The following is a 54450-nucleotide window of genomic DNA, read 5'->3' as shown; positions in this document are numbered from 1 at the left end:
CCCACACCTCAAACTGGTCGCCGGTGAAGTAGCGGCAACCGAGCACTACCAGCAGCGAGAGCAACAGACCGAGGGTCGCGGTGGATTGAATCCAGCTGGTGTGGAAGCCGCGTTTGCCAATGGGGGCGTGTTCGGCCACGTAGGTCGCCGCACCGCCATATTCGCCGCCGAGGGCCAGACCCTGGAGCATGCGCAGCACCACCAGAATAATCGGCGCGGCGATGCCAATGCTGGCATAGGTCGGCAGCAGGCCGACGCAAAACGTCGCCACGCCCATCAGAATGATCGTTGCGAGAAAGGTGTATTTGCGCCCGATCATGTCGCCCAAACGGCCGAACACCAGTGCGCCGAACGGCCGCACGATGAAGCCGGCGGCGAACGCCATCAGCGCGAAGATGAACGCGGTGGTGTCGTTGACTCCGGCGAAAAACTGCTTGCTGATCACCGCCGCGAGGGCGCCGTAGAGGAAAAAGTCATACCACTCGAACACCGTCCCGAGTGATGAGGCGAAGATGACTTTCTGCGTTGCATTGCTGGTCTCTGCGCTGCCCGCAGCGTCCAGCGGCTGAGCGTGATCTGACATATCGGTATCCCTCACAGTGATTGTTTTTGTTGTTCCACTGGTGTTGCGTATCCGGTGAAGCGCGATGCCTTGAATCTGCTGCAAAAAAACCTGTGGGAGGGGGCTTGCTCCCGAAGGGGCCGGGTCAGTCACATCAAGGGTGAATGACACTCCGCTTTCGCGAGCAAGCCCGCTCCCACATTAGAATTGTGTACAGGTTTAGCCAAAATCAGTTGTGCCGCCTTTTCGGCAATCATCAGCGTAGGCGAACAGGTGTTGCCCGAGGTGATTTTCGGCATGATCGACGCATCGGCAACGCGCAGACCCGGTACGCCATGCACGCGCAGTTGCGCATCGACCACCGCGTCGCCGTCATTGCCCATGCGGCAAGTGCCGACCGGATGGAAAATCGTCGTGCCGATTTTCGCCGCCGCTTCATGCAATTGTTCTTCGCTTTGCAGGCTGTCGCCGGGCAGGTATTCGACCGGTTTGAACGCTTGCAGGGCAGGGGCGCTGACGATGCGCCGGGTCAGGCGAATCGCATCGGCCGCCACACGCAGGTCTTGCGGGTGGCTGAGGTAATTGGGCTGGATCAACGGCGCCGCTTGCGGATCGCCCGAGCGGATCTCGATGCGCCCACGGCTCTGCGGGCGCAGGTCGCACACCGAGGCGGTGAACGCCGGGAAGCTGTGCAGCGGCTCGCCAAAACGCTCCAGTGATAACGGCTGCACGTGATATTGCAGGTTCGCCGAGGTCTGTTCCGGGCCGGAACGGGCGAACGCCCCCAGCTGACTCGGCGCCATCGACAGCGGCCCGCTGCGGTCGTACAGATAACGCAGGCCCATGCCCATCTTGCCCCACACGCTGCCGGCGATCTGGTTCAGGGTGCGGGCGTTTTCCAGCTTGTAGATCAGGCGCAGTTGCAGGTGATCCTGCAGGTTGCCGCCGACGCCCGGCAGCTCATGAATCACGCCGATGCCCAAGCGTTCGAGCAGCGGCCGCGGACCGATTCCCGAGCGCTGCAGAATGCTCGGCGAACCGACCGAGCCGGCGCACAAAACAATCTCCTTGCGCGCCTCGAACTGTTTGATCCGACCTTCATGCTGCGCGCTGACTTTTGCTGCGCGGCCGTTCTCCAGCAAGACTCGATCAACCTCTACGCCGGTCAGCACAGTCAGGTTCGCCCGGCTGCGCAGCGGTTTCAAAAAGGCCTTGGCCGCGTTCCAGCGCACCCCGGCTTTCTGGTTGACCTGAAAGTAACCGCAGCCCTCGTTGTCGCCCTGGTTGAAGTCATTGATGCTGGCAATGCCGCTTTGCTCGGCGGCGCTGCGAAAGGCATCCAGAATCGGCCACGACAGGCGCTGTTGCTCGACTCGCCATTCACCCTGATCGCCATGGAATTCCGCGCCGCCGGCAAAGTGGTTTTCGCTCTGTTTGAACAGCGGCAGCACATCCTTCCAGGCCCAGCCCGAATTGCCTGCGGCCGCCCAGCCGTCATAGTCGCCGGCCTGGCCGCGCATGTAGATCATGCCGTTGATCGACGAACAGCCGCCCAGCACCTTGCCGCGCGGATAGCTCAGCGCACGGCCATTGAGGCCCGGTTGTTCTTCGGTTTTGAAGCACCAGTCGGTGCGCGGGTTACCGATGCAGAAAAGGTAACCCACAGGGATGTGGATCCAGGCGTAGTTGTCGCGTCCGCCGGCTTCGAGCAGCAACACCCGTTGCTGTGGATCCGCCGAGAGCCGGTTGGCCAGCAAGCACCCGGCGGGGCCGGCGCCGACCACGATGTAGTCGAATTCATCCAGGGACGTCTGCATGCCCTGACCTCGCTTTTTGTTTTTATTGTCGGACACTCTAGTTGTTAGCTTTCGTTAAAAGAATGTTAGTTTTTGCGCAGCCGCTGTGCGTTTTCAAACAGCGCACAACGACGATAGCCGACAAGGACCCCCCATGTTCGACTGGAACGACCTGCGCTTTTTTCTCGAGCTGCAACGCAGCGGCCGCCTGCTTACCGCCGCGCGCCGGCTCAACACCACCCACGCAACGGTGGCGCGGCATATCGAGTCGATCGAAAAGAGCCTTGGCACGGCGCTGTTCGTCCAGCACGCCCAAGGCTACGAAATGACCCCGGCGGGGGAGGCGCTGCTCAAGCACGCCGAAGCGATGGAAAACGTCGCGTTGCTCGCGCAGGAGGAAATCACCCAGTCCACCGCGCCGCTGGGCAAGATCCGCGTTGGCGTCACCGAAGGCCTCGGGATCAAGTTCCTCGCCAGCCGCATGATCGGTCTGTTCGAGCGTTATCCCGGCCTGGAAGTGGAACTGGTCGCCGTGCCGCGCTTCGTCAGCATCCTCAATCGCGAAGCGGAAATCAGCATCCACCTCGAACGGCCATCCGCCGACATGCTGGTCACGCGCAAACTTACCGACTATCGACTTGCGTTGTACGCCAGCCAAACCTACCTCGACAAAGCACCGCCACTGCACAGCCGCGAAGACCTGGGCCGACATGCGTGGATCGGTTACGTCGACGATCTGCTGTTCAGTCAGGAACTGATGTTCCTCAACAGCTTCTGCCGCAGCCCGCGCGTGGTGTTTCACAGCACCAGCGTCATCGCCCAACAGGAAGCCGCTCGGTCAGGATTGGGCATTGCGGTGTTGCCTTGCTACATGGCCGCGTCCGACCCGGATCTGGTGGCGCTGTTGCCGGATGAAAGCATCGAGCGCAGCTACTGGATCAGCACGCGTCGGGAGCTGCACAAATCCGTGCGGCTGCGGGTGGTCTGGGATTATGTGGTGGGATTGTGTGAGGCGGAGCAGGACCTGTTGCGCGGTTAGCCTGATGCAACCCATCCCCCTGTGGGAGCGAGCCTGCTCGCGAAGGCAATCTTTCAGCAACATCGATGCTGACTGACACACCGCTTTCGCGAGCAGGCTCGCTCCCACACGTTTATTCACTGTGGCTGCTTTCACGGGTTGATAAATATATGGATATCCGTATATTCGATTTCCCGCATATGGCGAGCCGATCACCATGATCACCCCCACCGAAGTCTTTAAAAGCCTCGCTGACGAGACCCGCGCCCGCGCCATTCTGCTCATAGCCGAGCTTGGTGAACTCTGCGTCTGCGAGTTGATGTGCGCGCTCGACGACAGCCAGCCGAAAATCAGCCGTCATCTGGCGCAACTGCGTAGCAATGGTTTGCTGCTCGACCGCCGTCAGGGCCAGTGGGTGTATTACCGTCTCAACCCGGATCTGCCGGCATGGATCGGCGAAATCCTCCAAGTGACCGTCAAGGCCAATGCCGATTGGCTCAAGGACAACGCCGTGCGCCTGCAACACATGGATGGCCGTCCCGTGCGCGAACGCGCCTGCTGCTGAATCTTCCACTTTCTACGGAGCGCATCGATGCGAGTCCTGTTCATGTGCACGGCCAATACCTGCCGCAGCATTCTTTCCGAAGCCATGTTCAATCACCTGGCTCCCACTGGTTTCTCAGCAGTGAGTGCGGGCAGTTTTCCCAAAGGCCAAGTGCTGCCGCGCAGCCTGTCGACTTTGCAAAAGCACGGCATCGCTACCGACGGCTTGCACAGCAAAGGCAACGACGCCTTCGAAAAAAATCCGCCGGATATCGTCATCACTGTCTGCGACAAAGCCGCCGGGGAAACCTGCCCGGTGTATTTCGGTCCGGCACTGAAAGCGCACTGGGGACTGGAAGATCCGTCCGAAGTGCAGGGCGACGAAGCGGCAATCGACGCGGCATTCCACGCCACCCTGATGCGCATCGGCCAGCGCTGCCAGGCCTTCCTCGATCTGCCGTTTGACTCGCTCAGTCGCGAGCAACTGAAGGCCGAACTCGACGGCATCGGCGCGCTTTAAGGGGACACCATGCCAGACCATCTGCCCAACCTCGACCCGAGCCTGCTCGATGAAGTGCGCACGTCAATTACGGGCGAACACAAACCGCGCATCCTCCTGCTCTACGGCTCGACCCGTGAACGCTCGTTCGGCCGCTTGCTGGTCGAGGAGGCCGCACGCCTGCTCGAACACTTCGGCGCCGAAACGCGCATCTTCAACCCGTCCGGTCTGCCACTGCCCGACGACGTCCCGGTCGACCATCCCAAGGTCCAGGAATTGCGCGATCTGGTGTTGTGGTCGGAAGGCCAGGTCTGGTGCTCGCCGGAACGCCACGGCGCCATGTCCGCCGTGTTCAAGGCGCAGATCGACTGGATCCCCCTCGAACTCGGCGCGGTGCGCCCGACTCAGGGCAAGACCCTGGCCGTGATGCAAGTCTGCGGCGGTTCGCAGTCGTTCAACGTGGTCAACCAACTACGCGTCCTCGGCCGCTGGATGCGCATGTTCACCATCCCTAACCAATCCTCGGTGCCGAAGGCCTATATGGAATTCGACGAAGAAGGGCGGATGAAACCTTCGCCCTTTTACGACCGTGTGGTGGACGTGATGGAAGAACTGGTGAAGTTCACCGTGCTGCTGCGTGGGCAGCAGGCGTATTTAGTGGATCGTTATTCCGAGCGCAAGGAGAGTGCTCAACAGTTGATGGCACGGGTGAATCAGCGGTCGATCTGACCCGCCGTCCACGGCCAGGCTCATTCCCTTTCGAGAGTGAGCCTGCTCGCGATAACGCTCCTTGGCTGGCACACCGCCACGGCTTGCACCGTCCCCTCCCGGCTGTCACCCTTCGGTCCGTTCTTCAAGGATCAGAAGGAATCAAGGATTGAGTGGCTACGTTCCAAACCCGCCGAAAAACTATCGTTACGAAGAAGCCAAACCCGTCGACATACACGCCCGGCATTGGGCCGAGTATGAGAAGCATGGGAAAGAGCCCGCGCGCGAACCTGAGAAAATCGGGATTGCGTTGAGGATCGGGGTGTTCTTTGATGGCACGGGCAACAATGCGAACAACTCTGCGGCGGGGTTGTTGTGTGGCGCTCAGCATCCGATTGCGCCTGAGGATATTCCCGCCAGTTGCCAGCCTTATATGGGTGATCCGGATAGTAGTTATGGAAACGATGTCAGCAATGTGAAGAAGCTGAGCGAACTGTATGGAGCAACACGACTCGCTGAGGGAGAAGGGCCACGAAAGAGAGCTTTCGGTATGGTCTACGTCGAAGGCATAGGTACCCGTTCAGGTGAAGAAGACAGCAAATTCGGCGCCGGTACAGGACGTGGTGAAACCGGCGTTGCAGGACGAGTCCAATCCTGTTTCGCGGTGATCGAACAGCGTATCACTGAAGTATTGGACAAAAATCCCGGTAGTGAAATTGCTTCGTTGACTTTCGACACGTTTGGCTTCAGTCGCGGTGCCGCAGCCGCCAGACATTTCGCCAACGAGATAGTGCGTGGCAAACAAGGGCCCTTAGGCGACATTCTCCGCAGTATGTCCGATGCTCTCAGTTCGACCTTTGTTGATCAGTATCACAGCGACATCAACGTGGGCTTCATTGGGCTGTTCGACACGGTACCGTCGATTGCTGGATGGTCCAATCTGGGCAACATAAAAAGCGCAGTCGCAACGGGGGTCAAACTCTATCTCGACCGACGTTATTTCACCGACGTTGTGCAGTTGGCTGCGCGGGATGAATGCAGGGCTAACTTTGCTCTCAATCGAGTAGCGATGGATCATCCGGAAATCGTCTTGCCGGGTGTGCATTCGGATGTGGGTGGAGGTTACCTTGAGGACGCTGAAGAGTGTGTTCTCGTTAGCCCAATGCAGACGCTAGAGGTCGGTACGTATACTGATGTCGCTACCACATCGATCTACCAGGATGCGATCAATGTGAGAAATCAGTGGCTAGCCAAAGGTTGGCCGCTCGAAAATCTCGAGATCGTTACGCCACCGCCATTACTGCTACCGGTCAGCCCTCAGGATCGACTGAGTCCTCGAGTCAAGCGAGTCTATGCGGCCGTCCAACTCAAGCGTCCGGTGAGTGGATTACTGTCGAGAGTGAGCCTGCGCGTGATGCATCAACTCGCCAGAGCCAAAGGCGTTCGCTTAGAAGACATTCCCGAGACTCCAGACTATTCCGTTCCAGCGGAACTCCAATCCATATGCGACCGTTTTGTCTCTGGCGACTACAGCACCACGCCAGAGGAGGAGCAAATGCTCAAACTCAAGTACATTCACACATCCGCCAACTGGAACCATCCGCTTGGCAGGAGAGATGGGAGTGGCATCAGAGCTGTTTACATCAACGCCCCCACGGAAGATGCAATCCGAGTAAAGCACCCACACGTACCCGACTGGACGCTTTGGTAATGAAGTTATTTGCAGCACTGCTGTGTACGCTTTTTGTGGCTGGTTGTAATGCCGACCCGCTGTCAGAAAAGAGCGACCCAAAATCTTCATGGTGGGAACTCGGTTTTACCGAGCCCAACTATATGAAAGTCTGGGTTGAAGACACCGCGGTGGAAGATATCAAGGGTAGGACATTTCTGCGCACCGGGGGGGATCCGCATCGGGCGGGCAACCTGAAGACGGCACCGAGGCGGCCCGTGGTTGGGACGGAGTGGGCGCGTCCGCAAAAGCAGTAGTTGGGGCTGACCTGCCAAAACGAATTTTCGTTCGCTGGCAATCCATCGTAGAGCCTCAAACCTATCGAGCCTGGGTTGATATACCCGAAGAAGCCAGACAACTGATGCAGGTTTCGGTCGCCCAGCGCTGCGCGAAAACACCGGAGCAGCGAGGCACCTATATTTCTTCGGTCTATCTGGGCTTGGCCCCTGGTGGTGTTGTACAAGTCTGGGTCAGAGACTCATGCCACCATCCTGTAAAAGTCGCCAGAGCCCAGGCGGAGATCGAGCCTTTAGGGCCGAGTCAGGGTAAGAACCAAGGACGCTACGCCTATCCCGTCAGCGAAAAGTCCAAGCGCTATATCGAGAAATTCGGCATTCCTTACGGAAGTTGGTAAGCGCTGAAGCCGTGATTCGTCCACTGTGCCGCCGCGCTCAATATCGATGCACGGCTGCCAGTGCACTGATCCGCTACCGGTCCGTTCGGTGAATAAACAACTCACTCCTCAAATCAAAACCTCAAACGCCGCACTACCCAACACCTCCCCATTAACCATCACCTGCACCCCATGTCGCCCGGCGAAATGCTTGCGCGTCGTAAAATCCTTGATGACTTGATTCCGTCGCACAACCTCAGTCCCGAACCCCGCTAATCCCAGAGTCTTCAACTTGAAAACCTTTCTCGAAACCCCGCCATTCGCCTTTACATACTCAATCGCATAATCAATCACCAGCCTTTGCTCGTGCGCCACCCTGGACTTCACCGTAAACGACAACTTAATCGTCTCGCCCAATCTGACCACTGCCGGCTCAACCTTTACATCCAACAACTCAACCTCAGCCTTCGCGCCTGCGCCAATCACTGTCAGCGCCCGTAAATCCCCCTGTTTGATCAAACTGCGCAACGCATGCTTGGCAATCCAGGCCGTATGCTTGTTCTCCAGCGACCAACTTTCAATCGTGTCCAACACCCACTCCGGATGCACCTTCGTCACGTCATTCAAATGGTTCGCCACGGACTTGCGCACGTACAAACTCTCGTCCGCTTTCAACCGATCCAATATCCCGGCAGCCAACTGCGGATTCGCCTGCACCGCTTCCAGGCGAAACGACCAGGGCAGGCGAGGGCGGCTGCCTTCACTGGCGAGGCGGCGGACGTGGTGGTTGTCGTCTCGGGTCCAGTCATGCATTCGTTCCAGCGAGCGTTCCAGGTCGCTGCGCAGGAAATGGCGGATGGCGAATTCGGAGGAGCCGAAGGTGGTGAAGTACTTCAGCGCGTCCATTGAGGTGTCGAATGCGTGGGCGCCGTAGCTTGCCACGTAGTGCGGCAGGCACATGCTGACGAAGCCGCTGTTCAAACGTGGCGCGAGTTCGCGCAAGACATCGAGGGAATCTTGGTAATTAAGCGGCAGCACGGCGTGCAGACTTTCGCTGACACGCGCCATGCGTTGCATTACTGATAATTCAGCGAGTCCGTCCTGCGCATGTTTGAGAAACGCTTTGGCCTTGAACGCCGGGTACACGGCGCCCATTTCGCTGGCGATGTGCTGCAAACGCTCGGCGTTGAAGATTTCCTTTAACGCCGGGGCGGCGGTGTCGGTGGTACTCATGGTCAGGTCATCGGGGTGCTGACGAACGCTTCGAGGGTTTCAGCGTAGGCGGTGTATTGGGCGATGTGGGGGTAGCGGCGGGTGTCGATCTGGTCCGGGATTACGAGGCCGGTGAAGCTCCAGGCGACAGCGAGGCTGATGCCGGCCTGGGTGAGGGTGCCGTCGGTGGGCAAGCCGGTTTTTTCCAGTTCGTGTTCGAGGGCGGTGAACGCGGCGGCGAGTTGGCCTTCTACGCGTTCGATCCACGGCTGGTATTGAATGTCGGCGGGGCGCAGGTTGCGTTCGTAATACAGCTGCACGGCTTTTTCGCAGGCGGTGAGGCTGAGGCCGATCAGGCGCAGGGCTTGGGCGCGGTGTTTGAGATCGCTTGGCAGCAGGCTTTTGCCGGAGCTGGCTTCGAGGTAGTCGAGGATAAGGGTCGAGTCCATCAGGACCACGCCGTCGTCGAGGATCAGCGTGGGGGCTTTGACCACCGGGTTGATCTGCTGAAATTGCTCGAAGTGGCGGAACACCGAGACCGACTCGTGTTCGAGGTCTATCCCTAAGCGTTTGGCGGAGATCGCCACGCGGCGTACGTAAGGGGAGTCGAGCATGCCGATCAGTTTCATGACGCGTTCCTTCAAGTCAAACCGGTGGGAAGGCATAACCTAGCCGACGCTGAGGCAATTGTCAGTCGTCGAAGCCGGGTTGTTCGTGAATCTCATCGACATTCAGTTCCAGCCGATAGGCCACCGCCACAAACAGCGCCTGACATAAACACAGCGTTGCGCTTAGCGAACGAAACGCCAGCGCACTGCCTTCATTGACCAGCAACACGCTGCTGGCAAGCTTCGCCAGCGGTGACAGAGGGCTGTCGGTGATGATCAGCGCGTTGCCGTTTTGCTGCCGGGCGAAGCGCAGGCAGTGCTGGGTTTCCTTGGCATAAGGCACGAAGCTGATGGCGATCACCAGGTCGTTGGCGCGCACGCTGCGCATTTGTTCGCGATAGCTGCCGCCGATGCCGGAAACGAGATGGATGCGTTTCTGCGTATGTTGCAAGTTGTAAACCAGGTAATCGGCGACGGCGAACGAGCGACGTACGCCTACAACATAGATGTCGTCGGCATTGACGATGAGGTCGACGGCCTTATCAAATGCAGCCTCGTCGAGTTCGCGGCCCAAACGTTCGATGCCCGCCAGCGTTGCGTCGATGCACTCGCGAGCCAGCTCGCCGCTATCGACGGTCTGCGATTTGCTGGCGATCAGGCTGCGGATGCGTTGCTGATAGTTTTGCGCTGGCGTGGCTTTGTGCGCCCAGGCCTGGCGAAACAGCGCCTGCATTTCGCTGAAGCCGCTGAACCCGAAGCGCTGCGAAAAACGCACGATGGCCGACGGATGCACTTCGCATTCACGAGCGATATCGCTGATGCGATCGACCATGATTCGTTCGCTCTGCTGGCTGATGTAATTGGCGATACGTTTGAGCTGGCGCGGCAGGGCGTCATATTCGTCGCTAATCGTTTGCAGCAGGCGCTCGGCAGTGATCGGTGGGCTGGCGAGCGGAAGTTCGTCGGCGGCCGGCAGATCGGGGCGGGGCATAGGGCATCCTTCAGGCGGGTTGATCACGCGGTGAGCCTGATAATAGAAGGGCTGCGCGGGCTCTGCCGGGCTGAAACGATGCACCTTGCGAGAATAAATTTCGCTGTCGATGGCGGGATGGTTAGCCGTTTGTCTTCTATATACAGCCGCTCGACTGAATTTCTTGCTATAAACGCACTCCGATGGCCGTGTGAAGCCAGTGTCAGAGCAGTTTCCAGGTCCTGTCGGACAAATTCCCTGTATTTACAGTTGCTGAGGTCTTGATCGGGCCTTAGACTGCCGCCCCTCGTAAATTGAGTGCCGGGTGGCGTTTGCAATAAAACGATGCCTTTTCGACGGCCCGACACGGTTCGCCGAAACGCTCCCTTATTCGCCTTAATGCACGTTTTTTTATAGAGATATCAATGACAAAGGACAAGTTGCTGGCCATGCCGGCAGATGACTACATGAATGCAGAGCAACATGCTTTCTTCACTGAGCTGTTGCAGAACATGAAAGTCGAAACCCACGAGCGCATTGAGCAAAATCGTATCGCCATCGAAAGCCTGGACACTCCGGCTGACCCGGCGGACGCGGCTTCGGTTGAAGAAGAGCGCACTTGGCTGGTCAACGCGATCGATCGCGACCAGCGCATGCTGCCGCAACTGGAACAAGCCCTTGAGCGCATCAAGGACGACAGCTTTGGCTGGTGCGACGACAGCGGCGAGGCCATCGGCCTGAAGCGCCTGCTGATCAGCCCGACCACCAAGTACTGCATCGAAGCTCAAGAGCGTCACGAGCAGATCGACAAGCACCAGCGTCAGGCCTGATTCTGTGGGGTGACCCTGTCAACAGGGGCGCCTCGAAAAGATCGCAGCCTTCGGCAGCCCCTATACGGGGGTTGCTGAAGGCTGCGATCTTTGTTTTTGCTCGTCTGCATTTTACCCGAGCGGTTCCATTGACCTGCCACAGACCCCACGACTAACGGACCATGGATAATGGCGTTGTAGTGGCGTTTAATGCAGTCACAACAATGAGAACAAACATGGGGTGATCAAGATGACGAGAGACGGATCTCTGGTTGCGGCGCTGCCTGCACCAGTGCTTTTGCCGAAAAACCGCTGGATCGCGCCGACCCTGCAAAGTATCGCCCTGATGCTGTTGCTGATCGGCATGGCCATGGCCGAGTGGTCGCTGTACATCGCCATGCCGCTGGCGATATTGATTGTCTGGCTGCCGCGCCTGCGTTCGCGCAGCGCTCCTGCTGCTGTCCCGGTCGATAGTGTGAGCGCATTGTCCGCACTGACCCGGGATCTTTCCTATACCACCAGTCACAACGCACTCTCCGCGGCCGGCGTAGCGTTCTCGGTAAAAGCGCTCGCGAGCAAAGTAGAATCGCAACTCGATGCGGCGGCGCAGATCGTCAGCAACGCTGAGGTGATGATCGCCACTGAACAAGCCACTTCCCAGCTTAGCCGCGAGGCGCTAGACGCGGCCAGCGAAGCGCATCACAGCAGCGCGGCGGGACGTAGCGAACTGCTCGACTCGATTGCGCGCATGCAGCAGCTCAGTCAGCGCGCCAATGGCAGTCGCGAGTTGATCGAAGCCTTGAGTGTGCGCAGTGACGACATTCAGCGCGTGACCCTGGTTATTCAGTCGATTGCCAGTCAGACCAATTTGCTGGCCTTGAACGCTGCGATTGAAGCAGCCCGGGCCGGTGAGCATGGTCGCGGTTTCGCTGTGGTCGCCGATGAGGTGCGCGGATTGGCAGCGCGTACGGCGGCGGCAACGGGCGAGGTCGGTGAAATGGTTGCTGACATCCAGCTGCGTACCGCGCAGGTGGTGGCGCAGATCCGCGAGTTGTCGAGCGATTTGCGGACTGGCGTCGAACAGGTCGAGCACACCGGGCAGCATCTGGAGAACATTGCGCGACTCGCGGCGGGAGTGGAAAACCAAGTCAGTGAAATCGCCCGTGGTGCGCAAACCAATCGAGAGCAGCTCGACGCGTTGTTCAGTGCTATTGAGCAAATGCGTAGCGATCTGGCGATCAGCGATCAGCAGACCCGTCGTCTCGCCGACGCAGCGGTGCAGATGGAAGGGCAGGCGGAAACTATCAGCGAGCGCCTGGCCGAAGTGGGTCTGGATGACTACCACCAGCGTATTTATGATCTGGCGCGCGAAGGTGCGAGTCAGATCGCGGAGCGCTTCGAGGCGGACGTCGAGCAGGGGCGGATCAGCCTGGATGACCTGTTCGATCGCAGCTACCAACCGATACCGGGCACCGAACCCACCAAATTTCAGACCCGGTTTGACCGATACACCGATCAGGTCTTGCCGGCGATTCAAGAACCTCTATTGGCGCGCCATGAGGGGTTAGTGTTTGCGATTGCCTGCACGCAACAGGGTTATGTACCGACGCATAATCAGGCATTCAGCCAGCCGTTGACCGGTGATGTGCAGGTCGACACGGTAAATAACCGCACCAAACGCAAATTCGCTGACCGCACCGGTATCCGCTGCGGCAGCCATCAGCAACCGGTGCTGTTGCAGACCTACACGCGCGATACGGGTGAGCTGATGCATGATTTATCGGTGCCGATCATGATCAACTGCCGACACTGGGGCGGGTTGCGTCTGGGCTATAAACCTGAGAATCCGCGCTGAGATTATTACCGTTGACGCAATGAATCTGTGCACGGCAGTTGCTGTTTCCTCTCGAACGAAAGCATTAACCTGACGACTTAGTTAGGTAGCTAATTATTTCGGAGGGCACATGCAGTGCAGGGTAGACGTGGCAGTGATGATCGGCAGCGGCGTTCCGGCGGGATTACGCGCGATGGGGCGCAGTGTGTGCTGGGTGGTTTTGCTCAACGGGGAGCGACGCGGCACAGCCTTTGCCAGTCGCGATGAAGCGGAGGAGTGCAAGGCTGCCTGGCTCGAACAACTGAACATCGAGCCCGGTGACAGCCTGCACTGAACGCCCTTACTTGCCGCGATGCAAACGTACGTTCAGCTCATCGACAATCGGCGCTTCTTCACCGTCAGCACGCAGCCACTCTTTAAGTAACTCCGCCTGCTGGGGCGACCAGAAATCGGCATCGATCAGTTTGGTCTCAGAGTCCAGCGGATGGGTTTCGACAAAGTCATTGATCGACGCTTCATCGGACGGCAGGCCCAACTGGTCGAAAAGGGTGGTCAGGTTAAGCTCGGTTGGCAGTTCCATCATCTACTCCTGGGTCGGTGCCGGTGCGGCTTGTTCGTTCACTCCCCTTATCAGAGGCAGGCGCTGGCGTGGAGTTCGATTTTTGATTCAAGCGATCGAGCGAGAGCGCACGCTTCATTGTGATTGCCGCGGAAACCTCTGACACGCCCCGTGGATATCTCCTTGATGTGAAAGAAGGCAATGCCCGCTGGCACTACCTGAAAGTGCGGGATCTGATGATTGTTAGAAGATGTCGGAAGATTGCTAACGCTGGCAACCTGCACCGTCGCAGGTGTGCTGATGTGTGCCTCGGCCGACGTGGCGAAATGAGTCAAATTGCACATATGAAGTCCTTTTCATCAGTCGGCCGGGATTTAACGGCCGTTGCGGGTAGTCGTAATGAGCATCGCTATTTTAGAATCGCCAGTACCTGCTGACGACCGGGCTTATCTAAAGCAATTTTTCGCCAGCGATATGTCGGAAAAGTGCTTTTTTTCGTGAGAAATTTCCCTAAAGTTCGTAGTTAGATTTTCTCTAGTCGCACCTGAGGCTTTTTCCTTCAAGGTTTGGTGATTTCAGAGCGGGTTTCATTAATGACAATCCAGTAGTCTACGAACCTCGCGATTCAAGAGCGCTTCGCTCGCTTCGGGTTTTTGAGTGTTTTTGCAGTTTTCATCGGCCTGGCCGTTTCTTTGCCGTGGGCGTTTTGCGCTGCGCGGTTTTCAAATGTGGGGATGTTTCTTTGGCAGTCAGTAACCTCGATATGCATGCTTTGTTCGTGCTGGGTGATTTGCGTGCAAAGCTGGTCAAGCAATTCCAATCACGTTTTGTTTACATCACCGAGCAAAACGCCGAAGGCATTTACATTGCCGAAATCGATACCGAAAGTGCGCTGGTAGTCGATGACAAACCTGGGCTCAAACTCAAGGTTGGCGACCACTTCATTGCATCGGTTCTGCCCAGCCGTGAAGGCGGCAAGATGGACATCCGTTTTCGCGATATCAAGCTGGCGGTCTACGGCTTGGGCGACTACGCCTTCGTCAGTACGGCCGACGGTCACGCGATCCTGTTCAAGGAAGGTCATAGCGTCGTCACTGTATTTGCCGCTCATGAGCAGTTGCAGGAAGGCCTGACCAAAACTTTGAAAGCCGTCACCGCGAAAGCCGCGAAATGGCGCAAGGGTGAATTGGTGACCTTCAAGGCCAGCGAGTGAATCGCGCAGATTTCCATGCGCAAAACCTCGATAGCGCACGCGAAGAAGCGCAGCGATTGTTCGCCAGAAAGCACGAACTGCAAGGTGCCTGGCTGAGTTGGGTCGCGTCGCAGATCTACGCATTGCAACCGGCGACTTACGCCAGCATGGTCAGACGTGAGCTGCAAAGCCTGCAGGAAAAGTCTGAATCGTTACCTCGTGCGCAGCAGACCCCGGAAAAAGCAGGAACCTCGGCTAAAGTCAGTTGACTGAGTTATTCAGAGGCTTGCGCTCCCGTCAGGCCAGACTTGCCATAGCTGTGAACAGCACGAGGTGCAATGCATGAACGGATTTCGACGGTTACTGGCCGCCAGCGTGGCCACCTTTGGTTTGCTGACGTCAGCGCAATCGCTGCAGGCGGCACAGGCGCCGATCCACTTTGCCGACCTTAACTGGGAAAGCGGCAGCCTGATCACCGAGGTGCTGCGGGTGATCGTCGAGAAAGGCTATGGCCTGCCGACCGACACGCTGCCGGGCACTACCATCACCCTGGAAACCGCACTGGCCAACAACGACATCCAGGTGATCGGCGAGGAGTGGGCCGGTCGCAGTCCGGTCTGGGTCAAGGCCGAGGCAGAAGGCAAGGTCGTTGGTCTTGGGGATACCGTCAAAGGCGCCACTGAAGGCTGGTGGGTGCCGGAATACGTGATCAAGGGCGACCCGGCCAAAGGTATCAAGCCGCTGGCGCCGGATCTGCGCAGTGTCACTGACCTGAAGAAATACAAGGACGTGTTCAAGGACCCGGAAAGCCCGGGCAAAGGGCGTTTCCTCAACAGCCCGATCGGCTGGACGTCGGAAGTGGTCAATAAGCAAAAGCTCACGGCGTATGGCTTGAAGGACGACTACACCAACTTCCGTAGCGGTTCGGGTGCCGCGTTGGATGCCGAAATCAGCTCTTCGATTCGTCGCGGTAAACCGGTGTTGTTCTATTACTGGTCGCCGACGCCACTGCTTGGCAAATTCAAACTGGTTCAGTTGGAGGAGCCGCCCTTCGATGCCGAGGCATGGAAGACGCTGACCGACGCCGATAATCCTGATCCGAAACCGACCCGCTCGCTGGCATCGAAGCTGTCGATCGGTGTGTCTACGCCGTTTCAAAAGCAGAACCCGCAAATTGCCGAGTTTTTCAGCAAGGTCGATTTTCCGCTCGAGCCCTTGAACAAGGCACTGGCGGATATGAGTGACAAGCACACCGCGCCTCGTGAAGCGGCAGTAGCGTTCATGAAAGCGCATCCGGATGTCTGGCAGGCGTGGCTGCCCAAAGATGTGGCTGACAAAGTGACGGCTGATCTGAAATAGCGCGCTCAAGGCACCGTACCGCCGACCGGTCGTGCATGGGCAAAAAATCCGACTACGATGGTTTGTTCAAATCCCTTTGAAGGATTTCAACCATGACCTTTGTGTTGGCTCAATGGCTGGTGACGGTTTTCGCAGCAATCGGCCTGATGCACGTGTATTGGGCGTTGGGCGGGCAATGGGCGGCTGCGGTGGTGGTGCCGCAGGTGCCGGTGTCGGGCTTCGTCGCCACGGTCCGCCCGGCCTTCAACCCCTCAGGCTGGCTGACGCTGGCAGTGGCGGCTGCGCTGCTGGTGATTGCAGCGCTGGTTTGCATGCGGGTCGGTTGGGGCGTGCCGGCGGTGCAGCACAAGGCACTGCAATGGGTGATCAGCGCGATCGCGTTGCTGATGTTCGCCCGAGCAATCGGCGATTCGAATCTGGTCGGATTTTTCAAGGAAGTGAAGGATTCGCGATTCGCGCGGCTCGATACCTGGGTGTATTCGCCGTTGTGTGCGCTGCTGGGGGCGGGGTTGCTGGCGGTGGCTTGGGTTTGAGCTGATCCGGAATCTGCGACGACCCGACCGGCCTCTTCGCGAGCAGGCTCGCTCCCACAAGGGAGAGCGCATTCCTACTGTAGCGATGGCGCCATCACAGGCGCCACAAAATCATCAGTTACCACTTTCAGTCTGACGACTGCTCACCTCAGCCGGCACATCATCCCCAGCCATCCGCTTGCGGAACAGCGCCGCCCGCGCAAGCAACAGGGTCGTCACAGGGACCGTGATTGCCAACAGAACCGGAATCAGCCAGGCATGCACCACTGGCGCGGATTTCAGCGCTGAAAAGCAGATGATCGATGCCAGCGCCACGCACCAGGCACCGATTGTCGAGGCGAGGGCTGGTGGATGCATGCGTTGGAAGTAATCCTTCATGCGCAGCAATCCGGTTGCGCCCAGCAACGTGAAAATGCCACTGAGCACCAGCAGGGCCGCCACTGGGATCTCGACCCACATAGACAATTCGGCATTCATTCGATCACCTCGCCACGCAGCAGGAATTTCGCCAGGGCAAACGAGCCGACGAAACCGAACAGCGCGATCAGCAGCGCCGCTTCGAAGTAGGTATCACTGGCGTAACGAATACCCAGAGTCAGCATCATCAACATGGCGACGATGTACAGGTAATCCAGCGCGAGTACCCGATCCTGAGCAGAAGGGCCTTTGAACAGGCGCACCAGCGTCAGCGCCATTGCCATGCAGTACAGAAACAGCGTCAACAGAATTGCATTCGACAGCAATGGGCTCATTCGAAAATCTCCATCAACGGTCGCTCGTAAGTGCTTTTGAAGTGCTCGATGAACTGCGCTTCGTCATCCAGATCCCAGACATGCAGTAGCAGAACGCTGCGGTCCAGCGACAGCTCCGACCATACGGTGCCGGGTACTACGGTGCAGATCATCGCCAATGCCGCCAAGCCATGAGCATCGCGCAAATCGAGTGGCACCTTGATAAAGCATGAGTTGGGTGGACGACGCCCGGCGTTGAGTACGCCCCAGGCGACGATCAGGTTGGACATGATCACGTCACGGCCGACCAGGAGAAACAGGCGCAGGACGGCGATGGGGTTGCGGATGCGCGCACGTTTTGGCCGCAATTTGCGCATCATCAGCGGCGCGGCGAAACCCAGTGCGGCGCCGAGCAGCAGATTGCCCGGGCTGACCGACAGGTTCAGGGTCAGCCACAGAACCCACAGGGCCAGCGACAACCATGGAGCCGGAAACAGTCGGTTCATGGCTGCACCTCAAGCATGTCGGCTCTGGCCTGAGGGCTCGGCACCGCGCGAGTGCCAAGCACGGCCAGCACATATTGCTGCGGATTGTTCAGCGCATCGGCGGTGGCCTGGGTGTAGCGCAGCAGCGGTTCAGCCTTGAACGTCAAGACAATGCTCAGTCCCAGCAGGAGGAAAATCGGCGCGCACTCAAGCTTGCGCAGCAACGGCGAGGGGCGCTCTTCCGGCGTCCAGAAGCGCTGGATACCGAGGCGCGAGAAAGCCATGAGGGAGGCCAGACCGGTCAGGATCAACAGCGCCAGCAATCCCCATGTGCCGGGAGGCAGCGGCGCCGCAGTGCCAAGTCCCAACGGGTTGAGCAACGCGCCGATCAGGCTGAGCTTGCCGATGAACCCGGACAGCGGTGGCATGCCGATGATCAACAGCGCGCAGGCAATAAAGCTCAAACCGAGAAACGCCATGGTCCAGGGGATGACCTGGCCGACAACGGCTTTCTGTTCGTCGTCGAGGTTGATGCCCTTGGGTGGCTGCAGCGATTCCTGCGGACGCGGCAGCAGTTCGCTTTCGTCCTCCAGCGGGATTTCGTTGGCCGAGCGCGAGCGCTCGATCAGTTCGGCCAGCATGAACAATGCACTCAGCGCCAGGGTCGAGCTGACCAGATAGAACAGTGCAGCACCGATCAGGTTTGGCTGGGCGAAGCCGATCGCCGAGAGCAGGATGCCCGCCGATACCAGAATGCTCAGACTGGCCATGCGCTCCAGGCGTTGCGCGGCGAGAATCGCCAGCCCTGCGCAGGCCATGGTTGCCATGCCGCCGTAGATCAGCCAGTCGCCGCCGAAAAATGCCGAAGCTCCGGCTTGGCCGGAAAAGAGCAGGGTCCACAGGCGCAGCAAGGTGTAGACGCCGACCTTGGTCATGATCGCGAACATCGCTGCCACTGGCGCGCTGGCCGAGGAATAAGCCGGCACCAGCCAGAAGTTCAGCGGCCACATGCCAGCCTTGGCCAGAAACGCTACCGCAAGAATCCCCGCGCCAGCGTGCAGCAAGCCACGATCGGCTTCCGGCACCAGTGGAATCTTCATCGCCAGATCGGCCATGTTCAGCGTACCGGTTACCCCGTAGATCAACGCAGCGCCAATGAGAAACAACGACGAGGCCAGCAGGTTGATCGAGATGTAATGCAAGCCCGACGACACCCGCGCGCGGCCGGATCCATGCAGCAGGAGGCCGTATGAGGCGGCGAGCAACACTTCGAAGAACACGAACAGGTTGAACAGATCGGCGGTCAGGAAGGCGCCATACAGGCCCATCAGTTGAATCTGGAACAGTGCGTGGAAACTCGACCCGGCGCCGTCCCAGCGGGCCATGGCAAACAGCAAGGCGCTGACGCCAATGACGCCAGTCAGGACCAGCATCAGCGCCGACAGGCGATCGACTACCAGGACAATGCCAAACGGTGCCTGCCAGTTGCCCGGCAGATAAACGCCAATCGAGCCGGGCACGCCAGTGCTCTGGGTCCATTGCAGCAGCATCACCGAAATGAACAGGCCGAGCACGCTGGAGAACAGGTTGATCTTCGCCTTCAGCGGCCGGTGCTTCTCGCCCAGCATCAACATGATCGCGGCGGTCAGCAGCGGCAGCAGAATAGGTGCGGCGATCAGGTGAGTCATCGCCATCATTCTTTAGGCTCCCGGCCGTCGACGTGGTCGGTGCCGGTCAAGCCGCGGGAGGCGAGCAATACGACGAGAAACAGCGCGGTCATGGCGAAGCTGATGACGATTGCCGTCAGCACCAGCGCCTGAGGCAGCGGGTCGGTGTAGTGCAGCAGATCCTGGGTCACGCCGTCCTTGATCACCGGCTCCTTGCCGATGAACAGGCTGCCCATGCTGAAAATGAACAAATTGACCGCATAGGACAACAGGCACAGGCCCATGACCACCTGAAAGGTACGCGGGCGCAGGATCAGCCAGACCCCGGACGCGGCGAGAATGCCGATGGCGATTGCGATGACTTCTTCCATCAGACGGCTCCTTTGCTGGCGACGGATTTGGGCAGCGATGCAGTCTTGTGCCCACGGACCGATTGGTGGGCGAGGGCGGTGAGGATCAGCAGCGTCGACCCGACCACCACGGCGTACACGCCGATGTCGAAGAACAGCGCACTGGCGATATGGATATCACCGAGCAACGGCACGCTGATGTGCCAGGTATGGGTAGTAAGGAACGGGTAGCCGACCAGCATCGCACCGAGACCGGTGGCGGTCGCGAACAGCAGGCCGGTGCCCATCCAGCGCAGTGGCCGCAGGCTCATTTGCGCCTCGACCCACTGTGTACCGGCAACCATGTATTGCAGAATGAACGCGACCGACATCACCAGCCCGGCGACAAAACCGCCGCCCGGCTGATTGTGCCCGCGCATGAACAGGTAAAACGACACCACCAGCGCGACAGGCAGCAGCAGACGGACCAGCACCGCCGGCACCATCATGAAGCCGAGTGCCGTGTCGCTGGCCGAACGCGGGTTGACCAGATCGGTAACCACGTCCGGTGCCAGCAGGCGCTGCTGGGCCGGCAACTGCAGGCTTTCCTTGGGCGGGCGGAAGCGGCGTAGCAACGCGAACACGGTGAGGGCGACGGCGACCAGTACGGTGATTTCGCCAAGGGTGTCGAAGCCACGGAAATCCACCAGCATCACGTTGACCACGTTGCTGCCACCGCCCTCAGGCAGGGCGCGGCTGAGGTAGAACGACGAAATGTGGTTAGGCGTCTGCCGGGTGAGCATGGCGTAGGACAGCAGCGCCATACCCGCACCGACAGCGATAGACAGCAGCAAGTCGCGCAAACGACGAATACGCGCCTTGCGCAGGCTGCTCGGCAGCGGCGAGACTTCCTCGATGCGGCGCGGCAACCAGCGCAGGCCGAGCAGGATCAACACCGTGGTCACCACTTCTACCGCCAATTGCGTCAGTGCCAGATCCGGCGCGGAGAACCAGACGAAGGTCACGCAGGTCATCAGGCCACAGACGCTGACCATGGTCAGAGCAGCGAGACGGTGATATTTGGCCTGCCACGCGGCGCCGAGCGCACAGGCAATCGCCAGCAACCACAGGGTCACGAAGACAATCGAACCGGGGATTTTCGGGCGGTCACCCCAGGTCAGCGTGCTGTGCAGCATCGGGATCAGACCGGCGAGCACGGCGGCCGATACCATCAGGAACAGCTGCATCTGCAAACGCTTGGTACCCAGGCGCCGCTCGACGCGCCGGGCGATGCGCATCATCACGACCAGACTGCGCTCGAACAGCCGCTTGCCGTTGAAGCGGCCCACCAGCGGCGGGTACTTGAAGCGGCCGAGCTTGAACTGCTTGCGCAGTAGCAGATACAGGACGATGCCACCGGACATGGCGATCAGGCTCATGATCATCGGCGCGTTCAGGCCGTGCCAGATAGCCAGGCTGTATTCCGGCAATTCGCCACCGACAACCGGTAGCGCCGCAGCGGCGAGCAATGGCCCGACGATCTGCGCCGGGAAAATCCCCACCAGAAGGCAGGTAAACACCAGTAACTCCACCGGAGCGCGCATCCAGCGTGGCGGCTCGTGCGGCGTGTGCGGCAGGTCAGTAGCGGTGGGGCCGAAGAACACGTCGACGGTGAAACGCAGGGAATAGGCGACGCTGAACATGCCGGCGATGGTCGCGACGATCGGCAGACTGGTTTCGACCCACGCGGTGGCGTTGATGAACACGGTTTCGGCGAAGAACATTTCTTTCGACAGGAAACCATTGAGCAGCGGCACGCCGGCCATCGAGGCACTGGCGACCATGGCCAGCGTCGCGGTGTAAGGAATCAGTTTGATCAGGCCGCTGAGCTTGCGAATGTCACGGGTGCCGCTTTCGTGGTCAATGATGCCGGCGGCCATGAACAGCGAGGCTTTGAATGTCGCGTGATTGAGGATGTGAAAAACCGCCGCCACCGCCGCCAGTGAACTGTTCAGGCCCAGGAGCAAAGTGATCAGGCCCAGATGGCTGATGGTTGAGTAGGCCAGCAAACCTTTGAGATCGTTCTGGAACATCGCGCAATACGCGCCGAGCAACAACGTACAGGCGCCGGCACCGCTGACGATGTAGAACCACTCCTCGCTGCCGGACAGCGATGGCCAAAGACGTGCAAGGAGAAAAACCCCGGCCTTGACCATGGTTGCCGAGTGCAGATATGCCGAGACTGGCGTCGGTGCCGCCATCGCGTGGGGCAGCCAGAAGTGAAACGGGAATTGCGCGCTTTTGCTCAGCGCGCCGATCAGGATGAGTGGCAGAAGAACAGGGTAGAGGGCATGTGCGCGAATCAGATCGCCGGCGGCCAGGACCTTGTCGAGGTCGTAGCTGCCGACGACATGGCCGAGAATCATGACCCCCGCCAGCAGACATAACCCGCCGGCACCGGTGACCATCAGCGCCATATAAGCACCGCGCCGCGCATCGGCGCGGTGATGCCAGTAGCCGATCAGCAGGAACGAGAAGAGGCTGGTCAGCTCCCAGAAAAACACGATCTGAATCAGATTGCCGGAGATCACCAGGCCAAGCATCGCGCCCATGAACGCCAGAAAAAACGCGAAGAAGCGCGGCACCGGATCGTCCGGCGACATGTAATAACGGGCATATAAAGAGACAAGTGTGCCGATGCCCAGCACCAGCATCGAGAACAGCCAGGCGAAGCCGTCCATGCGCAGAATGAAGTTCAGCCCGAGACTGGGCAACCACATGAATTCTTCGCGGATCACGCCACCGTGGGCGATTTGCGGGTACAGCATCGCGACCTGAACGGTGCCGATCAAAGCGACCAGGCCCGCCAGCAACGATTCGGCATTACGCGCATTGTGCGGCAGCACCGCTGCCAGACAGCTGCCAATGAATGGCAGAAGCAGTAGAACTATCAGGGACATAGGCTTCTAATCTGCGGAAGTTTGTGAAGCATCATACGTGCCAGCTCCCCGATCACCAAACCCGAGGATGTCTCAGAATCCTACAAAGTAGTCTGGAATTTTGTGTTTGGCGTTGTTTCCGCTAGGCCCGGCAGCCGCCGAATGCCATCCGTTAGGTGACCGTTTATCGGGAAGAGGCCTGGACCTGTAATTTCTGACAGTAGACGACCTTTTGCAGCCGCGCTCTACTTGATTTGCACCGAGGTGCATTGAACGGCCATCCGGACCGTGAGCCGCACCAGTTACAAGGAGAGTTGAAAGATGCTTATTCAAACGGAAGGGAAACGTACACCAAAAAAGACCAGTTGGAGCCGCCGCTCTTTTCTGAAGCAGTAGGGACTGTTATTTCCAGGGCAAAAATCAAGAATGGCGCTACGTTCGTGGTTCCCCCCATTCCTCAAGCAAGCGTCGGGGACACACTGGACATTTATTCCGATACGCGAACAATGCTCTGGTCGTCTCGTCTGAAACTCAGTGAGTTTCATCTGGGCAAGCCTTTGGAATTCAGAATACCGGCGTCTCACTTTGATGAGACCGATTGGGCAGATGCGTCATACGTGTTGACACAAGGAGACGCAGAGTTTGTCTCTATAACTAGCCTGTATAAAGTGACTGATTGATTGATTGTGATGTGGTCAGGTCGGTACCTCACTGTAAATGGTGAGTGCACCGGCCTGGCAGTTGGTACGGCGGCTGATCTTGTGCCGGGTGCGCACTTTCAGTCCCTGCTGACCTTGGCTTCCTGGCCCTGATCCGCATCGGCTGGCACAACTTTCCCCTTGGTCTTCAACTCACTGACAATCACCGCCGCAACAATCAACCCAGCCCCAACCAGTGCAACTGCCGGCAAGCGCTCCCCGGCAATCCGTCCGACAATTCCGGCCCATACCGGCTCACCGGCATAGATCAACGTCGCCCGCGTCGGCGAAACGCTCTTCTGCGCCCAGTTCATCGCCACCTGAATCGCCGCACTTGCTGCGCCCAGTCCCAAAGCTGTCGCCATCAATAACCAGGAAAAATCCGGAATCATTTCACCGGTCGGGACCACCAGCAAGAACGACAACACTGCCGTCACCGCCAATTGCACCACTGTCACCCGCCGCACATCCACCTGCCCGGCAAATGTGCTGATCAAAATGATCTCGGCCGCAATCGCAACGGCGCTGATCAACGTCGCAATTTCTCCGGGGCTGAAATTCATTGCCGCCCCCGAGGGACCCGACAACAGCATCAACCCGGTAAACGCCAGCATGATCCCGATGCTCGGCATCAACCCCGGACGCCGTCCCAGCGCCAGCCATTGCAGCAAAGGCACAAATGGCACGTACAGCGCGGTAATGAAAGCTGACTGACTGCTTGGAATACTTTGCAGCCCGACCGTCTGTAAACCGTAACCCAGCATGATCGCCACGCCGATGAATGATCCGGCCTTCACTTCGAACAAGGTCAACTCTCGCAGGTGGCGCCAAGAGAACATCGCAACAATCGCAGCCGCTGCGGCGAAGCGCAGCCCGACGAAAAACATAGGGCCGCTGACCGTCATGGCGTGTTGCACGAGCAGAAACGTGCCGCCCCAGATCATGGTGATCAGCACCAGCACGCACTCGGCTTTGCTGAAGCGGGAGAAGCGGATTCGGGAGGGGGAATTGTTCGGCGACATCATGTCCTTGCGCACTGTAAAAGAGAGGCCGCACAATGCCGCCAACGTTGCGCAGTATACTGCCCAGCACCACCGAGTGAGCAATATAGTGCACAAAGATTCAACTCAGCGAGCCTCCGTCCTGCAACACGTCAGCCAGAACGTCCGACGTCTGCGCCATGCTGCGCAAATGAGCCAGACTGCCTTGGCGGAAAAGTCCGGGGTCAGCCGGCGGATGCTGGTGGCGATCGAAGCCGGCGAGAAGAACGTCAGCCTGACTACGCTTGATCGCGTCGCCGAGGCCCTCGATGTCGCCTTCAGCGATCTGATCCAAGCCCACGATGCACGCGACCCGAGCCGGATTAACGAGGTTGCCTGGGCGGGCACCATTCCCGGCAGCAGAGCCGTACTTCTCTCCAAAGCGTCCGCTACCCGTGCAGTCGAGCAATGGGAATGGTGCCTGCAACCGGGGGAGGTCTACCCGTCGCAACCGGACGCCGACGGCTGGAGCGAGCAGATTTACGTCTTTGAGGGTTGCCTGACGCTGATGCTCGGCGATCAGCCGCAGCACATCCATAAAGGAGAGTTTTTCATGTTCGCCAGCAATCAACCGCATTCCTACCGCAACGACGGCGATGTGCCTGCGCGGTTCGTGCGTAATGTGGTGATCTGAATGGAGCAGTCTGCGGACATCCTGATTATCGGCGGCGGCCTTAGCGGCGCGATGCTGGCGGTGCAATTGTTACGCCTGCCCGGGCAACGGAGGATTTTGATCATCGAGCCGCGTGCTGAACTGGGACGTGGTGAGGCTTACAGCGCCGTAGAGCTGGGCCATACGCTCAATGGCAACGCGGCACGAATGAGCGTCGACCCGGATAATCCTGACGATCTGACGCAGTGGTTGACCGCGCATATAGCTGCTGGCGGCTGGCAGGAGTCGGCTGAGCAGGCTGTGCCGGTCAGTGAGTTGTTCCCGCCTCGCGGTTTGTTCGGCGTCTATGTGCAACAGCGTCTCGCCGAAGCGAGGGCGTTGGGCGTGCTGCAAGGCTCGACCGCTGAACATGTCTGTGCCGAGGTCGTCGACCTGCAAATCGATTCCGGTTCAGTGCAGCTCACCTTGAGCGATGGCCGGATATTGCGTGGATCCCAGGCGGTGCTCGCCACCGGCATGTTTCCCGCCGCTCGCACGCCGCAGACGCAATCCAGTGGCCTTAACGCCGCCGCGCTCGATCCCTGGGATGTGGCGGCCATGCGCGAACTCGACCCGCAGTCCACCGTGCTGATCATCGGGTCTGGGCTGACGATGGTCGATGCTGTGGTATCGCTGGAGCAGGCCGGCCATCGCGGGCCGATCGAAGTGTTTTCCCGGCACGGGCTGCTGCCGCATGTGCGCCGTCAGCCGCCGGCCTGGGTGGATTTTCTGGCAGCAGATCACAGCATTCGCACGCCACGCCAGTTATTGCGCGAACTGCGTCGGCACTGCCGCGACGCTATAGCTCAAGGGGTGGATTGGCAGGCGCCACTCGATACCGTTCGCGCGCATATCGCGCGGTTGTGGAGTCAGGCGACTGACCTGCAGCGTCGACAATTCGTACGGCATGTGCGGCCATGGTGGGAAAGTCATCACCATCGTTCGCCACCCCTGAGCGCCGAGTTGATCGAGCGGCTGCATAAGGAAGGGCGCTTGCGCATTCGGGCTGCTTCGTTCAAGGGGCTTGAGCCGGGCGCTGACGATGCCGTGGCCATACGCATCCGTCCTCGCGGCGAGACTGAAACTCGCATGGTGAGCGGTGCGGCGCTGATCAACTCCAGCGGTATCGAATATGACTGGCGGCGCGTCGCTCGGCCGTTGCCGCAGCAATTGCTGGCGCGGGGTTTTGTGCAACCGGGGCCTCTGGCGTTAGGCATCGCAGCAGTGGACGGTGCGGTGGTGGATGCCGAAGGGCGGGTGAGCGCTCAGCTGTTTGCGATGGGCCCGCCGTTGCGCGGGATGTGGTGGGAGAGTACGGCAGTGACGGATGTGGCGTTGCAGGCCAAGGCATTGGCTGGGCGCTTGGTGAATAGCCTGAGAGATTGAGGGGGTCTTCGGGCCTCTTCGCGAGCAGGCTCGCTTCCACATAGGGGGAGTGAGGTTGTAAGTACAATTTGCGCCACACCATAAAAGCTGTGGGAGCGAGCTTGCTCGCGAAAGCGTCATCTGATTCAACGTCTCTGTTGAATGAAAAGACCGCTATTGCTGGCAAGTCAGCTCCCACACGGGTTTGTGTGACGGCTTGAGATTATGCGACGACCTGGTAGCACGGCACATATGCCGCGCCACCCGGCAATTTCATCCGATGCTGGGCGACGAAGGCTTTGAGCAGCGCATCAAGCGGCTGCATGATCGCCGCATCACCACGGATCTGATACGGCCCGTGTTCTTCGATCAGACGAATGCCCTTGTCCTTGACGTTGCCGGCGACGATTCCGGAAAACGCCCGACGCAGATTGGCCGCCAACTCATGCGGTGGCTGGTCGCGGTGCAGTTTCAGGTTGGCCATGTTTTCGTGGGTCGGGTCGAACGGGCGCTGGAAGCCTTCATCGATTTTCAACAGCCAGTTGAAGTGAAACGCGTCGTTACGCTCACGACGGAACTGCTTCACCGCTTTCAGGCCTTGAGTCATCTGCCGTGCCACTTCGGCCGGGTCGTCGATGATGATCTCGTAATGCTGCTTCGCCGCTTCGCCGAGGGTCGCGATGACGAACGCATCCAGCTGTTCCAGATACGGCGCGGCATGCTTCGGTCCGGTAAGGATGACCGGGAAGGGCAGGCCTGCGTTGTCCGGGTGCATCAGGATACCGAGCAGGTAGAGGAACTCTTCGGCAGTACCGGCGCCGCCCGGGAAGATGATGATGCCGTGGCCAACACGGACGAAGGCTTCCAGGCGCTTTTCGATGTCCGGCAGGATCACCAGTTCATTGACGATCGGGTTCGGCGCTTCGGCAGCGATGATGCCTGGCTCGGTCAGGCCGAGGTAGCGACCGCCGTGAATGCGTTGTTTGGCATGGGCGATGGTTGCGCCCTTCATCGGGCCTTTCATCACACCCGGGCCGCAACCGGTGCAGATGTCGAGGCTGCGCAGGCCCAGTTCGTGGCCGACTTTCTTGGTGTATTTGTATTCTTCGGTGTTGATCGAGTGACCACCCCAGCACACCACGATTTTCGGCTCGACACCCGGGCGCAGGGTGCGCGCATTGCGCAGCAGATGGAACACGTAGTCGCTGATGCCTTGGGAATTGCTCAGGTCGATGCGCTGGCTGTCGAGTTCATTCTCGGTGTAGACGATGTCGCGCAGGGCGCTGAAGAGCATTTCGCGGGTGCTGGCGATCATCTCGCCGTCGACGAACGCATCGGCCGGAGCGTTCAACAGCTCCAGGCGTACACCGCGATCCTGTTGGTGAATACGGATTTCGAAGTCCTTGTAGGCTTCGAGGATGGTCTTGGCATTGTCGACATGCGCGCCGGTATTGAGGATGGCCAGGGCGCACTGGCGGAAGAGGGTGTAGGTGCTGCCGGATCCGGCTTCGCTCAGTTGTTGGACTTCACGTTGAGAAAGGGTTTCCAGACTGCCTTTCGGGCTGACCGAGGCATTGATTACGTGTCGTTGGGTCATGCAGTGATCCTTAAAACGATGCCATCCGCAACGCAGCGGAAGGCATCCGAATAATGTGTATCCATGAATGAAGATGGCACGATCTGCGCTGTACCGCCATGTCCCCGTTGGACGCTGAAAAGATGAAAAGGAGCCCCAGCATAGCTAAAACCCGGTGCGATGCGATAATGCGCCGGCGAGTTTTTTCCGTTGCGCCTTTTGTCACTCAGGGAAGTCATTTTCGATGTTCGAGATTCAGCCGATGGACCCCGCTACCTTTCGTCAGCAGACCCGCCGCAGCACGGTCATCATCGCCGTGCTGTTTCTGCTGCTGGCGATGCTGTTTTCGTCTGTCGCGGTGGCCGTGTTCGGTGAGCCCGACGGGGATAATCTGCGCTTCAATGTTGGCGGCGTATTTGTGGCCTTTCTGCTAACCGCAGCGCTGTTGCGCGGGCGTTTCTGGCATCAGACCTGGATGGCCCCGGCGGTGTACAGCTGGCGTCTCAAGCGCAACCTGATGAGCATCACCAATGTGATGCATCAGGTGACAGCGGCGGTGCAGAGCAACGATCCGACGGCGATGAAGGTATTGCGCTTCTATCACCAGGGATTGCTGCAGATGCATGAGCTGGACGGCAACTCCAGCGATCATGGACAACTGCGTGACGAAGTCGAGCAGCACAAGGCGCGGATGCAGGCGCTGGGCCTTGACCCTGACCAGCCACGCTTCGACCCACAATGGCTGGAGACGTTGAAACCGGCCGCGCGCTAAAACGGAATGCGCCGGGCACGGCGCAGTTTCCACGAGCGCAGCAATCGCGCGTACACAATCAGGTTGATCGCCAGTACCACGCTGCCGAGCGCCAGCTGAATCTGCGGGGTCAGACCCGCCGGGTAGATGATCGGCCAGATGTAATGCTCAATGAAGCCGCCGGCGTATTCGGTCTGCCCGGCCGCGTGGCGCATGAGGTTTTCCCAGTAGGTCAGCGGACAGGTCAGGTGCAGCACCTCGACCGCCACGCCCCAGGCAGCCGCCGGCAGGTGCAGCCACATCAACCGTGGCCAGCGCAGCACCAGCAGCCCGCCGAACAGCACGAACAAGATGAAACACAAGTGAAACAGCACCAGCCCGTCGGCGGCGATTCGGTACAGCATGGTGTCTTCCTGACGTAAGGGTGGATGGCGCTATGGTACGCCGCGCGGGACAAAATTCCTTGGTGAATTCGGGCGCGCGAAAGTGTTCTACCCTTTAACGACATCAACTGTTCTGAGGTGAGGTGCACATGGCAACCGAACAAACGCGTGCGGAAGATGATGAGCCAACTGAAGAAGAAATCGAGCGGCAAAAGCGGCAGGAAAAAACCTGGAAGCACGATGACAGCCGCGAGCTGTCGGACCGCGATCAGGAGCGTCCTCTGAAGCCCTGAACAACGCATACGAAGAGCCCCGCATCAGCGGGGCTCTTCGCGTTTCAGAGGTCTGCCAGCTGCGTGAAATCCGGGTAGGTCGCCCGATACCCCAACGTTCGATCGATCCACGCATTGAGCTCATTGACCATCACCGGCGGATGGCCGGGATAACCTTCGAGGGTGCTGCGCAGGGTGCGTTCGATGTCGGGCACGCTGTGCAGGTTTCGGGTCTTGATGTAATGGCCGATAAAACAGTCGAGTTCCAGGCGTTCTGTCTTGGACAGATGGACACACTTCAGGCCGCTGACCTGTTTGATTGCAAAATCGTCGCTCACTTATTTCTCTGCAAGGCTTGAAAGTTGTTGATGGATTCCTGATTTCTTTGACTCTTTGGTCAACTGGTATACCAATCGGAAAGGCGGCGCGCATGCTATCCGCAGCGCGGGAAAATGTATGTATGACTGTCGAAATGTCTGACAGGCGGTTGATTCGCTCAAACGGCTGTTTCACGGGGTGTGTATCGTGTTTGAAACACTTTTTGTAACGCGCGGGATTCAGTGGAGGGCTCGCGTGATTAACGCAGCCATGAAGTAATTATTTAGTCGACTCGTTCTATCAATTGCACACCCTGATTACGCGTATTACCCACCGCTTTACCGACTTTGTACCATTCGAACGCGTCACTGGGCTCGCCTTCAAACAGCAGCATTTGCTCGGCGCGTTCTACTGGCGTAGCGGGATCAAGCCATTCCAGAGCTCGTGCCGAATCGAAGACCACCGGGCGGCGATCATGAATATCGAGCAGACCGCCCAGGCTGTCAGCGGTTATGATCACGAAACCGTCGTCTTCCCTTGCCGAAACTTCCGGTGCCGGAAACTGGCCGATGCCAGCGCAGAAAACCGGGGCGTGATCCGCCCGACGGATCAACCAGGGCTGTCGGGATTTTTCCCCGGTATCAACCCACTCAAACCAATTGTCGACCGGCACGATCACCCGCTGGCGCCAGATTGCCCGGAAGAACGCGCCGTGGGCGACCTTCTCCGCGCGAGCGTTGATAGGAGGGGGACGATCCTTCGCCCAGTGCGGCCGCCAGCCCCAACGCAGATCGTCGGCATACATGGCTTGTTCGTGCTGATGCAGAACCGCCAGAGCGCTGGTGGGCGCTGCGTTGTAGCGATTCAGCGGCGAGTCGCCAACGTGATTGATCAACGCATCGGGGATGCTCAACACCGCAACAAAGTCGTGAATCCCACGGTACTGCGTGAGTCTTCCGCACATGACTGAAATCTCCTTCGAGGAAATTTCAGTCTAGACGCGCCTGAACATCTGTTTCGAAATGCGGAAATACCGTGCTTACGTTATGCAAAATTAGAATTTAAAAATAAAAATCAAGAGCGTTATGGTCTATGCAAATTCCCTCTGCAGGACTGGCCATGATGTTGTCTCGTTTCCTACGCCGCGCGCTGACCGTTGCTTTGTTGACTTCGCCCCTTGCCTACGCCGCGGAGCCTTTAGTCCTGCACGTCGGCGATCAAAACTACTACAACATCCGCGCTTCGATTGAAGCCTCAGGAGTGTTGAAAGACGCGCCTTATACGGTCGACTGGAAGCACTTCCAGGCTGCCGCGCCGCTCGCTGAAGCGTTGCAGACCGGCTCGCTGGATCTGGGGTTTCTCGGCGACTCGGGTTTCCTGTTTCTCGCTGCCAAACAGGCACCGGTGAAACTGATTGGCGTGTCGCGGCAGAATCCCGACACCATTGCCTTGCTGGTGCCCAAGGATTCGCCAGTGAAAACCATCGCTGACCTCAAGGGTAAAAAAGTCGCTTACTGGCCAGGGGCATGGAGCCAGCAACTGACCTTGCGCGCGCTGGAGCAGGATGGGTTACCGGAAAACCATGTCGACTTCGTCAAGCTGATGCCGATCGATGCAGCCGCCGCTTTGCCGCAGGGCAGCATCGACGCCTTTCCAGTATGGGAGCCGTATATCTCGCAACAGATCGTGTTCTCCGGAGCTCGACCCATTCTGACCGCAAAAAACCTGATGCCGGGGCAGAGCGCCATCGCTGCGTCTACGCCTTCCATCGACAGCAAGCGCGCAGCGATTGCCGATTTTCTCGGCCGTCTTAAACAGGCGCGCGCGTGGGTTGATAACCACACCGACGAATACGCCGATCTCTGGGCGAAAAAGGCCAACCTCGATCAGCAGGTCTCGCGGCATTGGTTACGTCAGGCGCACATGACTGTCGGGCCGGTAGATCAGCAGGCGGCAGCGGATTTGCAGAGCACGGCGGACTTCCTGTTCAAAGTCAAAGCACTGCCGGCACCGTTGGCTACTGCGGGAATCATCGACACCTCATTTCAACAAGCCTTGACGCACTGAAAACCAGCGCCGGAACCAAACCCTGTGTACCTTATCCAACCTGCGCTCGCCGATAGCAGCGCGGGGAGGGTAACGGGCGAGGGAGTTTTGCCATTCGACAACACGACGGCTGCGGCCGTACTCAGGGCAAACATGACATCCGGATGCAAACTTATCTGTGCTGCGCTCCTCGCATTCGGTCTGGCTGGCTGCATTGCAGCGCCGATCGAAATGACCGCGCAAACCGAAACGCGACTGCAGGCCCGGCCCCCCGTGCGTTTTCTGCTGACATTCGACGATGGCCCAAGCGCTTCAGGATGGTGGAATCCCACCACCATGGTGCTCGATAGCCTCAAGAGCAATCCGGTGCAGGCAAACATCAAAGCCGTGTTTTTCGTGCAGACCCGAGCATCCAGAGCGGGTGACAGCGAGATTGGCCGTCGTCTCATGCACCGTGAACACGTCGAGGGACATATCCTCGCCTTTCACACCGCGACTCACTGGCACACCAATCATCGCTTGCTTGACCCGCAAGAACTGGAGCAGTCGCTGACCAATGGCAGCGCTGACATCGCCGCTGTCACCGGTGCGCCGCCCAAGCTCTTGCGCCCGCCGTTCTGGAATTATGACAAACGCACATTCGCGGCCTATCAGAAACATGGCTTGCATGTCCTGCTAACCGACCTGAGTGCCAACGACGGCAAAATCTGGGGATTCAATGCCAGCCCACGGCGTCGTGCAAACATGTTGCGGCAGTTATCGGAGGTGCGCGAACGCATTGCCCTCGGCCAATTGCCGACGGTGGATGGTGTGATTCCGGTGGTAGTGACGTTCCATGATCTCAATCGCTACACGGCGCGCCATACCCGAGAATATCTGCAGATTCTGCTCGATAGCGCGGCGGCAACCGGGGTGAGACTGGCGTACAAGCCGTTCTACGACGATCAAGCTGCGCTGGAAAAAGCTGCACTGGCGCGTACGGTTCAACAAAGCGCGGAACCGGTGAATCTGCCCGGAATGTGGAACTGGATCTGGGATCACGACGCGCATTGAGTGGCGTGGGTAATTTGTGATCGGTTTGGCATTTACGGGCGAGGCAATAAACGCGTCCTGCATCTATGCTCGGTGGATCGATTCTCCGCCTGCGAGGCGTCCGCCCATGCTTGCCATTGCCGATATTTGTCGCATCGTCGAGTCAGGCTTCCCGAACTACAAGTGTGATTGCGCGCCAACCGCACAAGGTTTGTTGCGCATCAAGGTGTACGAGCCGGGAAGCGGGCGCGTCGAACTGTTGCTGGATGGCGTCTCCACCGAGCATCTGGTCACGATTCGCGATATTTCCAATTTCATCGCTGAGCTGCGCACTGAAATGAGCGCGGGACGCCGAGCCTTCGCGGGCTGACCTTTTATAAACGCCGTTGAAAAGCCTGCACGATGCGCCGCGTCGCGTCATTGGTTTCCAGATTCTGCACAGCGTCGAGCGGATACCAGATGCAGTCGACAATTTCGTTCTGCGGGCGCACATCGTCAATGTTGGCCACCGAAGCCTCATAGACGTGATGCCGCGTACTGCCCGCCTGCAGATCCATCAGGTACAGGACATCCTCTGCATTCAGCCCGGTTTCCTCCTGCAGCTCGCGCACGGCAGCGGCGGCGCGGGTTTCTCCAGGCTCGACCTTGCCACCAGGCAAAGACCAGTGATGGCGGGATTTGCGCACAAGGAGGATATGTCGATCCTGCTCGCAAATGACGGTGGCGCGTACTTTCATGGATACCCTGTTGATGTGCGTCATAAATCTGTAATTAAACTGCAATATTCGAGCCGTGCGCGGGTTTAAAGGTTCCCATTGAATTGGGAGCCGCTCTACAGGGAAAAGTGCCGACATCTTGATAGTGGGAGCGCGCGATATGCGGTGTACACCGCAGTGGGTACCGGGTGTAAGGTGAGCACGTACACCAAGACACCATTGGCAGACAGGAGGTGTTCATGAGCATTCCGATGCTGAACAAGCTGCACATGAACGGTTACGACGTGCTCAGCGTGAACAACGGACCATGGCGAGTCTGCACGCAGGGCGACCGCTTGGCGTCATTCACCAGCAGAGAGGAAGCGATGGCCTATGCGGCGGCGCTTCCCGGTTACAAAAAACGCTCCAGGCAAGTGCAAGGCCACAGTGGCGGTTGACACGTTGTAACGAAAGAGCCCCGGTTTTGACCGGGGCTTCTTGTTTGAGGCCTCGAGTGCTTCAGTGAACCTTGATTCGGCTGATGGTCCGGGCTTTTACCTCCTTGGCATAAGTCTGCAATCTTTCCTCGTCGCTTTGCAGGATCTCGCAAGACCGCAATACAGTCTGAGCGTCTGCCTCGTTTCCGGATTTGCGCAGTTGTTCAGCGATGCGCTTGAGATCGACCGCCGACCACCTCAGGTCGGACGCCACGCTTTGCAAATCCCGTTGAAGTTCGTGTTCGTATTCATTGAGCCGCATGATCACCTCCAGAACATTCTCGGTAGAAAAGAGTAGTCGCATTTTTCCAGGTGCGGCCAGGTCATCTGACGCCCGGCTGCACCGATGTAAAAAATTGTCCAAACGCCGGTAACGGCGGGGTGCCACGATGGATGTGCAAGCGGTTAAACGGTACATTCACCCTTTTTCGAAACAGGTAAACAGCATGCGCGTATGGATCGGCACTTTGGCACTGGCCCTGTTGGCGGGTTGCTCGTTACCAGCATCGCTGGTGCCGGGCGAGCCAAACCTCAGCAAGACCAGTGACAAGCCTCCCAAGGAATATGCCGCGTGTTTGTTACCGTTGTGGCAGAAGGATGTTGCCAGGACTTCGCAGACGTCGATTTCCAACGGCTACCGGATCACCGCGCCGAGCATCATCACAGCCGATGAGATTCTCGATATCGTCAAATACAAGGACGGCAGCAAAGTGTCTCTGTACCAGGGGCCGCCGTGGGCCAAGTCCGGGTCGCTGCGCCAATCGGTGCGTGACTGCCTGTAGAACAGGCGCTCGATTCGCTCAAAAAAGGCAGACGCCGAAGTTCGATGTCTGCCTTTTTTCATCGGATGGAGACTCCAGTCAAACGCTCGCAATGAGCTGTGACAGTTGCCCGCGAGGCGCAGCAGGATCCTTGACTAGGCTTTGAATGCCGGCCCGTGACGGGATCGGCATGACTGAAAGGAGTCTCGGATCATGGATGATCTGGTCAAGGACATTATTCCGCTGTTGCAGTACCTCATCCCGGGTTTTCTATCGACCTGGATCTTCTATTCCCTTACGGCATTCAAGCGACCGGATACGTTCGGCCAGATCGTGCAGGCGCTGATATTTACTTTTGTGATTCAGGGCGCGGTGTTGGCGGTGGGCAATCTCTGTTTGTGGATTGGCTCGAAGGGGTTTTCATTAGGAAACTGGGATGACCGGGCGCAAACGCTCTGGGCATTTGTGTTTTCGCTGATGCTGGGTTTGTTTGCCTGTTACCTGGCTACGAGTGACAAATTGCACGGCTGGTTACGTAAGCGAAACGTCACGAAACAATCTTCTTTCCCCAGTGAATGGTTCTGCGCTTTCGCTCAGTTCGACCGGTTCATAACCCTGCATTTACATGACGAGAGGCGCGTGTTTGGCTGGCCTGTCGAGTGGCCGTCCGAATCCAGTTGCGGCCAGTTCGTGATGCAGAATCCACGTTGGGTTAATGACGATGGCAAGTCGACTCCTTTTGGTGCCGAAATTTTGCTGATAGATTCCGCGCAAGTTAAGTGGGTTGAATTCAGCCCGGTATCAGAGGGTTCATCATGACGACTGCAAGAGCACCGCGACCAATGCCAAAGCAATACGAACGCCTGTTCACAGGGCCTGACGGCAAGCCGCTGGAGGAGCCGTTGATCAAAGCCCCGAGCGCTCCGCCTCCGCTCAAATACAGGTTGCCACAATAATTTTCAGCCCCAACCCTGCACCACCGCCCGGCGAATCGCCTCCAGCAACATCGCGAACGCCGGGTTGTCATTGTTCTCCCGCCAGATCAGATGCAGTTCGCTCTGCACCCCTTTGCCCAGATCGATCTCGCGAAACACCACATTCCTGAACACCACGCTTGTCGCGCAACGCGGTACCAGCGCCAGACCCATGCCGGCGTTGACCAATGCCAGAATCGTCAGCGATGAGCCCAGCCACTGCACGTAATCCGGTGCCACCCGCGCTGAGCGCAGCGTGCCGGTCAACAGTTCGTTGAATGGCGGATAGGCTTCATGGGAGTACATCAGGAACGGTTGTTTATCCAGATCAGCCACTGACACTTCAGCCGCGATTGCCAACCGATGCCCGCTCGGGACCGCCAGTACAAACGGTTCGCGCACCAGGCACTCGGTGGCATAGCCCGGTTCCTGCAATGGCGCCCGTGCGATGCCCAGGTCGATACGGCGAGCGCGCAACGCCTCGTGCTGTTGATAGGTGTTCATCTCTGCCAGATCGATTTTCACCTGGGGCTGTTTAAGTCGCGCTTCGGCGATCACCTTGGGCAGAAACTCATACACCGCGCTGCCGACAAACGCGATGTTTACCGAACCAATATCGCCCTCGGCAAACCGGCGTGCGGTGATCGCTGCTTGCTGGGCGCGCTCCAGCAGATTCTGCGCTTCAACGAAAAATGCCCGGCCTGCCGCCGTCAGCGCAACGCTGCGCGTACTGCGGGTGAACAGCTCAACGCCGAGGTGATGCTCCAGCAGCTGAATCTGCCGGCTCAGCGGCGGCTGGGTCATGTTCAGGCGCTCGGCGGCGCGGCGGAAGTTGAGTTCGGTGGCGACCGTAGTGAAGCAGCGCAGCTGAGTGAGTTCGAACATTGATCTAATCCGGGTATCAATCGAATCTCAGTTTAGATTAGACGGGATCAATTCGTGGCGTCCATGATCGGTTCATCGCTTCAAGTCATCCCCTAAAAAAACAAGATCGGGAGTCGCCCCTTGAAAACCCTTCAGAGTCCGCCGGACATCACGGTGCTCGCCCGCGCCGCCGCCAAGGTCAAACGCCACGTGCTGCCGCTGTTCGTGGTGATGTTCATCGTCAATTACATCGACCGGGTCAACATCGGTTTCGTGCGCAGTCATCTGGAAACCGATCTGGGGATTGGCGCAGCGGCGTATGGACTTGGTGCCGGATTGTTTTTCGTCGGTTACGCTTTGTTCGAAGTGCCGTCGAACATGCTGTTGCAGCGCTACGGCGCACGGGTCTGGCTGACCCGGATCATGTTCACCTGGGGCGCCGCAGCCATGGCCATGGCGTTTGTTCAAGGTGAAACCAGCTTCTACGTACTGCGCTTTATTCTTGGCGCGGCCGAGGCCGGGTTCTTCCCGGGGATCATTTACTACTTCACCCAGTGGCTGCCGGCGTCCGAGCGCGGCAAAACCATGGCGGTGTTTCTCAGCGGCTCAGCGATTGCCTCGGTCATTTCCGGCCCGGTGTCCGGTGCGCTGTTGCATATCAGCGGACTGGGCATGCACGGCTGGCAGTGGATGTTTCTGATCGAAGGCGCGGCTTCGGTGGTGCTGTGCGCATTCGTCTGGTTCTGGCTGCAATCGCACCCACGTCAAGCCAAGTGGCTGAGCGAAGAAGAGCGCGAAGCGCTGGTTGCGGCGATTGCCGAGGAGCAGCGCGCTCGCGAAGCGGTACAAGTCACCAAGCCGTCGATGTTCAAGCTCTTGGCTGACCGGCAGATCGCGCTGTTCTGCTTCATCTATTTTTCCATTGCCCTGACCATCTACGGCGCGACGTTCTGGCTGCCGAGCATGATCAAGAAGATGGGCAACCTCGGAGATTTCCAGGTCGGGCTGCTCAACTCCATTCCATGGATCATTTCGATTGTCGCCATGTACGGCTTCGCTGCGCTGGCCGGCAAATGGAAATTCCAGCAGGCCTGGGTCGCGCTGACCTTGGTGATCGCCGCCATCGGTATGTTCATGTCGACCACCGGCGGGCCGGTTTTTGCCTTCGTCGCCATCTGCTTCGCCGCCATCGGTTTCAAAGCAGCGTCAGCGCTGTTCTGGCCGATTCCGCAGAGCTATCTGGATGCGCGCATTGCTGCGGCGGTGATCGCGCTGATCAACTCCATCGGCAATCTTGGCGGCTTCGTCGCGCCGACTGCGTTCGGCATTCTCGAGCAAACCACCGGCTCCATTGAGGGCGGCCTGTACGGCCTGGCGGCGACGTCGATGATCGCCGCCGTAGTGATCTTCTTCGCCCGCACGGCGCCCGGCGCCAAAGGCCAAACCCCGGCAAAGCCAAGTGACGAAGCCGCCGCTGTGGCCCCGGCTCGTCCGGCTGTGAGCCACTGAATCGATTGTTGATCTGTCAGGAGCGTCATCTTGAAAATCACCCGTGTCAGCGTCACCCCGATTGCCTTCCGCGATCCGCCACTGCTCAACGCCAGCGGCATCCACGAACCCTTTGCCTTGCGCTCGATCATCGAAATCGAGAGCGATAACGGCTATATCGGCCTCGGCGAAAGCTACGGCGATGCCCCAGCGCTGGCGATCCAGCAACAATTGCAGAGCCAGTTGATCGGCCTCGATCCGTTCAACCTCAATCAATTGCGTGCGATCGTGCAGGCCACTGTGGCGGCAAATAAACCGGCGAGCATTGCTGGCGCTGAACTGGCCCCCGGTTCCCACGCCAGCAAAGCGGTGAGTAATGCCTACTCGGCATTCGAAGTAGCGTTTCTCGATTTGCAGGCGCACTACCTGAACGTGCCGCTGGTGGACCTGCTCGGTGGGGCGATCCGCGATGAAGTGCCGTTCAGCGCTTATCTGTTTTTCAAATACGCCGAACATATCGACTCGCCCTATAAACCGGACAACTGGGGCGAGGCGCTGAGCGAGCAGCAGATCGTCGCGCAGGCAGGGCGAATGATCGAAGCGTACGGATTCAAGAGCATCAAGCTCAAGGCCGGCACCTTGCCGCCGGAGCATGAGGTGGCGTGCATCAAGGCGCTGAAAAAAGCTTTTCCGGGACTTCCATTGCGCATCGACCCGAACGGCAACTGGTCGCTGGAGACGGCGATTCGCATGGCCGAACTGCTCGGCGAGGATCTGCAGTATTACGAAGACCCGACCCCGGGCCTTGATGGCATGGCCGAGCTGCACAGGCGCACCGGTCTGCCCTTGGCGACCAATATGGTCGTCACCGATTTCGACGAGTTCCGCCGCAGCGTTGCGCAGAACAGCGTGCAGATTGTCCTCGCCGACCACCATTACTGGGGTGGCCTGCGGGATACGCAGGCACTGGCAAAAATGTGCGACGTGTTCGGCCTCGGCGTGTCGATGCATTCCAACTCGCACCTAGGCATCAGCCTGATGGCCATGGCGCACGTCGCGGCGGCAGTGCCGAATCTGGATTACGCCTGTGACACCCACTACCCGTGGCAGGAGCCGGACGAGGAAGTGATCAAGGGCGGCAAGCTGCCCATTGTCGATGGTTGCGTGAAGATCACTCGCGCTCCCGGGTTGGGGCTGGACCTGGATCATCAGCAACTGGCCAAGCTGCATGATCAGTACCTGACGTGCGGGATTCGCCAGCGGGATGATGTGCGGCAGATGCAGCGCTACAAGGCGGATTGGCGAGCGGTCAAACCGAGGTTTTGAGGTCGTTGCGACTGGCTTCTTCGCGAGCAGGCTCGCTCCCACAGGTAAAAGCATGGCAACTGTGGGAGCGAGCCTGCTCGCGAATGGCCGCGACTCGATCCTTCAGAGGGTATGAACCAGCCAATCCCTGAACGCTCTCAACGAAGGCAGATTCTCATTGCGCGGCGGATACACCAGGTAATAGCTGCGTCGGCTGGTAATCGGCTCGCCCAGTTGCAGCAATTCGCCCTTGAGCAATTCGTCTTCGACCAGAATTCGCGGCACCAGGCCAACACCGATATTGGCGCGTACCGCCTGGATCAAGTGCGAGGTCATTTCAAAGCTCGGCCCGATCCGCATGCTGCGATGCGGCAGTTGGTGATGGCTGAACCATTCCGCCCATGCGTGGGCATTGCTGCTGACGTTGAGCAGTAATTGCCCGGCAATGTGCTGCTCAGCTTCGTCGCGCTCAGGGGCCGACAACTGCGCGCTGGCAATCGCCACCAATTCTTCGGTGTGCAAGGGTAGGGCAGTCAGGCCTGGCCATTCACCGCCGCCGACACAGATGGCGGCGTCGATTTCGCTGGTGTCGAAATCGATGGTTTCGATCCGCGAATGCAAGTGCACCGTCATGCCCGGGTGCGCCGTGTAGAAATCCTTCAGTCGTGGCAGCAGCCATTTCGAACCGAAGGTCGGCAGCGTCGCCAGGCGCAGGCTATGGATGCCCGAACCAAACGCCATCGCCTGCAAAGTCGCGCTGCGAATCTGCCCGAGGGCTTCGCTGAGTTCGCGCTGATACATGCGCCCGACATCCGTCAGCACTACCTGCCGGCCTTCACGGCTGAACAGACGCATGCCGAGCATTTTCTCGAGAATCTGTACCTGGCGGCTGACCGCGCTCTGCGTCAGTGACAGTTCATGGGCGGCGCGGGTGTAGCTTTCATGGCGAGCGGCGGCCTCGAAAGCCAGCAGCAGCGACATGGACGGCGTAAGGGTGCGCGGATTCATTCGTAAAACTCATCGATAGCGGGTCGAAATTACGCTTGTTCCATGGCTGGGCAGCAATGAACATGGGCGCAATCAGATGGCGGAGCCTGACGCAATCATTCCTTGCGCACAACTGTTCACCGCCACACAGCCCGATTTGACCGAGATGACCCGACCGATGATTGCCCAACTGTCGCCCGCCAAAGCCCTGACCGGCGATTACCAACAATTCCTCGCCGCACTGAAAACCAGCGGCTTTCGCGGTGAAATCAGCGCTGATTACGCCAGCCGCGTGGTGCTCGCGACCGACAACTCGATTTATCAGCGCCTGCCGCAAGCCGCTGTGTTTCCCATGGATGCGGATGATGTGGCACGTGTCGCGCGGCTGATTGCCGAACCGGCATACGAAAAAGTGGTGATCACCCCGCGTGGCGGTGGCACCGGCACCAACGGCCAATCGCTGACGGACGGTATCGTCGTCGACCTGTCACGGCACATGAACCGCATTCTGGAAATCAACGTTGAACAACGCTGGGTGCGCGTGCAGGCCGGGGTGGTCAAGGATCAGCTCAACGCCGCGCTGAAATCCGCCGGGCTGTTCTTCGCCCCGGAACTGTCGACTTCGAACCGCGCCACGGTTGGCGGCATGATCAACACCGACGCCAGCGGCCAGGGCAGTTGCACCTACGGCAAGACCCGCGACCATGTGCTGGAGCTTGAGATGATCCTGCGCGGCGGCGAGCGTCTGCACGGCCTGCCGCTGGCGGAGGATGAGCTTGAGGCGCAGTGCGCTCGCAAAGACCGGGTCGGCGAAGTCTACCGTTGTGCGCGGCAGATCATTGATGAGCAAGGCGAGCTGATCAAGGCGCGCTTCCCCGATCTCAACCGCTGCCTGACCGGTTATGACCTGGCGCATCTGCGTGAGGCCGACCAGCGCTTCAACCTCAACAGTGTGCTGTGTGGCGCTGAAGGTTCGCTGGGCTTCGTTGTCGAAGCACGACTGAATGTGTTGCCGATTCCCAAGCACACGGTGCTGGTCAATATCCGCTACGCCGGGTTCATGGATGCCTTGCGTGATGCGCGGGCGTTGATGGCGCTCAAGCCGTTGTCGATTGAAACCGTCGACTCCAAGGTCTTGCTGCTGGCGATGCAGGACATCGTCTGGCACGGCGTTGCCGAATATTTTCCTGAAAACGCTGAGCGGCCGACTTTGGGCATCAACCTGGTCGAGTTCTGTGGTGACGATCCGCAAGACTTGCAGCGTCGCGTCGAAGCGTTCATCGAACACCTGCAAAGCGACCGCACCGTGGAGCGCCTGGGCCATACGCTGGCGGTTGGTCAGGCAGCGGTGAACAAGGTCTACGGTATGCGCAAACGTGCGGTGGGCCTGCTCGGCAACGTCGCCGGTGAAGCCCGTCCACAGCCGTTCGTTGAAGACACCGCAGTGCCGCCGCAGCACTTGGCTGAATACATCGCCGAGCTGCGTGACCTGCTCGATAGCCACGGTTTGCAGTACGGTATGTTCGGCCACGTCGACGCCGGCGTGCTGCATGTACGGCCGATTCTCGACATGAAAGACCCGCAGCAAGCGGCGTTGGTCCGCCCGGTGTCCGATGGCGTCGCCGCGTTGACCCAGCGCTACGGTGGCCTGCTCTGGGGCGAGCACGGCAAGGGCCTGCGTTCGGAATACACGCCGGCATTCTTCGGTGAGTTGTACCCGGCGCTGCAAGCCTTGAAAGCAGCATTCGACCCGTTCAACCAGTTCAACCCCGGCAAGATCGCCACGCCGGCCAACAGCGGATCGGCACTGCTGAAGATCGACGAAGTGACCCTGCGCGGCGAGCTGGATCGGCAGATTGACGAGAAAGTCTGGCAAAACTACGGCGCGGCCATGCACTGCAATGGCAACGGCGCCTGCTACAACTTCGATCCCGACGATGCCATGTGCCCGTCGTGGAAAGCTACCCGCGAACGCGCGCAGTCGCCCAAGGGCCGCGCTTCACTGATTCGCGAATGGCTGCGGTTGCAGGGCGAGGCGGGCGTCGACGTGCTCTCGGACGCAATCCGTAAACCGGCGTTTTTCAGTACGCTGTGGCAGCGCTGGCGCAACAGTCGCGATCCATCGGCGGATTTTTCCCATGAGGTGTACGACGCCATGGCCGGTTGCCTGGCCTGTAAATCCTGCGCGGGGCAGTGCCCGGTGAAGGTCAACGTGCCGGAATTCCGCTCGCGCTTTCTTGAGCTGTATCACAGTCGTTATCTGCGCCCGGCGCGGGATTATCTGATTGCGTCGCTGGAATACACCATTCCGTACATGGCGCGGATTCCGGCGCTGTATAACGGTCTGATGGGCGCTGGCTCGGTGCGCAGTGCCTTGGCGCGGGTCGGTGGCATGGTCGATGTGCCGTTGCTCAGCCGGTTCGATTTCCATGCGGCGTTGCGCCGTTGGCAAGTGCAGCCGGCAACAGTCGCAACGCTGTCGGCGCTGACCCCAGAGCAACACGAACGCAGCGTAGTGATCGTGCAGGACGCTTTCACCCGCTACTTCGAAGCGCCGTTGTTGGCGGATCTGGTCGAGCTGATTTCGCGTCTGGGTTATCAGGTGTATCTGGCGCCGTTCAGTGCCAACGGCAAACCGCTGCATGTGCAGGGCTTTCTCTCGGCATTCAATCGGGCGGCGTTGCGTAACGCTGAGCAATTGCAGGCGCTGGCGCAGACCGGCGTGCCGCTGCTGGGGCTGGATCCGGCAATGACCCTGGTCTATCGCCAGGAATACCTGAAAGTGCCGGGTTTGAATGAGTGCCCAGAAGTAGCGCTGGTGCAGGAGTGGTTACTCCAAGTCATGCCGGAGCAGACGCCTCAGGCGCAGGGCAAAGCCTTCCGTCTGCTCGCACATTGCACCGAGAAGACCAACGCGCCGGCCGCGACCCGCCAGTGGGAACAGGTCTTCGAACGTGCCGGTCTGAAGCTGGCCACGCAAGCCACCGGTTGCTGCGGCATGTCCGGCACCTACGGCCACGAAGCACGTAATCGCCAGACCTCAGCCGTGATTTACGAGCAGTCGTGGGCGCGTCAGGTGCAGGCTCCGGCGGAGCAGGGCGAGGCGTTGGCGACCGGCTATTCCTGCCGCAGCCAGGTCAAGCGCCAGTCGGATCAGGCGCTGCGCCATCCGTTGCAAGTGCTGCTGGAGACGCTGCGTCGCTGAGCGTGTCGCTGCTGTCTCTGTTCACTATAGAAGGCTGAGGTGGATGGGCAGCCTCGACCTCGGGATGTTTGGGTTTTGCTTTTTTGATGTTATAAGATAACGCGAAATTCGAGGGCGGCATTGGGCTGCCCGGTGTTATCCCTCTCGATTGCGAAAGATCCATGACCCCTGTGCTTCCCCGTTCTGCCCCGTTGACGACTGGCCGGCTGCTATCCATTGATGCGCTCCGGGGCCTGGTGATCCTGTTCATGCTGCTTGATCACGTACGCGAAACGTTCCTGCTGCACCGCCAGGTTTCCGATCCGATGGACATTGCCAGCACCGAGCCGGCGCTGTTTTTCAGCCGCACATTGGCGCATCTGTGTGCGCCGGTGTTCGTCTTGCTGACCGGTTTGTCGGCATGGTTGTACGGTGAAAAATACGCCGGTAAAGCCGATGTCAGCGCGTTTCTGTTCAAGCGCGGATTGTTCCTCGTGGCGCTGGAGTTCACCTTGGTCAACTTCGCCTGGACTTTCCAGTTGCCGCCGAGCGTGATCTACCTGCAGGTGATCTGGGCGATCGGCCTGAGCATGATCGCGCTGGCGCTGCTGGTGTGGTTGCCGCGCGCGGTATTGCTGACGCTGAGCGTGTTGATCATGGCCGGGCATAACCTGCTCGACGCGGTGCACTTTCCGGTTGAATCGGCCATGCACGTGCCTTGGGCGATTCTGCATGACCGCGGCTGGATCGAGATCAGTGAAACCCTGCGCCTGCGCACCTCGTACCCGCTGCTGCCGTGGATTGGTGTAATCGGTCTGGGCTATGCGCTGGGGCCATGGTTTGCCCGGGGCATGGACGCAGCGGTGCGTCAGCGTCGTTTGCTGATTGCCGGGGTCGCTGGTTTGCTGGGCTTCGTGGCGCTGCGCTTGATTAACGGCTACGGCGAAAAACCGTGGTCGATCAGCGATTCGCTGTTGCAGACACTGATGAGCTTTTTCAACATCACCAAGTATCCGCCATCGCTGCTATTCATCGCGCTGACTGTGAGCGTGGGGCTGTTGCTGTTGCTCGCCTTCGAGCGCGTGCAGAGTCGCCGCTGGATTGGCTGGTTGACGGTGCTCGGCTCGGCGCCGATGTTTTTCTATCTGCTGCATCTGTATGCGTTGAAGGTGCTGTACCTGATGGGTGTGGCGCTGTTTGGGCTGAACCAGGGCAGCTATTTCGGTTTTTCGACGGTGGCGGCGGTGTGGCTCGCGGCTGCAGTTATCGCCGTGGTGTTGTTCCCGGCAGTGCGCTGGTTTTCGGCACTTAAAGCGCGGCGCCGGGATATCAGTTGGTTGAAGTATTTGTAAGTCGTGTGGACTTGTGGGAGTGAGCCTGCTCGCGAAGAAGGTGTGTCAGGCAATACATTCGGCGGCTGACAGAATGCTTTCGCGAGCAAGCCCGCTCCCACAGTGGCTATGTGTTGCGCCGCAAATTACCTACCAGCGGCGGTTCCTGTGTGGGAGTGGGCTTGCTCGCGAAGAGGGTGTGTCAGGCAATACATTCGGTGGCTGACAGAACGCTTTCGCGAGCAGGCTCACTCCCACAGTGGATATGTGTTGCGCCGCAAATTACCTACCAGCGGCGGTTCCTGTGTGGGAGCGGGCTTGCTCGCGAAGAGGGTGTGTCAGGCAACACATTCGGTGGCTGACAGAACGCTTTCGCGAGCAGGCTCACTCCCACAGTGGATATGTGTTGCGCCGCAAATTACCTACCAGCGGCGGTTCCTGAGTGGGAGCGGGCTTGCTCGCGAAGAAGGTGTGTCAGGCAACACACTCGGTGGCTGACAGAACGCTTTCGCGAGCAAGCCCGCTCCCACAGTGGATATGTGTTGCGCCGCAAATTACCTACCAGAGGCGGTTTCTGTGTGGGAGCGGGCTTGCTCGCGAAGAGGGTGTGTCAGGCAATACATTCGGTGGCTGACAGAATGCTTTCGCGAGCAAGCCCGCTCCCACAGTGGATATGTGTTGCGCCGCAAATTACCTACCAGCGGCGGTTCCTGTGTGGGAGCGGGCTTGCTCGCGAAGAAGGTGTGTCAGTCGATGCAGCGGTGGCTGACAGAACGCTTTCGCGAGCAGGCTCACTCCCACAGTGGATATGTGCTGCGCCGCAAATTACCTACCAGCGGCGGTTTCTGTGTGGGAGCGGGCTTGCTCGCGAAGAGGGTGTGTCAGGCAATACATTCGGTGGCTGACAGAATGCTTTCGCGAGCAGGCTCGCTCCCACAGGTTTTACAGCGTCTGGATTATTTTCGATCCAGCCACACGGTCTGGGCGTTACAGAATTCCCGTACGCCGAAGTGCGACAGCTCCCGGCCGAAGCCGCTCTTCTTCACGCCGCCGAAGGTCACGCGCGGGTCGCTGGCGGAGTAGCCGTTGATAAACACGCCGCCGGTTTCCAGTTCGCTGGTCAGTTGCTCGGCCAGCGTGACGTTGGCGGTGTAGATCGTTGCGGTCAGGCCGAAATCGCTGTCGTTGGCCAAGGCCACGGCGTGTGCAGCATCGCGGGCGGTGATGATCGAGGCGACCGGGCCGAACAGCTCCTGTTTGAAGGAAGTCATGCGGTCGGTGACATCGGCCAGTACGGTTGGCTCGTAGTAGTTGCCCGATCCTTCGACCTTGCCGCCACCCAGCAACAGTGTCGCGCCTTCTTCAAGGGTGTCGCGCACTTGCTGATCCAGTTCATCACGCAGATCGAAACGCGCCATCGGCCCGATATAGGTGTCGGCATTCAGCGGATCGCCCATCCTCAACTGACGTGTCGCTTCAACGAACTTGCGGGTGAATTCCTCGACCACCCCTTGTTCGATGATCAAGCGTTTGGCAGCCGCGCAAACCTGGCCGGAGTTCTGATAACGACCGACCACTGCCGCATGCACCGCCTCATCCAGGTCAGCATCATTGAGCACGATGAACGGATCGGAGCCGCCGAGTTCCAGCACGCATTTCTTCAATGCCGCACCGGCCTGGGCACCGATGGCCATGCCGGCGCGGACGCTGCCGGTCAGGGTCACGGCGGCAATGCGCGGATCGGCGATGGCGGTCGAAACGCCTTCCGGGGTGACGTTGATCACTTCAAACACGCCATCGGGGAAACCGGCGCGGACGAATGCATCGCGCAGCAGGTAAGCGCTGCCCATCACGTTCGGCGCATGCTTGAGCACGTAAGTGTTGCCAGCGATCAACGTCGGCACCGCGCCGCGCAGCACTTGCCAGATCGGGAAATTCCACGGCATCACCGCCAGAATCGGCCCCAGCGGACGGTATTCGATACGCGCCTTGCCGCCTTCAACCTGGGTGGCTTCGGCGTCGAGCATGGCCGGGCCGTGTTCCGCGTACCACTCGCAGAGCTTGGCGCATTTCTCGATTTCGCCACGGGCCTGGGCGATCGGCTTGCCCATTTCCTGAGTGATCATGGTTGCCATCGCTTCTGAGGTTTCACGCAGGGCGCCGGCGAGGGCGGTCAAAAGGCGCGAACGATCCTGCAGTGGCTTGCGCTTCCACTTGCCGAAAGCAAAGGCAGCGCGAGTCAGCGCCGCATCAAGGGCAGCGGCGGATTCAAAAGCGTAATGACCGATCTGCTCGCCGGTGGCGGGGTTGATCGAGATGGCGTGGGTCTGGCTGGAGATCTGGCTCATGACGTTGTCCTGTGGGTTCGTCGGATGGGCCTAGAGTAGGGTGGCGTTAGTTTTCTGGAAACTGAATAATAAAGATCGTTTCTTTCACGATTGGAGAATGACTGTGGATCTGGTGCAACTGGAAATCTTCAAAGCCGTGGCCGAGCACGGCAGCATCAGCGCCGCCGCCACGCAGATTCATCGTGTGCCGTCGAACCTGACTACACGGATCAAGCAGCTGGAGCAGGACCTCGGCGTTGATCTGTTCATCCGTGAGAAAAGCCGTCTGCGCCTGTCGCCGGCGGGGTGGAGTTTTCTCGAATACACACGGCGCATTCTCGATCTGGTGCAAGAAGCCCGCGCTACGGTGGCGGGCGAAGAACCTCAGGGCGCGTTCCCTTTGGGCTCGCTGGAAAGTACCGCAGCGGTGCGTATTCCCGAACTGTTGGCGGCGTACAACCAGCAGCACCCGAAGGTCGACCTCGACCTGTCCACCGGGCCATCGGGGACGATGATCGACGGCGTGCTGTCCGGGCGTCTGGCTGCAGCATTCGTCGACGGCCCGGTGCTGCATCCGGCCCTGGAAGGCGTGCCGGCGTTCGAGGAGGAAATGGTCATCATCGCGCCGCTCAATCATTCACCGGTCGAACGTGCGGCGGACGTGAACGGCGAGAATATCTACGCCTTCCGATCCAACTGTTCCTACCGTCACCATTTCGAAAAATGGTTCAGCACCGACGCAGCCGTACCCGGCAAGATCTTCGAAATGGAGTCCTATCACGGCATGCTCGCCTGCGTCAGCGCCGGTGCCGGCCTGGCGCTGATGCCGCGCAAAATGCTGCAAAGCATGCCCGGCAGCGCGACGGTCAGCGTCTGGCCGCTGACGGCGGACTTCCGCTATCTGACCACTTGGCTAGTGTGGCGGCGGGGCACGGTGTCGCGCAGTCTCAGCATGTTCGTGCGTTTGCTTGAAGAGCGTGGCGTGGTGCGTGAGCAAGCCTGATCGAGCGTGTCTTTATGGCGTGCCGTTGCGCCCGTACAAGCGATAACCGTCGCGCTGATTCAAGCGATCGTAGTAGGCGCGCACCGCAGCGAGGTCCCCGTGATCGAGCGGCGTTTCGAACCAACGATTCACTGACAGCCCGATCGGAATGTCCGCCAGGGAAAACTGCTCGCCACTGACGTAAGCGCCGGTCATCTCCAGTTGGCGATCGAGGATTTGCATGTTGCGCGTCCAGTCCCGGCAGCCGGCGGCCAGGGCATCGCGGTCCTGATAGTCCGGCGACTTGCGCACCAGCGCCATCAACGGATACGACCACGAGCGATTCAACTCCGAGGCCTGCCAGTCGATCCACTGATCGACCCGCGCGCGGACGATGGGCTCGGCCGGATACAAATGCGCGCCGCCGTAACGCGTCGCCAGATAACGAATGATGGTGTTGGATTCCCAGAGAGTGAAATCGCCGTCCTGAATCACCGGCACCATGGCGCAGGGATTGAGCGCGAGAAACTCCGCCGTGTTCGGCGACTTGAAGCCCGACCCCCAGTCCTCGCGTTCGAACGGCACGTCCAGTTCGGCACAGGTCCACAGCACTTTGCGCACATTGATCGATGAGGCTTTGCCGAGTATTCGCAGCATGGGATTTCCTTCTCCGGGTAGTAGACGCAGAAAAATACCATAGCGCAAAACACAAGGCCCGCATCGCGCGGGCCTTGGTTTATCTGCATCTGACTACGGCTTTTGCCGGGCGGGTTTACTGATTGAGGAACGCCAGCAGATCCTCATTCAACGCCTGCGCGTGGGTCACGGCAAAACCGTGCGGCGCGCCGGCGTAAACCTTCAACTCGGCGCCTTTGATTTGCGCGGCGGCCTGCTTGCCGGTGGTTTCGAATGGCACGATCTGGTCGCCGTCGCCATGGATCACCAGGGTCGGCACGTCGATCTTGGCCATGTCCGGGCGGAAGTCGGTTTCCGAGAACGCGGTCACGCAGTCGACGGTGCCTTTGAGCGACGCCAGCAGCGCGATGTTCAGGGTCTGCGTAAGCACGCCGTCAGAGACTTTCTGGCCCTGATTGGTGCCATAGAACGGCGCGTTGAAATCGGCGATGAATTGCGCGCGATCCTTCAGCAGGCCAGCCTTGATGCCGTCGAATACCGATTTGTCGACGCCATCGGCGAAGTCGGCTTTCTTGCCGAACAGCGGCGTGACCGCACCGAGCAATACCAGGCCGGCAACGCGCTCGCTGCCGTGGCGGGCGATGTAGCGGCTGACGTCGCCGCCACCCATGGAGAAGCCGACCAGGGTTACGTCGCGCAAGTCCAGATGGTTGATCAGGCCGGCGATGTCATCGGCGAAAGTGTCGTAGTCGTAGCCGGTCCATGGTTGATCGGAGCGACCGAAACCACGGCGGTCGAAGGCGATGGTGCGGTAGCCGCGACTGCTCAGGTACTCCATCTGGTATTCCCACATGTCGGCATCCAGCGGCCAGCCGTGGCTGAACAGCACGGGCTTGCCGCTGCCCCAGTCCTTGTAATAGATCTCGGTACCGTCTTGGGTCTTGAAGGTGCTCATGCAAACTCCTTGTGATCGTGTATGGCAAGAATAGATGCCGAATGGGCAACGGCCACTATCCGCGCAAATCGCGCCGACCACTTGTACGCAGGTGCTGGTTTCACACCGATGAAAGCCCGTTAAGCGCCGATGAACGGTGCATACATAAGCGACATGCTACATGATCAGGTGCTGGGCACACTATGAGCGGGGGAGTCCGGAATATCGTGCAAATTACCTGACGGAAGCCGACATGGTAGGGCTCAGTAACGAACTGACGTGGGCGGATGCACAGCTTCATAAAGACCTGTTTGATTATACCTATTTTGATTCGCTATCAGATTTCACGACTCGAGATGGTCTTCCCGTTGCGACGGATGTACTGAAAACCGGTTTGGGCCTTGGATCCACGGCTTCGGGAGCAACGCTTTGCGCGACAGCAGCAGGCTGCGTTTTTGGTGGTCCGATGGCGGTTTTTGGTGCGGGTAACACTTTTGAAGGGGGGCAGGTTTATACAATCATTTCTGGGTTGATGGACGGTCTAGTTATAACCCGGTCAAGGATGCGTTTCACCAAATTCCGGGAGGATACGGACCTGCCGTGTACAGTGAAGCTGACTTAGTGTTTTCTGCAGGAGCAGGGTTCGTAAAGCTTCCGTTGAAAGTCATAGCGTCAGATGGCTGAAGTCAACATCTTTATTCGGTTTGACGGTAAGGCAGTTCGATAATAATAAATTTATACCGCTCACAGGTATCGGTCTGCCTTATGGTTCGGCACTGGGTGTGTACATAGGTGGAGTGGGCGGAAAAGTGTTTGACTTTTATAAGGAGGTGGGCGGTGCGAAATAAAAATATTATTCTAAGGGGGATTATTTTCTTAAGCGTGATCGGATTCGTTTGGTCCGCGTTTCTTCTGGTATCGCTGCTTGTCGTTTTTTTGCTTATGGCAGTTTTGTATCTGTTTTTTGAACCGGATTTCAACATGGTATTCAAGTGGTTCGGGCTGCCTCTCTCAGTTCTTTTGTCAGTGCGTTGGATCTACAAGAACTTTTATAAAGTTAAAGGCTATGTGGAGGGGTGAGTGTGTTTTTTTTCTTTTTTCAGGGGAAACCAAAGGGGGCATAGGATAAAGGGGGTTAATGTGGACAGACTACGTTAAGGATAAATGGGGGCAGACCACGTTAAAAAACACTCCCAAAACGTTGTCAGTCTCCGTTTAATGTGGTTGACTGAAATAGTACGTAAAAAATTGCCTTCATTTGAGCCTTGCGGCGCGCTAAGCTTTCAGTTCGACCAATTGAAAGGATTCATCGATGCCGCGTAGACCCCGAGTTTTGATACCAGGCATACCACTACACTTGATTCAGCGAGGGAACAATAAATCTGCCTTTTTTTTTAACGAGCAAGACTACCTCTTTTATCTGGAGCTTTTAGCTGAGCAGGTCTCTAAAAATTATTGTGATATTCATGCGTGGTGCTTAATGACTAATCACGTTCATTTGTTAGTTAGTTCGCATAACGCCAGCAGCGCAAGGTTGCTCATGAAAGGTGTTGGTCAGAGATACACTCAATATATAAATCGCACGTATAGTCGCAGCGGGAATTTGTGGGAAGGCCGGTATCGTTCATGCCTTGTTGAGAGTGAACGATATTTGTTGTGCTGTTATCGATACATTGAAATGAATCCCGTCAGAGCGAAAATTGGTCAATCATCCGGCAGGATATCGCTGGTCAAGTTGCCGTGTTAACGCACAATCGGAACGATCACAAATTATTACTCCTCATGCTCAGTATCTGGCACTTGAAGGGCAGGTTGGGCGGGCGGCCAACGCTTACCGCGAACTGTTCAAAAATGACTTAGAGTCAGAATTGGTTGACCAGATTCGTGACGCGACCAATGGAAATAATATTTTTGGCGGTTCGAAGTTTGCTGTTGATGTCGAGGCAATGATCGGTCGTCGCGTGCAGCGAGGGAGGCCGGGACGGCCAGCAAAATCGACCATCTAGTTAAAACGTGGCCTGTCCCCATTTTTACAGATACGATATCCAAGCCCGCTAGATTGAGAGGTGTCCGTGGCTATTTATATAGAGATGGACAAGGTTATAGAGACTGAAGATTATGTTGAGTATACGTTTGGTCGGGGCGACGATGTAGGTCTGATACGGCTAGATATAATAAAGGAAACTATAAGCGTCATAAAGGAGTGCCCGTTGGATGTAAGCGGAAAATGGTCCGAGAGAGCCGGCATGAAGCTCGCTCGGCTCTTTGTAAGAGGCGAGTTTTCCGAGAAAACCCAGTGGGCTTCTTGAGAGGGGATAGATAGGAGATCGGATAAATGTGGACATCCCCTGAGGGATGCTCACAAATCCACTCCAGGCTCTGCGCCTGATGACGTATCTCATCACGCAGAGCTTTCGCCAGACTTTTCCGATTGGAGGCTAAACGATGAATCATGAGCAGCAGGATCTGATTATAGATTTGGTGTCAAAAAAAATTTCCAAGGAAAGATTGGTTGAGATATTTTTTGGGGGCGAAATTCCTGATGAATATCTCCGTCGTGAGTTGGAAGTTGCTCTCGAAACTAAAGATTCTGATAATGTTGAATGCCTGCTGATATTCGGTTCTTTTTTTGGATTTGCACAGGATTGTGCCGATATTTTGTGCCGTCTGTTAATTCAGGATTGGCACACAAGTCATGAAAATATCGCTAGGGAATTAAAGGTGTTTAAATACCCCGGCGCGGTTGATTATTTATTTAAAGCAGCACTAACTCGCCATCAGTACATTGCTTCCGATTACGCGCTTGGAGTTAAGTGTATTTACGCGCTATATGAAATAGGGGCGGACGATGCACGGGGAAAACTGCAGTTGTTGATGGAGGTTGACGTTCCTGAAATGTCAGAACTTGCAGTGCGATTGCTAAGCTCCATGAAAAAGTAAGGTGTAGGTTAGAAGTCACTAGTTGCTGAAGCCGGATCTTTTGATTTATTTGTCCAACTCAACGGCTCCGGAAGTTCGTACAGGCCTTATAAACGCCCTTCGAGAAATACGCAGGGAGCTTCCTGTGCAGGGCAACGCTGCATTTGCAGAAATAAAGATTGACTCGCGCTATCTGCCGAGCCCATGGTGTTCAAGGCATACAGTAAATACAATGATCGTGAAGGATCCTATTTGCCGAAACCGCCAGGTGATGTGGATACATGGGTCTTGAAGCCAAAGGTCGCATCGAGAAAATATGTAAATTCACCTGAAGGGTACATGCGAGATATGGATACGGAATTCAAGATTCTTGAAACAGTGGCGCAACGGCTCGGTGATAACAAGGGTGCAGTTGGGAGAATAGACTTGATCTGCGAGAAGGCTGTCTGCCCTGGCTGTACCGATGTGATCACTTAGTTCCGTGACCGCTATCCAAAGATTCAATTGAATTTATTTACGGTGGAAAATTGAATATGCGAGTCGATAGTATGTTTAATCAGGCCAGGGCTATGGTTGCAGGGAACTATAGTTACGCGATTGATGAGCTTGGTTTTCGTCCGGAACAAGCGTTTGCGTATACTCAGGACGAATTGGAGCGTCTTATGCGAAAGGATGCTCCTGGCGCAAACGCAGTTCTTCAGACTGCTATTTACATGGAAGGCATTCGTCGAGGGCTAAGGCTGTCAAAGGAAAGTCAATACGCGATTGATATGTTGGAGGTTTTGGCAGATACGTACGAAAAGTGCAGTGTTGAGAGTCTTATAGAAATCGGCGTTGATGATAAAGAATTAGAAATTATCCAGTCTGATATGGACACTGTTAGAAAAGTGTTTTTGTGATGAAAATTATAAGGCCGGGCTTTAACTGCTTTTTGAAGGGTAAATGGGGATAGATCACGTTTAATTCAATTAGCTGAAGCACCGGTACCGTTCATACCTTGTTGAAAGCATTTTTTAGGGGTTGTCCCTTTTTATTCAATTTAGCGTTAGCGAAGTGTCAGAGTAGTGAGAGGTATGTTGGATAAATATTTAGATGAAGTTGTGCGCATTCTGATGAGGGCTGCCGCTAATAAGGTGTGAATCAAAATAAGGGCAGGTTGTCGGCTGCAATATCTGGAGCTTAAAGCACACGAGGATCAACCATTGAGCAATGTTGAAGCACTGAATGCCTTTTTGCGTGAATACGTTTATGTGGAAAGTCTTCACCTGGATTCCGAAGATGGACTTACCGGTTACAACCTGTTGATGACGCTGGCGAAGTCTTCGGATCCTGGAGCAGCGACTATCGCGGTCATATTTTTTAACGTGGGCGGTCTGAACGTGCGGGGATTTGGTGGTGGCCTGACACAGTTCATGGATCTTTGCGTGTCGAAGGTTGAAGGCGGACTGGATCGTATACGCTATGAGCTGGTTGATGAGGAAGAAGAAAAAATAGCCTTAAACTTCCATTCCTTCAAAGTGCTCAGCGAGAATGTCAGCGGCGAATAGGCTGCGAAAGCCAGGTTGCACGAGTTGGTGCCTGTTTACAAAAAAACGCCCCGTCTGAAGCGGGGCGTTTTTTTGGTTTAACCTGCGAAACCTTTAGCGAAACGCCGGCACCACATGCTTGATAAACAACTCCAGCGATTTCTTCTTCTCTTCATGCGGCAAGCTGTTGTCACACCAGAAACTAAACTCAT

General features: G+C 58.1%; 60 protein-coding genes and 2 pseudogenes (2 of these 62 running past the window's edge). 36 read left to right on the top strand and 26 right to left on the bottom strand.

The window, feature by feature from the left end; all coding sequences use genetic code 11:
* Window positions 1-583, bottom strand: partial view of an MFS transporter gene (locus AB4N53_RS08740; protein ID WP_460119834.1) — the 5' end (the start) only. 1040 nt of this gene lie to the left of the window's left edge; the window shows 583 of its 1623 coding nt (coding positions 1-583); the start codon lies at window positions 581-583; its stop codon lies beyond the left edge, outside the window.
* A gap of 128 nt (window positions 584-711) precedes the next feature.
* Window positions 712-2379, bottom strand: a complete 1668-nt coding sequence (locus AB4N53_RS08735; protein WP_460119832.1) for a GMC family oxidoreductase — start codon at window positions 2377-2379, stop codon at window positions 712-714.
* A gap of 133 nt (window positions 2380-2512) precedes the next feature.
* Between AB4N53_RS08735 and AB4N53_RS08730 the strand changes: the two genes are divergently transcribed.
* The 6 genes and pseudogenes from AB4N53_RS08730 (at window position 2513) to AB4N53_RS08705 (ending at window position 7489) form a co-directional block, all read left to right on the top strand.
* Window positions 2513-3397, top strand: coding sequence for a LysR family transcriptional regulator (locus tag AB4N53_RS08730; RefSeq protein WP_460119830.1), 885 nt, complete (start codon window positions 2513-2515; stop codon window positions 3395-3397).
* Between the two features lie 196 nt (window positions 3398-3593).
* Window positions 3594-3941, top strand: a complete 348-nt coding sequence (locus AB4N53_RS08725) for a metalloregulator ArsR/SmtB family transcription factor (RefSeq protein ID WP_460119828.1) — start codon at window positions 3594-3596, stop codon at window positions 3939-3941.
* 27 nt (window positions 3942-3968) lie between these two features.
* On the top strand, window positions 3969-4439 hold the full coding sequence (locus AB4N53_RS08720; RefSeq protein WP_460119826.1) for an arsenate reductase ArsC: 471 nt from the start codon (window positions 3969-3971) through the stop codon (window positions 4437-4439).
* Window positions 4440-4448: 9 nt separating this feature from the next.
* A complete protein-coding gene (arsH, locus tag AB4N53_RS08715; RefSeq protein WP_460119824.1) occupies window positions 4449-5147 on the top strand; it encodes an arsenical resistance protein ArsH in 699 nt (232 codons plus the stop codon).
* 148 nt (window positions 5148-5295) lie between these two features.
* A complete protein-coding gene (locus AB4N53_RS08710) occupies window positions 5296-6837 on the top strand; it encodes a phospholipase effector Tle1 domain-containing protein (protein ID WP_460119822.1) in 1542 nt (513 codons plus the stop codon).
* Window positions 6837-7489 (top strand): annotated as a pseudogene (locus AB4N53_RS08705) (DUF2931 family protein). The gene AB4N53_RS08710 and the pseudogene AB4N53_RS08705 overlap by 1 nt, the downstream one beginning before the upstream one ends.
* A 108-nt stretch (window positions 7490-7597) precedes the next feature.
* Here the strand turns inward: AB4N53_RS08705 and AB4N53_RS08700 are convergent.
* From AB4N53_RS08700 to AB4N53_RS08690, 3 genes are all read right to left on the bottom strand, one after another.
* Window positions 7598-8701 (bottom strand): DNA alkylation repair protein, encoded by a 1104-nt coding sequence (locus tag AB4N53_RS08700; RefSeq protein ID WP_460119820.1) that lies wholly within the window; start codon window positions 8699-8701, stop codon window positions 7598-7600.
* Window positions 8702-8703: 2 nt separating this feature from the next.
* On the bottom strand, window positions 8704-9309 hold the full coding sequence (locus AB4N53_RS08695) for a glutathione S-transferase (protein WP_460119818.1): 606 nt from the start codon (window positions 9307-9309) through the stop codon (window positions 8704-8706).
* A 61-nt stretch (window positions 9310-9370) separates the two neighbouring features.
* On the bottom strand, window positions 9371-10279 hold the full coding sequence (locus AB4N53_RS08690) for a MurR/RpiR family transcriptional regulator (protein WP_460119816.1): 909 nt from the start codon (window positions 10277-10279) through the stop codon (window positions 9371-9373).
* Window positions 10280-10683: 404 nt separating this feature from the next.
* On the opposite strand from AB4N53_RS08690, the gene AB4N53_RS08685 reads away from it, so the two are divergent.
* The 3 genes from AB4N53_RS08685 (at window position 10684) to AB4N53_RS08675 (ending at window position 13235) form a co-directional block, all read left to right on the top strand.
* On the top strand, window positions 10684-11088 hold the full coding sequence (locus tag AB4N53_RS08685; RefSeq protein WP_016775095.1) for a TraR/DksA family transcriptional regulator: 405 nt from the start codon (window positions 10684-10686) through the stop codon (window positions 11086-11088).
* 229 nt (window positions 11089-11317) lie between these two features.
* Window positions 11318-12922, top strand: coding sequence for a methyl-accepting chemotaxis protein (locus tag AB4N53_RS08680; RefSeq protein ID WP_460119814.1), 1605 nt, complete (start codon window positions 11318-11320; stop codon window positions 12920-12922).
* Window positions 12923-13031: 109 nt separating this feature from the next.
* A complete protein-coding gene (locus AB4N53_RS08675) occupies window positions 13032-13235 on the top strand; it encodes a hypothetical protein (RefSeq protein WP_016775093.1) in 204 nt (67 codons plus the stop codon).
* A 6-nt stretch (window positions 13236-13241) separates the two neighbouring features.
* Here the strand turns inward: AB4N53_RS08675 and AB4N53_RS08670 are convergent, their stop codons facing one another.
* Together AB4N53_RS08670 and AB4N53_RS08665 are read right to left on the bottom strand one after the other, a co-directional pair.
* Window positions 13242-13481, bottom strand: a complete 240-nt coding sequence (locus AB4N53_RS08670; RefSeq protein ID WP_460119812.1) for a DUF2789 family protein — start codon at window positions 13479-13481, stop codon at window positions 13242-13244.
* Between the two features lie 50 nt (window positions 13482-13531).
* Window positions 13532-13804, bottom strand: a complete 273-nt coding sequence (locus AB4N53_RS08665) for a hypothetical protein (RefSeq protein ID WP_460119810.1) — start codon at window positions 13802-13804, stop codon at window positions 13532-13534.
* A gap of 419 nt (window positions 13805-14223) precedes the next feature.
* On the opposite strand from AB4N53_RS08665, the gene AB4N53_RS08660 reads away from it, so the two are divergent.
* From AB4N53_RS08660 to AB4N53_RS08645, 4 genes and pseudogenes are all read left to right on the top strand, one after another.
* Window positions 14224-14673, top strand: a complete 450-nt coding sequence (locus AB4N53_RS08660; protein WP_460125394.1) for a hypothetical protein — start codon at window positions 14224-14226, stop codon at window positions 14671-14673.
* A pseudogene (locus tag AB4N53_RS08655) lies at window positions 14670-14864 on the top strand (hypothetical protein); the annotation flags it as partial. The gene AB4N53_RS08660 and the pseudogene AB4N53_RS08655, both read left to right, overlap by 4 nt.
* A 130-nt stretch (window positions 14865-14994) precedes the next feature.
* Window positions 14995-16011 (top strand): ABC transporter substrate-binding protein, encoded by a 1017-nt coding sequence (locus AB4N53_RS08650; RefSeq protein WP_460119808.1) that lies wholly within the window; start codon window positions 14995-14997, stop codon window positions 16009-16011.
* 92 nt (window positions 16012-16103) lie between these two features.
* Window positions 16104-16544, top strand: a complete 441-nt coding sequence (locus tag AB4N53_RS08645) for a DUF3995 domain-containing protein (RefSeq protein ID WP_460119806.1) — start codon at window positions 16104-16106, stop codon at window positions 16542-16544.
* Between the two features lie 114 nt (window positions 16545-16658).
* Here AB4N53_RS08645 and AB4N53_RS08640 read toward each other — a convergent pair whose 3' ends face one another.
* From AB4N53_RS08640 to AB4N53_RS08615, 6 genes are read right to left on the bottom strand one after another with little or no spacing between them, the layout of a single operon-like run.
* Entirely contained in the window at window positions 16659-17021 is a 363-nt protein-coding gene (locus tag AB4N53_RS08640) for a Na+/H+ antiporter subunit G (protein WP_460119805.1), read from the bottom strand.
* Window positions 17018-17296, bottom strand: a complete 279-nt coding sequence (locus AB4N53_RS08635; RefSeq protein WP_042606712.1) for a K+/H+ antiporter subunit F — start codon at window positions 17294-17296, stop codon at window positions 17018-17020. Before AB4N53_RS08635 ends, AB4N53_RS08640 begins: the two co-directional genes overlap by 4 nt.
* A complete protein-coding gene (locus tag AB4N53_RS08630; RefSeq protein ID WP_460119802.1) occupies window positions 17293-17781 on the bottom strand; it encodes a Na+/H+ antiporter subunit E in 489 nt (162 codons plus the stop codon). The genes AB4N53_RS08635 and AB4N53_RS08630 overlap by 4 nt, the downstream gene beginning before the upstream one ends.
* On the bottom strand, window positions 17778-19457 hold the full coding sequence (locus AB4N53_RS08625; protein ID WP_460119800.1) for a monovalent cation/H+ antiporter subunit D: 1680 nt from the start codon (window positions 19455-19457) through the stop codon (window positions 17778-17780). Before AB4N53_RS08625 ends, AB4N53_RS08630 begins: the two co-directional genes overlap by 4 nt.
* Window positions 19454-19798, bottom strand: coding sequence for a Na+/H+ antiporter subunit C (locus AB4N53_RS08620; protein WP_016775082.1), 345 nt, complete (start codon window positions 19796-19798; stop codon window positions 19454-19456). Before AB4N53_RS08620 ends, AB4N53_RS08625 begins: the two co-directional genes overlap by 4 nt.
* Window positions 19798-22716, bottom strand: coding sequence for a monovalent cation/H+ antiporter subunit A (locus AB4N53_RS08615; protein ID WP_460119798.1), 2919 nt, complete (start codon window positions 22714-22716; stop codon window positions 19798-19800). Before AB4N53_RS08615 ends, AB4N53_RS08620 begins: the two co-directional genes overlap by 1 nt.
* Before the next feature lie 248 nt (window positions 22717-22964).
* On the opposite strand from AB4N53_RS08615, the gene AB4N53_RS08610 reads away from it, so the two are divergent.
* Window positions 22965-23375 carry a hypothetical protein gene (locus AB4N53_RS08610; RefSeq protein WP_460119796.1) on the top strand — a complete coding sequence of 137 codons (411 nt, stop codon included), beginning with the start codon at window positions 22965-22967 and terminating at the stop codon, window positions 23373-23375.
* 98 nt (window positions 23376-23473) lie between these two features.
* Here AB4N53_RS08610 and AB4N53_RS08605 read toward each other — a convergent pair whose 3' ends face one another.
* The gene (locus tag AB4N53_RS08605) at window positions 23474-24418 is read right to left on the bottom strand and encodes a DMT family transporter (protein WP_460119794.1); all 945 of its coding nucleotides are present in this window, start codon (window positions 24416-24418) and stop codon (window positions 23474-23476) included.
* An 85-nt stretch (window positions 24419-24503) separates the two neighbouring features.
* On the opposite strand from AB4N53_RS08605, the gene AB4N53_RS08600 reads away from it, so the two are divergent.
* Both AB4N53_RS08600 and AB4N53_RS08595 read left to right on the top strand, forming a co-directional pair.
* On the top strand, window positions 24504-25067 hold the full coding sequence (locus tag AB4N53_RS08600) for a helix-turn-helix domain-containing protein (protein WP_460119792.1): 564 nt from the start codon (window positions 24504-24506) through the stop codon (window positions 25065-25067).
* Window positions 25068-26471, top strand: a complete 1404-nt coding sequence (locus AB4N53_RS08595) for an FAD/NAD(P)-binding protein (RefSeq protein WP_460138967.1) — start codon at window positions 25068-25070, stop codon at window positions 26469-26471.
* Between the two features lie 202 nt (window positions 26472-26673).
* Here AB4N53_RS08595 and ppnN read toward each other — a convergent pair whose 3' ends face one another.
* The gene (gene ppnN, locus AB4N53_RS08590; RefSeq protein ID WP_039763117.1) at window positions 26674-28047 is read right to left on the bottom strand and encodes a nucleotide 5'-monophosphate nucleosidase PpnN; all 1374 of its coding nucleotides are present in this window, start codon (window positions 28045-28047) and stop codon (window positions 26674-26676) included.
* Between the two features lie 223 nt (window positions 28048-28270).
* Here ppnN and AB4N53_RS08585 point away from each other — a divergent pair, with 223 nt between their 5' ends.
* On the top strand, window positions 28271-28798 hold the full coding sequence (locus AB4N53_RS08585; RefSeq protein ID WP_460119789.1) for a DUF3087 domain-containing protein: 528 nt from the start codon (window positions 28271-28273) through the stop codon (window positions 28796-28798).
* Here AB4N53_RS08585 and AB4N53_RS08580 read toward each other — a convergent pair.
* Window positions 28795-29181 (bottom strand): DUF2784 domain-containing protein, encoded by a 387-nt coding sequence (locus AB4N53_RS08580; protein ID WP_039763115.1) that lies wholly within the window; start codon window positions 29179-29181, stop codon window positions 28795-28797. The two genes, AB4N53_RS08585 and AB4N53_RS08580, sit on opposite strands and share 4 nt — an antisense overlap.
* A 128-nt stretch (window positions 29182-29309) precedes the next feature.
* Between AB4N53_RS08580 and AB4N53_RS08575 the strand changes: the two genes are divergently transcribed.
* Window positions 29310-29453 carry a hypothetical protein gene (locus AB4N53_RS08575; protein ID WP_024013238.1) on the top strand — a complete coding sequence of 48 codons (144 nt, stop codon included), beginning with the start codon at window positions 29310-29312 and terminating at the stop codon, window positions 29451-29453.
* A gap of 44 nt (window positions 29454-29497) precedes the next feature.
* Here AB4N53_RS08575 and AB4N53_RS08570 read toward each other — a convergent pair whose 3' ends face one another.
* Together AB4N53_RS08570 and AB4N53_RS08565 are read right to left on the bottom strand one after the other, a co-directional pair.
* A complete protein-coding gene (locus tag AB4N53_RS08570) occupies window positions 29498-29770 on the bottom strand; it encodes a hypothetical protein (RefSeq protein ID WP_016775076.1) in 273 nt (90 codons plus the stop codon).
* A gap of 263 nt (window positions 29771-30033) precedes the next feature.
* Window positions 30034-30714, bottom strand: coding sequence for an SOS response-associated peptidase (locus tag AB4N53_RS08565; protein ID WP_460119787.1), 681 nt, complete (start codon window positions 30712-30714; stop codon window positions 30034-30036).
* Window positions 30715-30869: 155 nt separating this feature from the next.
* Between AB4N53_RS08565 and AB4N53_RS08560 the strand changes: the two genes are divergently transcribed.
* The 3 genes from AB4N53_RS08560 (at window position 30870) to AB4N53_RS08550 (ending at window position 33198) form a co-directional block, all read left to right on the top strand.
* A complete protein-coding gene (locus tag AB4N53_RS08560) occupies window positions 30870-31817 on the top strand; it encodes an ABC transporter substrate-binding protein (protein ID WP_460119785.1) in 948 nt (315 codons plus the stop codon).
* A 132-nt stretch (window positions 31818-31949) separates the two neighbouring features.
* The gene (locus AB4N53_RS08555; protein ID WP_460125391.1) at window positions 31950-32849 is read left to right on the top strand and encodes a polysaccharide deacetylase family protein; all 900 of its coding nucleotides are present in this window, start codon (window positions 31950-31952) and stop codon (window positions 32847-32849) included.
* Window positions 32850-32955: 106 nt separating this feature from the next.
* On the top strand, window positions 32956-33198 hold the full coding sequence (locus tag AB4N53_RS08550) for a DUF1652 domain-containing protein (protein WP_460119783.1): 243 nt from the start codon (window positions 32956-32958) through the stop codon (window positions 33196-33198).
* A 4-nt stretch (window positions 33199-33202) separates the two neighbouring features.
* On the opposite strand, the gene AB4N53_RS08545 is transcribed toward AB4N53_RS08550, so the two are convergent.
* Window positions 33203-33565 (bottom strand): NUDIX hydrolase, encoded by a 363-nt coding sequence (locus AB4N53_RS08545; RefSeq protein WP_460119781.1) that lies wholly within the window; start codon window positions 33563-33565, stop codon window positions 33203-33205.
* 218 nt (window positions 33566-33783) lie between these two features.
* Between AB4N53_RS08545 and AB4N53_RS08540 the strand changes: the two genes are divergently transcribed.
* Entirely contained in the window at window positions 33784-33981 is a 198-nt protein-coding gene (locus AB4N53_RS08540) for a DUF2188 domain-containing protein (protein WP_460119779.1), read from the top strand.
* Between the two features lie 61 nt (window positions 33982-34042).
* Here the strand turns inward: AB4N53_RS08540 and AB4N53_RS08535 are convergent, their stop codons facing one another.
* Window positions 34043-34282 carry a hypothetical protein gene (locus tag AB4N53_RS08535; RefSeq protein WP_460119777.1) on the bottom strand — a complete coding sequence of 80 codons (240 nt, stop codon included), beginning with the start codon at window positions 34280-34282 and terminating at the stop codon, window positions 34043-34045.
* 184 nt (window positions 34283-34466) lie between these two features.
* On the opposite strand from AB4N53_RS08535, the gene AB4N53_RS08530 reads away from it, so the two are divergent.
* Window positions 34467-34802: a hypothetical protein gene (locus AB4N53_RS08530; RefSeq protein WP_460119775.1), complete on the top strand. Its 336-nt coding sequence runs from the start codon at window positions 34467-34469 to the stop codon at window positions 34800-34802.
* Window positions 34803-34994: 192 nt separating this feature from the next.
* The gene (locus AB4N53_RS08525) at window positions 34995-35600 is read left to right on the top strand and encodes a DUF6338 family protein (protein ID WP_016775068.1); all 606 of its coding nucleotides are present in this window, start codon (window positions 34995-34997) and stop codon (window positions 35598-35600) included.
* 140 nt (window positions 35601-35740) lie between these two features.
* Here the strand turns inward: AB4N53_RS08525 and AB4N53_RS08520 are convergent, their stop codons facing one another.
* The gene (locus AB4N53_RS08520) at window positions 35741-36640 is read right to left on the bottom strand and encodes a LysR family transcriptional regulator (RefSeq protein ID WP_460119773.1); all 900 of its coding nucleotides are present in this window, start codon (window positions 36638-36640) and stop codon (window positions 35741-35743) included.
* A gap of 120 nt (window positions 36641-36760) precedes the next feature.
* Between AB4N53_RS08520 and AB4N53_RS08515 the strand changes: the two genes are divergently transcribed.
* Window positions 36761-38128: an MFS transporter gene (locus tag AB4N53_RS08515; protein ID WP_460119771.1), complete on the top strand. Its 1368-nt coding sequence runs from the start codon at window positions 36761-36763 to the stop codon at window positions 38126-38128.
* A gap of 30 nt (window positions 38129-38158) precedes the next feature.
* Window positions 38159-39433, top strand: coding sequence for a glucarate dehydratase family protein (locus tag AB4N53_RS08510; RefSeq protein ID WP_460119769.1), 1275 nt, complete (start codon window positions 38159-38161; stop codon window positions 39431-39433).
* 102 nt (window positions 39434-39535) lie between these two features.
* On the opposite strand, the gene AB4N53_RS08505 is transcribed toward AB4N53_RS08510, so the two are convergent.
* Window positions 39536-40420, bottom strand: coding sequence for a LysR substrate-binding domain-containing protein (locus AB4N53_RS08505; RefSeq protein ID WP_460119767.1), 885 nt, complete (start codon window positions 40418-40420; stop codon window positions 39536-39538).
* Window positions 40421-40577: 157 nt separating this feature from the next.
* Here AB4N53_RS08505 and ydiJ point away from each other — a divergent pair, with 157 nt between their 5' ends.
* Both ydiJ and AB4N53_RS08495 read left to right on the top strand, forming a co-directional pair.
* Window positions 40578-43604, top strand: coding sequence for a D-2-hydroxyglutarate dehydrogenase YdiJ (ydiJ, locus tag AB4N53_RS08500; protein ID WP_460125388.1), 3027 nt, complete (start codon window positions 40578-40580; stop codon window positions 43602-43604).
* Window positions 43605-43765: 161 nt separating this feature from the next.
* Entirely contained in the window at window positions 43766-44935 is a 1170-nt protein-coding gene (locus AB4N53_RS08495; protein WP_460119765.1) for a DUF1624 domain-containing protein, read from the top strand.
* Between the two features lie 935 nt (window positions 44936-45870).
* Here AB4N53_RS08495 and AB4N53_RS08490 read toward each other — a convergent pair.
* Entirely contained in the window at window positions 45871-47262 is a 1392-nt protein-coding gene (locus AB4N53_RS08490) for an aldehyde dehydrogenase family protein (protein ID WP_460119763.1), read from the bottom strand.
* A gap of 103 nt (window positions 47263-47365) precedes the next feature.
* Between AB4N53_RS08490 and ptrR the strand changes: the two genes are divergently transcribed.
* Window positions 47366-48244, top strand: a complete 879-nt coding sequence (ptrR, locus tag AB4N53_RS08485; RefSeq protein ID WP_038862196.1) for a putrescine utilization regulator PtrR — start codon at window positions 47366-47368, stop codon at window positions 48242-48244.
* A 12-nt stretch (window positions 48245-48256) separates the two neighbouring features.
* Here the strand turns inward: ptrR and AB4N53_RS08480 are convergent, their stop codons facing one another.
* Together AB4N53_RS08480 and AB4N53_RS08475 are read right to left on the bottom strand one after the other, a co-directional pair.
* Window positions 48257-48880, bottom strand: coding sequence for a glutathione S-transferase family protein (locus AB4N53_RS08480; RefSeq protein ID WP_460119761.1), 624 nt, complete (start codon window positions 48878-48880; stop codon window positions 48257-48259).
* 115 nt (window positions 48881-48995) lie between these two features.
* Complete coding sequence (locus tag AB4N53_RS08475; RefSeq protein ID WP_460119759.1) at window positions 48996-49814, bottom strand: alpha/beta fold hydrolase; 819 nt, start codon at window positions 49812-49814, stop codon at window positions 48996-48998.
* Window positions 49815-50046: 232 nt separating this feature from the next.
* On the opposite strand from AB4N53_RS08475, the gene AB4N53_RS08470 reads away from it, so the two are divergent.
* The 7 genes from AB4N53_RS08470 to AB4N53_RS08440 all read left to right on the top strand — a co-directional run bounded on the left by AB4N53_RS08470 (window position 50047) and on the right by AB4N53_RS08440 (window position 54259).
* Complete coding sequence (locus AB4N53_RS08470) at window positions 50047-50415, top strand: hypothetical protein (protein ID WP_460119757.1); 369 nt, start codon at window positions 50047-50049, stop codon at window positions 50413-50415.
* Between the two features lie 690 nt (window positions 50416-51105).
* Window positions 51106-51540, top strand: coding sequence for a transposase (locus AB4N53_RS08465; protein ID WP_460119755.1), 435 nt, complete (start codon window positions 51106-51108; stop codon window positions 51538-51540).
* Window positions 51494-51799: a hypothetical protein gene (locus AB4N53_RS08460; protein ID WP_460125468.1), complete on the top strand. Its 306-nt coding sequence runs from the start codon at window positions 51494-51496 to the stop codon at window positions 51797-51799. Before AB4N53_RS08465 ends, AB4N53_RS08460 begins: the two co-directional genes overlap by 47 nt.
* Before the next feature lie 439 nt (window positions 51800-52238).
* Window positions 52239-52733, top strand: a complete 495-nt coding sequence (locus AB4N53_RS08455) for a hypothetical protein (protein WP_460119753.1) — start codon at window positions 52239-52241, stop codon at window positions 52731-52733.
* Window positions 52734-52916: 183 nt separating this feature from the next.
* The gene (locus AB4N53_RS08450; RefSeq protein WP_460119751.1) at window positions 52917-53189 is read left to right on the top strand and encodes a deaminase domain-containing protein; all 273 of its coding nucleotides are present in this window, start codon (window positions 52917-52919) and stop codon (window positions 53187-53189) included.
* Between the two features lie 56 nt (window positions 53190-53245).
* Window positions 53246-53611 carry a hypothetical protein gene (locus AB4N53_RS08445; RefSeq protein WP_460119749.1) on the top strand — a complete coding sequence of 122 codons (366 nt, stop codon included), beginning with the start codon at window positions 53246-53248 and terminating at the stop codon, window positions 53609-53611.
* Between the two features lie 303 nt (window positions 53612-53914).
* A complete protein-coding gene (locus AB4N53_RS08440; protein ID WP_122507939.1) occupies window positions 53915-54259 on the top strand; it encodes a hypothetical protein in 345 nt (114 codons plus the stop codon).
* A 93-nt stretch (window positions 54260-54352) separates the two neighbouring features.
* On the opposite strand, the gene AB4N53_RS08435 is transcribed toward AB4N53_RS08440, so the two are convergent.
* Window positions 54353-54450: the 3' end of an LLM class flavin-dependent oxidoreductase gene (locus AB4N53_RS08435; protein ID WP_460119747.1), read on the bottom strand. Its footprint extends 946 nt past the window's final position; the window shows 98 of its 1044 coding nt (coding positions 947-1044); its start codon lies off the right edge, out of view; its stop codon occupies window positions 54353-54355.

The organism is Pseudomonas sp. H3_E04 (assembly GCF_054668915.1).
The sequence above is the reverse complement of the archived record's forward strand: the minus strand, read 5'-3'. Positions and strand labels throughout refer to the sequence as shown.

Coding starts and splice junctions, on each gene's coding strand:
- AB4N53_RS08445 (WP_460119749.1), top strand. CDS start 53,246: ATGCGAGTCGATAGTATGTTTAATCAGGCCAGGGCTATGGTTGCAGGG.
- AB4N53_RS08540 (WP_460119779.1), top strand. CDS start 33,784: ATGAGCATTCCGATGCTGAACAAGCTGCACATGAACGGTTACGACGTG.
- AB4N53_RS08615 (WP_460119798.1), bottom strand. CDS start 22,716: ATGTCCCTGATAGTTCTACTGCTTCTGCCATTCATTGGCAGCTGTCTG.
- AB4N53_RS08585 (WP_460119789.1), top strand. CDS start 28,271: ATGTTCGAGATTCAGCCGATGGACCCCGCTACCTTTCGTCAGCAGACC.
- AB4N53_RS08595 (WP_460138967.1), top strand. CDS start 25,068: ATGGAGCAGTCTGCGGACATCCTGATTATCGGCGGCGGCCTTAGCGGC.
- AB4N53_RS08555 (WP_460125391.1), top strand. CDS start 31,950: ATGACATCCGGATGCAAACTTATCTGTGCTGCGCTCCTCGCATTCGGT.
- AB4N53_RS08635 (WP_042606712.1), bottom strand. CDS start 17,296: ATGAGCCCATTGCTGTCGAATGCAATTCTGTTGACGCTGTTTCTGTAC.
- AB4N53_RS08720 (WP_460119826.1), top strand. CDS start 3,969: ATGCGAGTCCTGTTCATGTGCACGGCCAATACCTGCCGCAGCATTCTT.
- AB4N53_RS08620 (WP_016775082.1), bottom strand. CDS start 19,798: ATGGAAGAAGTCATCGCAATCGCCATCGGCATTCTCGCCGCGTCCGGG.
- AB4N53_RS08505 (WP_460119767.1), bottom strand. CDS start 40,420: ATGAATCCGCGCACCCTTACGCCGTCCATGTCGCTGCTGCTGGCTTTC.
- AB4N53_RS08700 (WP_460119820.1), bottom strand. CDS start 8,701: ATGAGTACCACCGACACCGCCGCCCCGGCGTTAAAGGAAATCTTCAAC.
- AB4N53_RS08650 (WP_460119808.1), top strand. CDS start 14,995: ATGAACGGATTTCGACGGTTACTGGCCGCCAGCGTGGCCACCTTTGGT.
- AB4N53_RS08630 (WP_460119802.1), bottom strand. CDS start 17,781: ATGAACCGACTGTTTCCGGCTCCATGGTTGTCGCTGGCCCTGTGGGTT.
- AB4N53_RS08730 (WP_460119830.1), top strand. CDS start 2,513: ATGTTCGACTGGAACGACCTGCGCTTTTTTCTCGAGCTGCAACGCAGC.
- AB4N53_RS08530 (WP_460119775.1), top strand. CDS start 34,467: ATGCGCGTATGGATCGGCACTTTGGCACTGGCCCTGTTGGCGGGTTGC.
- arsH (WP_460119824.1), top strand. CDS start 4,449: ATGCCAGACCATCTGCCCAACCTCGACCCGAGCCTGCTCGATGAAGTG.
- AB4N53_RS08735 (WP_460119832.1), bottom strand. CDS start 2,379: ATGCAGACGTCCCTGGATGAATTCGACTACATCGTGGTCGGCGCCGGC.
- AB4N53_RS08680 (WP_460119814.1), top strand. CDS start 11,318: ATGACGAGAGACGGATCTCTGGTTGCGGCGCTGCCTGCACCAGTGCTT.
- AB4N53_RS08660 (WP_460125394.1), top strand. CDS start 14,224: ATGCATGCTTTGTTCGTGCTGGGTGATTTGCGTGCAAAGCTGGTCAAG.
- AB4N53_RS08550 (WP_460119783.1), top strand. CDS start 32,956: ATGCTTGCCATTGCCGATATTTGTCGCATCGTCGAGTCAGGCTTCCCG.
- AB4N53_RS08685 (WP_016775095.1), top strand. CDS start 10,684: ATGACAAAGGACAAGTTGCTGGCCATGCCGGCAGATGACTACATGAAT.
- AB4N53_RS08725 (WP_460119828.1), top strand. CDS start 3,594: ATGATCACCCCCACCGAAGTCTTTAAAAGCCTCGCTGACGAGACCCGC.
- AB4N53_RS08575 (WP_024013238.1), top strand. CDS start 29,310: ATGGCAACCGAACAAACGCGTGCGGAAGATGATGAGCCAACTGAAGAA.
- AB4N53_RS08670 (WP_460119812.1), bottom strand. CDS start 13,481: ATGGAACTGCCAACCGAGCTTAACCTGACCACCCTTTTCGACCAGTTG.
- AB4N53_RS08480 (WP_460119761.1), bottom strand. CDS start 48,880: ATGCTGCGAATACTCGGCAAAGCCTCATCGATCAATGTGCGCAAAGTG.
- AB4N53_RS08565 (WP_460119787.1), bottom strand. CDS start 30,714: ATGTGCGGAAGACTCACGCAGTACCGTGGGATTCACGACTTTGTTGCG.
- AB4N53_RS08450 (WP_460119751.1), top strand. CDS start 52,917: ATGGTGTTCAAGGCATACAGTAAATACAATGATCGTGAAGGATCCTAT.
- AB4N53_RS08520 (WP_460119773.1), bottom strand. CDS start 36,640: ATGTTCGAACTCACTCAGCTGCGCTGCTTCACTACGGTCGCCACCGAA.
- AB4N53_RS08525 (WP_016775068.1), top strand. CDS start 34,995: ATGGATGATCTGGTCAAGGACATTATTCCGCTGTTGCAGTACCTCATC.
- AB4N53_RS08690 (WP_460119816.1), bottom strand. CDS start 10,279: ATGCCCCGCCCCGATCTGCCGGCCGCCGACGAACTTCCGCTCGCCAGC.
- AB4N53_RS08625 (WP_460119800.1), bottom strand. CDS start 19,457: ATGATGGCGATGACTCACCTGATCGCCGCACCTATTCTGCTGCCGCTG.
- AB4N53_RS08455 (WP_460119753.1), top strand. CDS start 52,239: ATGAATCATGAGCAGCAGGATCTGATTATAGATTTGGTGTCAAAAAAA.
- AB4N53_RS08665 (WP_460119810.1), bottom strand. CDS start 13,804: ATGTGCAATTTGACTCATTTCGCCACGTCGGCCGAGGCACACATCAGC.
- AB4N53_RS08675 (WP_016775093.1), top strand. CDS start 13,032: ATGCAGTGCAGGGTAGACGTGGCAGTGATGATCGGCAGCGGCGTTCCG.
- AB4N53_RS08535 (WP_460119777.1), bottom strand. CDS start 34,282: ATGCGGCTCAATGAATACGAACACGAACTTCAACGGGATTTGCAAAGC.
- AB4N53_RS08490 (WP_460119763.1), bottom strand. CDS start 47,262: ATGAGCCAGATCTCCAGCCAGACCCACGCCATCTCGATCAACCCCGCC.
- ppnN (WP_039763117.1), bottom strand. CDS start 28,047: ATGACCCAACGACACGTAATCAATGCCTCGGTCAGCCCGAAAGGCAGT.
- AB4N53_RS08475 (WP_460119759.1), bottom strand. CDS start 49,814: ATGAGCACCTTCAAGACCCAAGACGGTACCGAGATCTATTACAAGGAC.
- AB4N53_RS08645 (WP_460119806.1), top strand. CDS start 16,104: ATGACCTTTGTGTTGGCTCAATGGCTGGTGACGGTTTTCGCAGCAATC.
- AB4N53_RS08640 (WP_460119805.1), bottom strand. CDS start 17,021: ATGAATGCCGAATTGTCTATGTGGGTCGAGATCCCAGTGGCGGCCCTG.
- AB4N53_RS08495 (WP_460119765.1), top strand. CDS start 43,766: ATGACCCCTGTGCTTCCCCGTTCTGCCCCGTTGACGACTGGCCGGCTG.
- AB4N53_RS08695 (WP_460119818.1), bottom strand. CDS start 9,309: ATGAAACTGATCGGCATGCTCGACTCCCCTTACGTACGCCGCGTGGCG.
- ydiJ (WP_460125388.1), top strand. CDS start 40,578: ATGATTGCCCAACTGTCGCCCGCCAAAGCCCTGACCGGCGATTACCAA.
- AB4N53_RS08470 (WP_460119757.1), top strand. CDS start 50,047: ATGGTAGGGCTCAGTAACGAACTGACGTGGGCGGATGCACAGCTTCAT.
- AB4N53_RS08545 (WP_460119781.1), bottom strand. CDS start 33,565: ATGAAAGTACGCGCCACCGTCATTTGCGAGCAGGATCGACATATCCTC.
- AB4N53_RS08560 (WP_460119785.1), top strand. CDS start 30,870: ATGATGTTGTCTCGTTTCCTACGCCGCGCGCTGACCGTTGCTTTGTTG.
- AB4N53_RS08465 (WP_460119755.1), top strand. CDS start 51,106: ATGCCGCGTAGACCCCGAGTTTTGATACCAGGCATACCACTACACTTG.
- AB4N53_RS08605 (WP_460119794.1), bottom strand. CDS start 24,418: ATGATGTCGCCGAACAATTCCCCCTCCCGAATCCGCTTCTCCCGCTTC.
- AB4N53_RS08580 (WP_039763115.1), bottom strand. CDS start 29,181: ATGCTGTACCGAATCGCCGCCGACGGGCTGGTGCTGTTTCACTTGTGT.